Here is a 47,951-nt window from a genome sequence, read left to right on the forward strand (position 1 = left end):
GCGCAACTGGTTTGGGACCAGTGGGTCGGAGGTTCGAATCCTCTCTCGCCGACCAATTTTGAACCCCGCTTCGGCGGGGTTTTTTATTTTCTGCGCCTTTCCCCCTCTGTAGTGATTCCACGACAACAGCTGGCTTCCTTGTCGCGATTCAGCGACACATAACACACTGAAAGTAAAAGATATAATAATTTGGCGGCTTTCGTGTCTCCTCCAGACGACATTTCGTCGTGTTTATCAGTAGGTTGTAGGGTCTAAGATACCGCTCAACAACATAATTTCCTTTTATCTTAAAATGTTGCGCGATGTAAAAGTTCTGCGTGTCAAGTTGGCACGTTACGTGCAATAATATACGTGTAGATGCTCATTCCATCTCTTATGTTCGCCTTAGTGCCTCATAAACTCAGGAATGACGCAGAGCCATTTACGGTGCTTATCGTCCACTGACAGATGTCGCTTCGGCCTCATCAGACACCATGGGCATAACGTTGAGTGAAGCACCAAATATGTTGTCTTACAGACCTGTTTTAACGCCTGCTTTTATAGCAGGCGTTTTTTTATGCCTTATTCCCGGTAAACGTACATGATCAGGGCGACCAGTATCAGAGCGGCTGACGAAACGCTGTAAAGCGCCTGTACGGAGCCAAACCCTGCTGCCGCCATCGCGGCAATACCGGTGAAAAGCGAGGCACTGAGCGTTTGCCAGCGCCAGGCTTTACTGCTGGCCGAAGCCATGTGCGTGGTTTGAAAACTGCTGAGTACGGCAAACGTGCCAGCCGCAAAGAGAACATTTGAGGCCAGGTGTGCGACAAATATCATCCCCAGCGCGCATGCCATCCACCCGGACAACAGCGGGAGCATCCCATACGCAGTAAGGAAGATGCCGAGACACAGTAAAATCCGTGGCGTGCGTGCTGCAAAACGCGTCAGGCTGTCTCTTTTTAGCAGCAGGGGACCGCAAAGTTGTCCCATGCTTCTTGCAAAAAGCAGTGGCAAAGCAAGGCTGGCCGCATCCTGAGGATGGATCTGCTGTGCCATTGCCGGAAGAAGCGCCATGGCCGGTGAACCGACGGCGGCCAGCGCAGGCAAAATCAGCAAACTGCGTTTCTGCCGGATGGTCAACATCTGCCAGCGTAAAGCCGCAGGCGCTTTCTCTTCAGTGGGGACTGCCAGTGTGGGCGCTAAAAATACACGACCCGCCAGCCAGAGCATGAACAGCGATCCGAGAAAGCTGATGGCATCAATGGCCAGCAAGGCGAGGATGGCAATCTTCTGGAAAAGTACCATCCCCAGCCCGGTGCCTAACAAAACCTGAGCGGCAAAAATCACATTCTCGAGGCAGGTTGCGGCAGGCAGTTCTGCTTCTCTGAGTCCGCGTTTAAAGAGCAGCGTCAGGGCAGGCCAGCTCATTCCGCTAAGCAGTGCTTCGGTGGACTGCACGGCCAGTAACGCAGGGATACTGTGATAGTGCACGCCGAGCAGGGGAAAGAGCAGGGCCAGTAAGCCAAGCCCCTCGGTGAGTATCAACAGGGATATCGGAGAATAGCGCGCGCACAGCTTTTCACTGATGAGGCTGCCGATAAAGCCAGGTAGCGTGGCGAAAAGAAAGGCGAGGGTAAGCAGCGCGGGCGGGGCGGACCATGCTAACAGTAAGCCGAAGACCACCACCTGGGTTACGCCATTTCCCAGTGATGTAAAGATAAAGGCACAGGCCAGCAGGCGCAGCCAGCGGTGGCAGCGCAGCGCTTCAATAAGCGCGTACAAAAGGGTGTTCATGACGATTTCCTTTCAAAAACGATTCAGTCCACGCGGCACTCGTCGCGTGTATGGAAAAAAGTTAATGAAAAGACGTCGTTACATTGGCGGGTTCGTTTTAGATGATGTGGTAAAGAATGTAGCAGGCGAAGGGGAATAAAAAAAGGAGGCCGTCTGGCCTCCTTGTTATTTATTGCTGGCTGCCATTATTTTGCAGCGTTAATAACAGCCCATCGCGGCGCATGGCGGCAGCCTCTTCCGGCTTGTGCTGCTTATCCAGCGAATCGGCAAGCCACGCGTAGTCAAACGCGTCCGGACGCTGTTTCAGCGCTGCACGGAAGGCGAGACTCGCTTCCTGCCATTCACCGTGCTTCATCAGCGACTGGCCCAGCGTACTCCACAGCAGTGGACGGTCGCCGACGGCTTTAATCTGCTGACGCAGCATTTTTTCAATTTGCTCAGGGTTATTGGTTTTCAGACGCGGGATCACCATAACCAGGCGATCGTCATACTGTCGCTTCAGTCCGTCGAGGAGGATCTCCTGCGCCGTGTCATGATCGTCACATTCAATCAGATGTTCTGCCATCGCAACCTGCAACGGAACCTGCTGACGCGTTTTCCGGCTCTGATTCTTCCACCAGGTTTTCAGGCCATCGCTGCCGAGATCGGCACGCGCCTGATCCATCAGGCCAATCCATGCCAGACGCTGAAGTTCATCACGATGTTCATCATCACCGACGTCGGCTTTGGCCATCGACGGAATGATATCCAGCAGTGAACCCCAGGCACCGGTGCGAATATAGGCCTGCTCGGCAAGACGCAGCACTTCCGGGTGGCGTGGCGAGACTTCCAGCAGACGGTCGATACCGTGACGTGCGGCGTGGTTTTCGTTGCGGGCCAGCTGCAGTCGAACGCGGGTGATCTCAACGGGAATCGGGTCTTTCGGAGATAGTTCTGACGCGCGTTCCAGATGCTGGTTGGCGCGGGCTTCGTCACCCCGCTGTTGCGCTGCCTCGGCGGCCAGCAGATAGTTCACCACCGGCTGTTCGGCATGGTCAGCATTTTTCGACATCAGCTTTTCAACCTGCTGATAGTCACCCTCGGCCAGCTTAAGCAGTGCCTGCTCAGTCTGCTTACGGGCGCGGCGGCGTTTACGGCCAACGAACCAGCCACGCGTATGCGCACCGGTACGGAAAATTCGGCGCAGGATCCACTCAACCGCAAGGAGCGCCACCACCCCGAGGATCAGAATGATCACCAGACCCGTTACGCTGGTTTCGATGTTGTAGTTATCGGTCTGGATCAGGACGTAACCCTGATGACCGGCAAGCATCGGCCCCAGCACGATCCCGGCGATCAGCAGGATGAAGAGTAAGAGTACTTTAAGCATCATTACTCTCCTTGTGGCGCGCTTTCAGGCGCTGGCGCGGCGGCAGGGGCCTGGGCGTGAGGTTCTGCCGGAACGCCCGGCTGCGCCAGCAGGTTGCGCACGCGCGTCTGCATCAGTTTCTCCAGAATCGGCTGGCTTTCCAGCTTATCCGGCACGTTCATGGTGATGTTCTGCTGGCTCAGTTTATCAATGTCATCGAGGAAAGCCGTGGTCGTGGCATCATCGGTATTGTAGTAAGCACGTACCCATGTCGAGACGTTATCAAGCGCCTGTTTGTAGGTCTCTTCCTGATGACGCGGCACGGCCTGAGCCGCCACCAGCAGGCGGGAGCGAATGTTTTCGCGCAGATAAATGTCCTGATTCGGCGCTAACAGTGGAACGGCGGTTTCGTCGCGGCGGCGGATAGTAATGAAGCTATCCATAAAGTTCTGCCAGCTTTTTTGCAGGTTCACGCGCCATTCGCTCAGGGAGCTGGAAAGCTCGGTGCCGTCAGAATCCATCGGGGAGTCATCGTCGTTGTTATCCGCCAGCTGCAGGTTATCAATCTGGTTTGAAAGCTGATTGACCTTCAGGATGATGCCATCGTAGTCCACCTGCGAAACGGCAGAGAGGCTGGCGATATCTTCGGTAATGGCACGACGCGCGGTAATGAGGCTCGGATCGTTCATGTCTGCCAGGCTCGCATCAGCGCTTTTCAGCAGCGCGGCGGCGGTGGTGACGTCCTGATCGCTCCAGAGCTTACGTCCGGCCAGCTTCACCAGGAAATCGGCCTGCGAGAGCAGCCAGGTTTTGGCATCGGTACCGGAAATCGTGGCGACTTTCTGCTGCACGTCGTCCAGCTGTTTGGTCAGCTCTTCCTGTTTGCTGTTCGCCTCAGCGAGCGCCGCGGACTGCTGTTTAATCACCGTTTCCAGTTCAGTTTTCTGCGTCTCCTGCGCTTTTTGCAGGGCGGTAAGCTGATTGACCAGCGTGTCGTTGGTCGCTGTCTGGCTGGAACCTTGCTGTTTCACCAGGCCATAGAGACCAACGCCTGCGGCCAGCGCAATGGCGATGGCTATCGCGCTCAGCGCGAGGCTGGTTTTATTGCTGCCGTTCTTCTTCTCAACGGTTTTCTCAGTCGTTTCTGACTGCGGCGTGATGTCCACAGTCTCCCTGGTCTCTTCAACCACGGCGGAGGATTTATCGTGTTCCGTCATTATGGCTTCCCATTATGAGAGTTATTGTAATGCGCGCAGCAGCGCATCGTTGTCAGCGTTATCAGCGATCCGAATATCTTGCCAGCCCAGTTCCCGGGCCTGGTTCGCCAGACGCTCACTGACGACCAGAAGCCGGCAGTGGAGTAACCAGTTTTCACGATACCAAAGGGGCACCAGCGACCAGAGCTGCTGCAGCATTTCACCGCTGGTCACCACCAGGGTCGTAATGCCGCGCATATGCCAGCGCATCGCCTCTTCCGCACCATCGTAATGTTTTGCACAACGCTGATAGCATTCGCAGAACGTGACCTCAGCCCCGCGTTCCCGCAGCGTTTCACCCAACAGTTCGCGCCCGCCGTTACCGCGTAAAATGAGTGCACGCTTTCCGGCAATAGTTTGTAATTCAGGTAATTGTAGCAAGACTTCGCTGATTTCCCGATCTAACGGGTAACGAACGTCTGTTCCGCTTACGGTATGCAACGCCAGTGCCGTTGTACGACCAATCGCAAAATAGTGAGGGGCGGTTGGCCAGTTAAGCCCCTGCTGTTGTAGCTGCGCCTGGGCAAATTCCACCGCATGTTGCGACAGCGCAAACAGCAAGTCGCCCTGCTGGAGGGTATTCATATGGTCGGCAAGCGCGGACAGCTCCCGACCGGGGGAGAATTCAATGAGCGGAAAACTCCAGGCCACCTGCCCCAGTGCGCGCAGACGGCTCACTAATTGCTCTCCTGCGGGAGAAGGGCGGGTGACAAGAATACTCATGCAGGGGGTTCTCCATTATAAACTTCAGCCAGGATCTCACGGGCGCCGTTATCCAGCAGCTCTTCTGCCAGCGACACGCCAAGCTGTTCGGCATCTTGCGCTTTACCGCGACGTTCGCCGCGGACCATCTGTGAACCGTCCGGTGCGCCAACCAGCGCTCGCAGCCACAGTTCACCGTTAATTAATTCAGCATAGCTGCCAATCGGCACCTGACACCCTCCTTCGAGGCGGGTGTTCATGGCGCGCTCGGCGTTAACGCGGATAGCGGTCTCGTCATGGTTCAGCGGGGCAAGCAGCGCGCGGGTACGCACATCATCCAGACGGCATTCTATGCCGACGGCCCCCTGACCCACAGCCGGCAGCGACAGCTCAGGCGGCAACGCGACGCGAATGCGTGACGTCAGCCCCAGGCGCTTCAGACCCGCAACCGCGAGGATAATGGCATCGTAATCGCCGTTATCCAGCTTGCTCAGACGCGTACCAACGTTACCGCGCAGCGAACGAATGATCAGGTCCGGACGACGTTCTGCCAGCTGGCACTGACGACGTAAACTGGACGTGCCAACCACGCTGCCTTCTGGCAACGCATCGAGCGAATCATAGTGATTGGAGACAAACGCATCGCGCGGATCTTCACGCTCGCAAATGGTCACCAGCCCCAGCCCTTCCGGGAACTCGACGGGCACATCTTTCATCGAATGTACGGCGATATCGGCGCGGTTCTCAAGCAATGCCAGTTCCAGCTCTTTGACAAACAGGCCCTTGCCGCCCACTTTAGCCAGTGGCGTATCAAGGATCACGTCACCGCGCGTGACCATCGGCACCAGCTCGACGCACAACCCACTGTGGCAGGCTTCAAGGCGCTGCTTAACATAATGTGCCTGCCAGAGCGCAAGAGGGCTTTGGCGTGTGGCAATTCTCAAAACATTGTCTAACATGCTTGTTACCGTCATTATCAATCGCTAACCATCCTAACATTGTTGACTCTGGGATGGCAGTTTTACGGTGATGAAGAAGAGAGGGACAGGGCGGGGTTCTCGTCAGCCACAGCCGTATTAAGGAATTTACACGTACAGAACGGTGCTACACTGTATGTAGCGCATCTTTCTTTACGGTCAACCGGCAAGGTGTTAAATTGATCACGTTTTAGACCATTTTTTCGTCGGTACCACCATAATGATAAGGGCGAAAAAAGGTAACGGTTCTCTTTTTGTAATACTGCGGGTCCGCTGTTATTTCTGTTTTGAATAGCGTGCGACACCCGGAAACATCAGGCGATACGTCTTGTACCTCTATATTGAGACTCTGAAACAGAGACTGGATGCCATAAACCAACTGCGTGTCGATCGCGCGCTTGCTGCTATGGGCCCTGCTTTCCAGCAGGTATACAGTCTTCTGCCGACATTATTGCACTATCACCATCCGCTGATGCCTGGCTACCTTGACGGTAACGTTCCCAGAGGCATCTGTCTTTTCACGCCTGATGAAACCCAACAACACTACCTGACCGAACTTGAACTCTACCGTGGCATGCCGCCGCAGGAATCACCGAAAGGTGAACTGCCGATTACAGGCGTTTACACCATGGGCAGCACCTCCTCGGTTGGGCAAAGCTGTTCTTCGGACCTGGACATCTGGGTCTGTCATCAGTCCTGGCTCGATAACGACGAGCGTCAGCTGCTGCAACGAAAGTGCAGCCTGCTGGAAAGCTGGGCCGCGTCGCTTGGCGTAGAAGTCAGTTTCTTCCTGATTGATGAAAACCGTTTCCGTCATAACGAAAGTGGCAGTCTGGGTGGTGAAGACTGCGGCTCAACCCAGCACATCTTATTGCTGGACGAGTTTTATCGTACTGCCGTACGCCTGGCCGGTAAGCGTATTCTGTGGAATATGGTGCCGTGCGACGAAGAAGAGCATTACGACGATTACGTAATGTCGTTGTACTCCCAGGGTGTGCTGACACCAAATGAATGGCTGGATCTGGGTGGCCTCAGTTCGCTTTCCGCCGAAGAGTACTTTGGCGCGAGCCTCTGGCAGCTCTATAAAAGCATTGATTCGCCGTATAAGGCCGTGCTGAAAACCCTGCTGCTGGAAGCCTATTCCTGGGAATACCCCACGCCGCGTTTGCTGGCGAAAGATATCAAACAGCGTCTGCACGACGGAGAAATTGTCTCCTACGGGCTGGATGCTTACTGCATGATGCTTGAACGCGTCACCGAATACCTGAAAGCCATTGATGACACCACGCGTCTCGATCTGGTGCGTCGATGTTTCTATCTCAAAGTCTGTGAAAAACTCAGCCGCGAACGCGCATGCGTGGGCTGGCGTCGTGAAGTGGTCAGTCAGTTGGTGAAAGAGTGGGGATGGGACGAAGAACGTCTGTCGATGCTTGATAACCGCGCCAACTGGAAAATCGATCAGGTGCGTGAAGCGCACAACGAACTGCTCGATGCCATGATGCAAAGCTACCGCAACCTTATCCGCTTTGCGCGTCGTAACAATCTCAGCGTTTCCGCCAGCCCGCAGGACATCGGGGTGTTGACGCGTAAACTGTATGCGGCGTTTGAAGCATTGCCGGGTAAAGTCACGCTGGTTAACCCGCAGATTTCACCGGACCTGTCAGAACCGAACCTGACCTTTATCTATGTGCCGCCGGGCCGCGCAAACCGCACCGGGTGGTACCTGTACAACCGTGCGCCAAGCATGGACTCGATCATCAGCCATCAGCCGCTGGAATATAACCGCTACCTGAACAAGCTGGTGGCCTGGGCCTGGTTCAACGGCCTGCTGACCTCGCGTACCCGGCTGTTTATCAAAGGCAACGAGGTTGTCGATTTAGCCAAACTGCAGGAGATGGTGGCGGATGTCTCCCACCACTTCCCGCTGCGTCTGCCGGCACCGACGCCAAAAGCGCTCTACAGTCCGTGTGAAATTCGCCATCTGGCGATCATCGTCAACCTGGAATATGACCCGACGGCGGCCTTCCGCAATCAGGTGGTCCATTTTGATTTCCGCAAGCTGGATGTCTTTAGCTTTGGCGAGCAGCAAAACTGCCTGGTGGGCAGCGTAGACCTGCTGTACCGCAACTCGTGGAACGAAGTGCGTACTCTGCACTTCAACGGCGAGCAGGCGATGATCGAAGCGCTGAAAACGATTCTTGGCAAGATGCACCAGGACGCTGCGCCGCCGGACAGCGTTGAGGTGTTCTGCTATAGCCAGCATCTGCGCGGTCTGATCCGTACCCGTGTGCAGCAGCTGGTTTCAGAGTGCATCGAACTGCGCCTCTCCAGTACCCGTCAGGAAACCGGTCGCTTTAAAGCGCTGCGCGTCTCCGGACAGACCTGGGGCCTGTTCTTCGAGCGCCTGAATGTTTCAGTACAGAAGCTGGAAAACGCCATCGAGTTCTACGGCGCCATTTCGCACAACAAGCTGCATGGCCTGTCAGTGCAGGTGGAAACCAACCACGTGAAACTGCCACAGGTCGTGGATGGCTTTGCGAGCGAAGGGATTATTCAGTTCTTCTTTGAAGAGTCGGGTGACGACGCCGGTTTCAACATCTACATCCTGGATGAGACGAACCGCGCTGAGGTTTATCACCACTGTGAAGGCAGTAAAGAGGAGCTGGTGCGCGACGTCAGCCGCTTCTATTCGTCCTCACATGACCGCTTTACCTACGGCTCCAGCTTCATCAACTTTAACCTGCCGCAGTTCTACCAGATTGTGAATGTAGACGGACGTTCGCAGGTGATTCCGTTCCGTACGCAGGCCGTTACGCCAGCGGTTCCCGCCAGCCAGGACACTACCCCGCTGTTGCAGCAGTATTTCTCCTGACAGTTTTTGCCCGGTATGCAGCGCACCACCGGGCAAAACAGACTCAACGAAAACGCACGTCTTCACCTGCCTGCGCGGTCGCCGCCTGTTCCAGCAGGTCCCAGAACGTTTCGCCGCTACGGTCACACACCCATTCGCCCTCTTTCAGATCGAAATGGTAGCCACCCTGTTTGGCGGCCAGCCAGACCTGGTGAAGCGGCTCCTGGCGGTTAATAATAATTTTGCTGCCGTTTTCGAAGCTCAGGGTCAGAATGCCGCCGTTGATCTCACAATCGATATCGCTGTCGCCGTCCCAGTCGTCAAGCCGCTCTTCGATGGTCATCCATAAGGTGTCTGCAAGGCGATGGAATTCACTGTCGTTCATGGTTTTGTTCCTGTTTTTCGTGATGCCGGCAGTATAACGCTAAATAATTCCCGTTGCAGGAAAGCGGCAAACTCTTGCTTTTGTGTCTTCTCCTGCGATGATAGAAACAGATTTGAACTTACGGGCAACTTTATAATGAAAAACGTTTTCCGAACGCTTGCCGTTCTCATCACGCTGTTTAGTCTGACGGGCTGTGGACTGAAGGGACCGCTTTACTTCCCGCCAGCGGATAAAACGGCGCCGCCGCCGACGAAACCTGTGCAAAGCGGTATTGAGTCTTCCACGCCAGACACGAACGATCGTGGCAATAATGGTGGTCCGACTCAGGTTAATCTCTGACGATTACGTTCTGTACCCGCGCAATGGAGCGAATGATGCAGTTCTCTAAGATGCATGGCCTTGGCAACGATTTTATGGTCGTCGACGCGGTAACGCAGAATGTCTTTTTCTCCCCGGAACTGATCCGCCGCCTGGCGGATCGGCATCTGGGCGTGGGGTTCGATCAGCTGCTGGTGGTTGAGCCGCCATACGATCCTGACCTCGATTTCCACTACCGTATTTTTAACGCTGACGGCAGTGAAGTCTCCCAGTGCGGCAACGGTGCGCGCTGTTTTGCCCGCTTTGTCCGCCTGAAAGGGCTGACGAACAAGCGCGATATCCGCGTCAGTACCGCGAATGGTCGCATGGTGCTCAGCGTCACCGATGACGATCTGGTTCGCGTGAATATGGGCGAGCCGAACTTTGAACCTTCCGCCGTGCCGTTTCGCGCAAACAAAGCGGAAAAGACCTATATTATGCGTGCGGCCGAGCAGACAGTATTGTGTGGCGTCGTCTCGATGGGAAACCCACACTGCGTGATTCAGGTTGATGATGTGGAGACCGCCGCCGTTGAAACCCTCGGCCCGGTGCTGGAAAGCCATGAACGCTTCCCGGAACGCGCGAACATTGGTTTTATGCAGGTGGTGAAGCGTGAACACATCCGTCTGCGGGTGTATGAACGCGGCGCGGGCGAAACCCAGGCCTGCGGAAGCGGTGCCTGCGCGGCGGTGGCCGTCGGCATCGCTCAGGGGTTACTGGCAGAAGAGGTTCGCGTGGAGTTACCAGGCGGTCGTCTTGATATCGCCTGGAAAGGACCGGGTCATCCGCTGTTTATGACTGGCCCGGCGGTACATGTCTATGACGGGTTTATCCATCTATGAAGCAACCAGGGGAAGAACTGCAGGAAACGGTGACGGAACTGGACGACAGTGCTGTTGTTGATTATCTGCTGAACAATCCCGCGTTTTTTATTCGCAATGCACGTCTTGTCGAACAGATGCGCGTGCCGCATCCGGTGCGCGGGACCGTGTCGCTGGTCGAATGGCACATGGCTCGCGCGCGCAACCACATCAATCAGCTTGAAGAGAACATGACGCTGCTCATGGAACAGGCGAACAATAACGAAAGCCTGTTCTATCGACTGCTGCATCTGCAGGCGCGTCTGGCCTCGGCCCACAGCCTTGACGAGTTTCTCAGCCGTTTCCACCGCTGGGCGCGAGAACTGGGGCTTGCAGGCGCAACCCTTCGTCTCTTCCCCGACCGCTGGCGCATTGGTGCACCGTCTGGTTTCACCCATCTGGCGCTGAGCCGTCAGGCGTTTGAGCCGCTACGTATTCAGCGCCTGGGTCATCAACATCACTATCTGGGGCCGCTGAACGGACCAGAATTGCTGGTGGTATTGCCAGAAGCCAAAGCGATTGGCTCGGTGGCCATGTCATTGATGGGGCGCGATGGCGACTTAGGCGTGATGTTATTTACCAGTCGCGACGCGCATCACTATGAGCAGGGGCAAGGTACGCACCTGTTGCAGGAGATCGCCCTGATGCTGCCTGAGCTGCTGGAGCGCTGGATTGAGCGCGTATGACGGACGGACTTCTTGCCACTGACGTCGCGCGATTTCTGCGCTACCTGGGGGTTGAACGTCAGCTTAGCCCCATAACGCTGCTGAACTATCAGCGTCAGCTTGATGCCATCATGCAGATTGCCGATGAAATCGGCCTGAAAAGCTGGCAACAATGTGACGCTGCGACGGTTCGTGGCGTCGTCGTGCGTAGCCGCAGGAAAGGGTTAGGTCCGGCGAGTCTGGCGCTCAGGCTCTCTGCCCTGCGCAGTTTCTTCGACTGGCTGGTGAGCCAGGGCAGCCTTAAAGCCAACCCGGCGAAAGGCATTGCCACGCCAAAAGCACCGCGTCATCTGCCTAAAAATATCGACGTCGATGATGTCAATCGCCTGCTGGATATCGATCTTAACGATCCGCTGGCGGTGCGTGACCGCGCGATGCTGGAGGTGATGTACGGTGCCGGACTGCGTCTGTCTGAACTGGTCAATCTCGATATAAAACATCTCGATCTGGATACCGGCGAAGTGTGGGTGATGGGCAAGGGCAGCAAAGAGCGCCGCCTGCCGATTGGTCGCAACGCTGTCGCCTGGATTGAGCACTGGCTTGACCTGCGCGGGCTGTTTGGCGCGGAAGAAGATGCGCTGTTCCTGTCGAAACTCGGCAAGCGGATCTCGGCGCGTAACGTGCAGAAGCGTTTTGCGGAGTGGGGCATTAAGCAGGGGCTGAACAGCCATGTTCACCCGCACAAGCTGCGCCACTCTTTTGCGACCCACATGCTTGAATCAAGCGGCGATCTGCGCGGCGTGCAGGAACTGCTCGGCCACGCGAATTTGTCCACCACCCAGATTTATACCCACTTAGACTTCCAGCACCTTGCCTCGGTGTATGACGCGGCGCATCCACGCGCCAAACGGGGGAAATAATGCGTTTTTACCGCCCACTGGGTCAGATATCAGCCCTTACCTTTGACCTTGATGACACCCTTTATGATAACCGCCAGGTGATCCTGCGTACCGAGCAGGAGTCGCTGACGTTTGTGCAGAACTATCACCCGGCGCTGAAGACGATGCAGAACAAGGACTTCCAGCAGCTGCGTCAGACCCTGCGGGAGACCGAGCCGGACATTTACCATGACGTGACCGAATGGCGTCGACGTGCGGTTGAACAGGCGATGCTGAATGTTGGCATGAGCGCGCGTGATGCGGCGATAGGGGCTGAAGCGTCCATGGAAAACTTCGCCAAATGGCGCAGCCGTATTGATGTGCCACAGGAGACCCACGATACGCTGGCCGTGCTGGCAGAGAAGTGGCCGCTGGTGGCGATTACCAATGGCAATGCCCAGCCTGAGCTGTTTGGTCTTGGCGATTATTTTGAGTTTGTGCTGCGCGCGGGCCCGCACGGGCGCTCGAAACCGTTTAACGATATGTATCACCTGGCGGCGGAAAAACTGAACCTGCCGCTCGGCGAAATGTTGCATGTGGGTGATGACCTGACCACGGACGTGGCCGGGGCGATCCGCTGCGGCATGCAGGCCTGCTGGATCAAGCCGGAAAACGCTGACCTGATGACAACGCCGGACAGCCGTCTTCTGCCGCACGTGGAAATTTCACGGTTGGCATCCCTCACGACGCTGATATAATCATCAATTGTTCTGTATAAATTAACAGGGTTTTGGCGAAGGAATCACATTCGCCTGCCTGACATTACGTGACGGTGCCAATGGACGTTTCTTACCTGCTCGACAGCCTTAATGACAAACAGCGTGACGCGGTTGCCGCTTCGCGCACCAACATGCTGGTGCTGGCTGGGGCGGGCAGTGGTAAGACGCGCGTGCTGGTACACCGTATTGCGTGGCTGCAGAGCGTGGAAAACTGCTCGCCGTACTCCATTATGGCGGTGACGTTTACCAACAAGGCGGCGGCAGAGATGCGCCACCGAATCGCACAGCTGATGGGCACCAGCCAGGGCGGCATGTGGGTGGGTACTTTCCACGGTCTGGCGCATCGCCTGCTGCGGGCGCACCATATGGACGCTAACCTGCCGCAGGATTTCCAGATCCTCGACAGCGAAGATCAGCTGCGTCTGCTGAAGCGTCTTATCAAGGCGATGAATCTCGACGAGAAGCAGTGGCCGCCGCGTCAGGCAATGTGGTACATCAACGGCCAGAAAGACGAAGGGCTGCGTCCGCACCATATTCAGAGCTTCGGCAACCCGGTCGAGCAAACCTGGCAGAACGTTTATAAAGCCTACCAGGAGGCGTGCGATCGCGCAGGTCTGGTGGACTTTGCTGAGCTGCTGCTGCGTGCGCACGAGCTGTGGCTCAACAAACCGCATATCCTGCAGCACTATCGTGAACGCTTCACCAATATTCTGGTGGACGAATTCCAGGATACCAACAACATCCAGTATGCATGGATCCGCCTGCTGGCCGGTGATACCGGCAAGGTGATGATCGTTGGTGATGACGATCAGTCCATCTATGGCTGGCGTGGGGCGCAGGTGGAAAACATTCAGCGCTTCCTCAATGATTTCCCCGGTGCTCAGACCATCCGTCTGGAGCAGAACTACCGTTCGACCAGCAACATTCTGAGCGCCGCCAACGCCCTGATTGAGAACAACAACGGGCGTCTCGGTAAAAAGCTGTGGACCGATGGCGTTGACGGTGAACCGATCTCTATCTACTGCGCATTCAACGAACTTGATGAAGCGCGCTTTGTGGTGAACCGTATTAAAACCTGGCAGGACAACGGTGGCGCGCTGGAGCAGTGTGCCATTCTCTATCGCAGCAACGCCCAGTCGCGCGTGCTGGAAGAGGCGTTGCTGCAGGTGAGTATGCCGTACCGCATTTACGGTGGCATGCGCTTCTTTGAACGTCAGGAGATCAAAGACGCGCTCTCGTATCTGCGTCTGATCGCAAACCGTAATGACGATGCGGCGTTTGAGCGCGTGGTGAACACCCCAACTCGCGGCATCGGTGACCGTACCCTGGACGTGGTGCGTCAGGCCTCCCGCGATCGCCAACTGACACTCTGGCAGGCGTGCCGCGAGCTGTTGCAGGAGAAAGCGCTCGCCGGACGTGCAGCCAGCGCCTTACAGCGCTTCCTGGAGCTGATTGATGCCCTGGCACAGGAAACGGCCGATATGCCTCTGCACGTACAGACCGACCGGGTGATTAAAGACTCCGGCCTGCGCACCATGTATGAGCAGGAGAAAGGCGAAAAGGGCCAGACCCGTATTGAGAACTTAGAGGAACTGGTGACGGCAACGCGCCAGTTCAGCTACAACGAAGAAGACGAAGATTTGATGCCGCTGCAGGCGTTCCTCTCCCACGCGGCGCTGGAAGCGGGCGAAGGGCAGGCAGACACCTGGCAGGATGCGGTTCAACTTATGACCCTGCACTCCGCCAAAGGTCTGGAGTTCCCGCAGGTGTTTATCGTCGGGATGGAAGAGGGGATGTTCCCGAGCCAGATGTCGCTGGATGAAGGTGGGCGTCTGGAGGAGGAGCGTCGTCTGGCCTATGTTGGCGTGACGCGCGCGATGCAAAAGCTGACGCTGACCTATGCCGAAACCCGACGCCTGTACGGCAAAGAGGTGTATCACCGTCCGTCGCGCTTTATCGGCGAACTGCCGGAAGAGTGCGTGGAAGAGGTGCGCCTGCGCGCCAGTATCAGCCGCCCGGTCAGCCATCAGCGTATGGGCTCGCCGATTGCTGAAACGGACACCGGCTACAAGCTGGGTCAGCGCGTGCGTCATGCTAAGTTTGGTGAAGGCACCATCGTCAATCTGGAAGGTAGCGGCGAGCACAGCCGCCTGCAGGTGGCGTTCCAGGGGCAAGGTATCAAATGGCTGGTGGCAGCCTACGCCAGGCTGGAAACTGTGTAACTTTCAGAAAAATATCATTATTTTGTAATAATCTGCTAGCCTTATACGTTGAAGGTCAATTAATGCCCTTCAGCGTTCCGTTGCGTGTTGACGCCACTATTACTGCTGGCGTAACATGCGCGCACGATTACGCTAAGAGGACATTCGCCTTGGACACACCCAGTAGATACTGGCTCAATTCCCTGTCATCCAGGAACAACTCCTAAGGCTATCTCCTCTTGCTGATGGCCTTAGTGGTTGTCAGCGACCTGCATTATTCCCGTCGCGCTGAGTCAGGCTGTTTAATGGTCTGAAACCCAATTTGTTTCTGTGTGCCCACCGAACTGTCCGATATTTTTTGCATTGGGAGTCCCGGTCATGTTGAGCGCATTTCAACTCGAAAATAACCGACTGACTCGGCTTGAAGCCGAAGAGTCACAGCCCCTCATTGATGCCGTATGGGTGGATCTGGTCGAGCCGGACGACGATGAGCGCCTTCGCGTACAATCTGAGCTGGGGCAAAGCCTGGCAACCCGCCCGGAACTGGAAGACATCGAAGCATCTGCTCGTTTTTTTGAAGATGAAGACGGTCTGCATATTCACTCCTTCTTCTTCTTTGAAGACGCCGACGATCACGCAGGTAACTCCACCGTGGCGTTTACCATTCGTGACGGTCGCCTGTTTACCCTGCGCGAGCGTGAGCTGCCCGCGTTTCGTCTCTACCGCATGCGCGCCCGTAGCCAGGCGATGGTCGACGGCAATGCCTACGAACTGCTGCTGGACCTGTTTGAAACCAAAATCGAACAGCTGGCGGATGAAATTGAAAACATCTACAGCGACCTGGAAAAGCTGAGCCGCGTCATCATGGAAGGTCATCAGGGCGATGAATACGACGAAGCGCTCTCGACGCTGGCAGAGCTGGAAGATATCGGCTGGAAGGTGCGTTTGTGTCTGATGGATACCCAGCGCGCGCTGAACTTCCTGGTGCGTAAGGCGCGTCTGCCGGGCGGTCAGCTGGAGCAGGCGCGTGAGATCCTGCGCGATATCGAATCCCTGCTGCCGCACAATGAATCGTTGTTCCAGAAGGTCAACTTCCTGATGCAGGCAGCGATGGGCTTTATCAATATCGAGCAGAACCGCATCATCAAGATCTTCTCGGTGGTCTCGGTGGTCTTCCTGCCACCGACGCTGGTGGCCTCGAGCTACGGGATGAACTTTGAGTTTATGCCGGAGCTTAAGTGGAGCTTTGGCTACCCTGGCGCGATTATCTTTATGATCCTCGCCGGGCTGGCGCCGTACCTCTACTTCAAGCGCCGTAACTGGCTGTAAACATCGGGCGGGTGGCATTGTGCCTGCCCGCCTCATTACCGCTTACAATCCTTTGCGCGTTCTGCGCTGGGTATAAAGGGCGTCTGCAACAAAAATCGCCAGCGCCACCCAGATAAAGGCAAACGTCACCATCTTATCTGCGCCCGGTACTTCGCCGTAAAACACCACTGCCAGCAGGAACATCAGCGTCGGACCGATGTACTGAAAGAAGCCCAGCGTGGAGAGACGCAGGCGCGTTGCGGCACCGGTGAAGCACAGCAGAGGAATGGTGGTTACCACACCGGCCGCCATCAGCATCAAATTCAACGACAACGGGTTACTGCCCATATGGCTGGTTGCGCTGTCGGCAATACCAAACAGGTAAATCGCCGCGACCGGCAATAGCCACAGGGTTTCAAACAGCATCCCGGTCTGCGCTTCAACGGCTATTTTCTTCCGGACCAGCCCGTAAAACGCAAAGCTGAACGCCAGGCCCAGAGCGATCACGGGCAGCGAACCGAAGGTCCACAGTTGAACCAGCACGCCGCAAAAAGCGAGGATGACCGCCAGCCACTGCATGCGACGGAAACGCTCGCCCAGGAAAATCATGCCCAGAACAATGTTGACCAGGGGATTAATAAAATAGCCCAGGCTCGCTTCGAGCATGTGATGGTTATTGACTGCCCAGATAAAGAGCAGCCAGTTGCCGCCTATCAGCACGGCTGAGAGGGCCAGCAGAAACACCTTTTTCGGCGTTTTCAGCAGCGTTTTGACGCCAGACCACTGACGGCTAACGCTCATCAGCGCGATCATAAAGAAAAACGACCAAATCACACGGTGTGTGAGGATCTCGTCAGCGGGTACGTAAGCGATAAACTTGAAGTACGCCGGTGCGATACCCCAAATAAAATAAGCGGCAAGGGCGAGTAGTACGCCCTGCCGCGTTTGTTTAGCATCCATCGGGATAATCCGTTACAAAAAAGTGAATTAATTTTACCCGATTTTAGGGTTTCAACCCACCATATAAGTGGCAGTTGCGCTGGCGATATAGACCTGCTCTTCGTTATGCAATTCAACGCGGGCGACGGCAACCTTATTCCCGGCGCGCAGCAGGCTGCTGGTGGCGGTAAAACGGTTTCCGCGCCCGGGACGCAGGTAATCGACGCGTAAATCGATGGTGCCCATACGCGACAAACGCTGGCGCAACTCGTCTTCATTGATGGTGTCATGGCGTGTCAGCGTACTGCCCACACAAACCAGGCCCGCCGCCACATCCAGCGCTGAGGCAATCACCCCGCCGTGCAAAATACTCTGCGCCCAGTTGCCTACCATCATCGGCTGGTTGTTGAAGCTGAGCTGGGCAAACGCTTTTTCGTAGCGCTCGAGTTCCAGACCCAGTGCACGGTTAAACGGCATATGGTAAACAAAAATCTCGCCCACGAGTTTTAACGCTTCTTCGGCGGTAAGCATGGCTGACATGAGGCATCACATCCTTATTGTTAATAAAATGTTGATTTTATGCTTCAGCAATAAGGAATTCCACTTTCAGAAACGAGGATGCAGCAGTTGTCGCAGAAGTATGTAGAATATCCGCCACATAACAATTCAACTAATTAACTCTTTGCAGGAGAACACCACCGATGCGGACGTATCTGGCCTGGTTACTGGCGGCGGTTGCGCTGCCCCTCACAGCATATGCCCAGGAAGCGACGATTAAAGAAGTTCACGATCAACCTGCCGTGCAGGGCAGCATTATCGCGAACCTTCTTCAGGAACATGATAATCCGTTCACGCTGTATCCGTATGACACCAACTACGTGATATACACGCAGACCAGCGATCTCAACAAAGAGGCGATAAGCTCCTATAACTGGTCCGATAATGCGCGTAAAGACGAAGTGAAGTTCCAGTTAAGTCTCGCGTTCCCGTTCTGGCGCGGCATTCTGGGACCGAATTCGGTGCTCGGCGCCTCTTACACGCAGAAATCCTGGTGGCAGCTTTCCAACAGTGGCGAATCTTCACCGTTCCGTGAAACCAACTATGAGCCGCAGCTGTTCCTCGGTTTTGCGACCGATTATGAATTCGCGGGCTGGACGCTGCGTGACATCGAGGTGGGCTTTAACCACGATTCAAACGGACGCTCCGACCCTACCTCGCGCAGCTGGAACCGTGCCTATACGCGACTGATGGCGCAAAACGGCAACTGGATGGCGGAAGTGAAGCCGTGGTTTGTGGTGGGCGATACCGACGACAACCCGGATATCACCAAATATATGGGTTACTATCAGCTCAAAATCGGCTATCAGTTGGGTGACGCGGTGCTGAGCGCCAAAGGCCAGTACAACTGGAACACCGGTTACGGTGGCGCGGAACTGGGCCTCAGTTATCCGGTGAGCAAGCACGTTCGCCTCTATACTCAGGTTTACAGCGGTTACGGCGAGTCGCTTATCGATTACAACTTCAACCAGACCCGTGTAGGTGTGGGCGTGATGCTGAACGATATTTTCTAGGCAGCTCGAATGTTTTTTCGTTAAACGTTGAAGTTTCTCTCTCAGGCGCTGAAAATAGCGCCTGTTTTATTTCTGGCAAATGGGGTTAACGTGGCGCAGGCGGAAGTATTGAATCAGGAATCGCTGGCTAAACAGGTTTTGCATGAAACCTTTGGCTACCAGCAGTTCCGCCCTGGCCAGGAAACCATCATTGAAACCGTGCTGGAAGGCCGCGATTGTCTGGTGGTCATGCCTACCGGCGGCGGTAAATCCCTCTGCTATCAGGTGCCCGCGCTGGTGCTCAACGGCCTGACGGTCGTGGTATCGCCTCTTATTTCCCTGATGAAAGATCAGGTCGATCAGCTCCTTGCCAACGGCGTGGCAGCGGCCTGTCTTAACTCCAGCCAGACCCGCGAGCAGCAGCAAGAGGTCATGGCCGGTTGCCGTACCGGGCAGGTTCGCCTGCTGTATATCGCGCCGGAACGTCTGATGCTGGATAACTTCCTCGATCATCTGTCGCACTGGAATCCGGTCCTGCTGGCGGTGGATGAAGCCCACTGTATCTCCCAGTGGGGACATGATTTCCGCCCGGAATATGCGGCGCTCGGCCAGCTCCGTCAGCGTTTTCCCGAACTGCCGTTTATGGCGCTCACCGCGACGGCAGATGACACCACGCGTCAGGATATCGTCCGGCTGCTGGGGCTGAACGATCCGCTGATTCAGGTCAGCAGCTTCGACCGCCCGAACATCCGCTACATGCTGATGGAAAAATTCAAGCCGCTGGATCAGCTTCTGCGCTACGTGCAGGAGCAGCGCGGGAAGTCCGGCATCATCTACTGCAACAGCCGCGCGAAGGTGGAAGACACGGCCGCGCGCCTGCAGAACCGTGGTTTTAGCGCCGCCGCCTACCATGCCGGGCTGGAAAACGCGGTTCGCGCCGATGTGCAGGAGAAATTCCAGCGCGATGACCTGCAGATTGTGGTGGCGACGGTGGCGTTCGGAATGGGGATCAACAAGCCGAACGTGCGCTTCGTCGTACACTTCGACATTCCGCGCAATATCGAATCGTACTACCAGGAAACTGGCCGCGCCGGGCGTGATGGACTGCCTGCAGAAGCCATGCTGTTTTACGATCCGGCCGACATGGCGTGGCTGCGCCGTTGTCTGGAAGAGAAACCGCAGGGCCAACTGCAGGATATCGAACGCCACAAGCTCAACGCGATGGGCGCGTTTGCCGAAGCGCAAACCTGCCGCCGTCTGGTGCTGCTCAACTACTTTGGCGAGGGGCGTCAGGAGCCGTGCGGCAACTGCGATATCTGTCTTGACCCACCAAAGCAATACGATGGCCTGATGGATGCGCGCAAAGCGCTCTCGACCATCTATCGTGTGAACCAGCGCTTCGGCATGGGCTACGTGGTGGAAGTGTTGCGTGGGGCGAATAACCAGCGTATCCGCGACATGGGACACGATAAGCTGCCCGTCTACGGTATCGGCAAAGACCAGAGCCACGAGCACTGGGTGAGCATCATCCGTCAGCTGATTCACCTGGGCTTTGCCACGCAAAACATTGCCCAACACTCCGCGCTTCAGCTTACCGAAGCGGCACGTCCGGTGCTGCGCGGGGATATCGAACTGAAGCTCGCGGTTCCGCGCGTTGTCGCCCTGAAGCCGCGGGTGATGCAAAAATCGTACGGCGGCAATTACGACCGCAAGCTGTTTGCCAAACTGCGCAAGCTGCGTAAAGCCATTGCTGATGAAGAGAACATTCCGCCCTACGTGGTCTTCAACGATGCGACGCTTATCGAGATGGCAGAGCAGACGCCGCTCAGCGCCAGCGAAATGCTCAGCGTCAACGGTGTTGGTACGCGCAAGCTGGAGCGCTTTGGCAAAGAGTTTATGGCGCTTATCCGCGCTCATGTCGACGGTGACGATGAGGAGTAGTCAGCCAGCCTAAAAAATGTCAGGATGGTGACTCACTTAATTATTTCCCTGCGAGTTAATTATGTTAATGCTATTTCTTACCGTGGCGTTAGTGCACATCGTTGCGCTCATGAGCCCGGGTCCTGACTTTTTCTTCGTGTCCCAAACCGCCGTCAGCCGCTCCCGCAAAGAAGCGATGATGGGGGTACTGGGTATCACCATGGGCGTTATGGTCTGGGCGGCCGTGGCGCTGCTTGGTCTGAACCTGATTCTGGCGAAGATGGCCTGGTTGCACAACATCATCATGGTTGGCGGGGGGCTTTACCTTTGCTGGATGGGCTACCAGATGCTGCGCGGGGCGTTGAAGAAAGAAGAGAAAAAGCCGGAAGAGCCGAAAGTTGAGCTGGCAACGGGCGGCCGGAGTTTTATTAAAGGGCTGCTCACCAACCTGGCGAACCCAAAAGCGATTATCTATTTCGGCTCCGTGTTCTCCCTGTTTGTGGGTGACAACGTGGGTGCGGGTGCGCGTTGGGGCATCTTCCTGCTGATCGTGGTGGAAACTTTTGCGTGGTTTACCGTAGTTGCCAGCCTGTTTGCCTTACCGGCGATGCGCCGCGGTTACCAGCGTATTGCGAAGTGGATTGACGGCTTCGCCGGCGCGTTGTTCGCCGGCTTTGGCATTCATCTCATCATTTCTCGCTAAGCATGACGCGCTGACGCAAGCAGCGCGCCTACCAGCATAAACAGCGAACCAAAGACTTTGTTCAGGGCCTTCATCTGCTTAGGCCCTTTAATCCACACAGCAATCCGCTGCGCCAGCGTCGCGTAACCAATCATCACGATGATATCGACAACAATGGTGGTCGCACCCAGCACCACGTACTGCATGACCTGTGGCTGATGCGGGACGATAAACTGCGGGAACAGCGCGGCGAGGAAAACAATACTTTTCGGGTTGGTCAGGTTCACAAACACCGCGCGTTTAAACAGGCGTCCGCGTGTTTGCGTCTGGGCGAGCGTATTAAGATCAATTGAGCCTGCTGCACGCCACTGCTGAATACCAAGCCAAATCAGGTACGCGGCACCGGCCCATTTCAGCACGTCAAAGGCCAGTACCGAGCGGGAGAACAGCGTACCCAGACCAATGCCCACCAGCACGATATGAATGCCCAGACCGGTCTGCAAACCGGCAATGGACGCCGCGGCACCGCGATAGCCGTGGTTGATGGAGGTGGTCATGGTGTTAATGGCGCCTGAACCTGGGGAAAGGCTAAGGATGATGGATGTCAGCAGATAAGCGAACCACCACTCGAAGGTCATTTGAAACTCCCGAATTGTCTGTTTTTATGCCACAATACGCTATTGTTACGTCATTTTGTGACCGGTGACGAAAAAACGATATTCCTTGGCTTACGGGGGTGGAAACCCGATGTTTCAGCAGAAAAAGGACTGGGAAACACGAGAAAACGCATTTGCTGCTTTCTCTATGGGGCCGCTGACCGATTTCTGGCGTCAGCGTGAGGAAGATGAGTTTACGGGTGTTGGCGATGTTCCGGTACGCTTTGTGCGTTTCCATGATGAGAAAAACGATCGGGTGATCGTGGTCTGTCCGGGACGTATCGAGAGCTACATCAAATACGCTGAACTGGCCTATGACCTGTTCCATCTGGGCTTCGATGTGTTGATTATCGACCATCGCGGGCAGGGGCTTTCTGGCCGCTTATTGTCGGACACGCATCGCGGTCATGTGGATAACTTCAGCGATTACGTCGACGATCTTGCCGCCTTCTGGCAGCAGGAAGTTCAGCCGGGCCCGTGGCGTAAGCGCTATATTCTGGCGCACTCCATGGGTGGGGCGATTTCGACGCTGTTTTTACAGCGCTATGACCACCAGTGTGATGCCATTGCGCTCACCGCGCCGATGTATGGCATCGTCATGCGTTTTCCGGACTGGATGGTGCGCCATATTCTCGACTGGGCTGAGGGCCATCAGCGCATTCGTGAAGGGTATGCCATCGGGACAGGGCGCTGGCGCGCGCTGCCGTTTGCCCTCAACGTATTGACCCATAGCCGGCAGCGTTATCGCCGTAACCTGCGTTTTTATGCCGATGAACCGCGCCTGCGCGTCGGTGGCCCGACATATCACTGGGTGCGGGAAGGGATCCTTGCCGGTGAACAGGTGCTTGCTGGTGTTGGTAAAGATGATACGCCGACACTTCTGATTCAGGCTGAAGAAGAACGTGTGGTGGATAACCGCATGCATGACCGCTTTTGTGAACTCCGCGCTGCCGCCGGTCACCCTTGCGAAGGGGGTAAACCGCTGGTCATCAACGGCGCGTACCATGAGATCCTTTTTGAAAAGGACGCTATGCGCTCAGTCGCGCTAAACGCCATTGTTGAATTTTTCGACAGGCATAATTGATTGTTGTTTTACCACCAGAGGTTGAAATCCCTATGTACCAGGTTGTTGCATCTGATTTAGATGGCACGCTGCTTTCGCCCGACCATACCCTGTCGCCTTACGCGAAAGAGACCTTAAAGCTTCTGACCGCCCGCGGAGTGAACTTCGTGTTTGCCACCGGCCGCCACCACGTGGACGTGGGGCAGATCCGCGATAATCTTGAGATCAAATCGTACATGATCACCTCCAACGGTGCGCGCGTACACGATACCGATGGCAACCTGATCTTTACGCATAACCTGGATCGCGACATTGCCGCCGATCTGTTCGGCGTAGTGCATAACAACCCGGACATTATCACTAACGTTTATCGCGATGACGACTGGTTCATGAATCGCCATCGCCCGGATGAAATGCGTTTCTTCAAGGAAGCGGTATTTAACTATTCCCTGTACGAGCCAGGCCTGCTGGAGCCGGAAGGGATCAGCAAGGTGTTCTTTACCTGCGAAAGCCACGAAGCGTTGCTGCCGCTGGAACAGGCGATTAATGCGCGTTGGGGTGACCGCGTCAACGTGAGTTTCTCGACCCTGACCTGTCTGGAAGTTATGGCGGGGGGAGTTTCCAAAGGGCACGCGCTGGAAGCCGTGGCGAAACGTCTGGGCTTCGAACTGAAAGACTGTATCGCCTTCGGTGATGGTATGAACGACGCCGAAATGCTCTCTATGGCGGGCAAAGGCTGCATTATGCAGAATGCACACCAGCGTCTGAAAGACCTGCACCCGGAACTGGAAGTGATTGGGTCTAACGCTGACAACGCAGTACCAAAATACCTGCGTAAACTGTTCCTTGAATAATCTTCATTTGATTGTTTATCGCTCAGTTGTCAACTAAAGAGTTCGCTACAATGCCTGTCCTTCTTTCTGAGAGACAAGCATTGTGGCGCTACTCATTATTACCACTATCCTGTGGGCCTTCTCTTTTAGCCTGATTGGCGAATACCTCGCCGGGCACGTCGACAGCTACTTCTCGGTGCTGATGCGCGTGGGGCTGGCGGCGCTGGTATTCCTGCCCTTTCTGCGTACACGCGGGCAATCGCTGAAGACCATTTTGCTGTACATGCTGGTGGGGGCGATGCAGCTCGGCATCATGTACCTGTTCAGCTTCCGGGCTTACGTCTACCTGTCTGTCTCTGAATTTCTGCTTTTCACCGTGCTTACGCCGCTCTATATCACGCTGATTTACGATCTGCTCAGCAAACGTCGTTTGCGCTGGGGATATCTGTTGAGCGCGGCGCTGGCGGTGATCGGGGCGGCGATTATTCGCTACGACAAAGTGAGCGACCACTTCTGGACCGGGCTGATGTTCGTGCAGCTGGCGAACCTCAGCTTTGCCATCGGTATGGTCGGGTACAAGCGCCTGATGGAAACCCGTCCGATGCCACAGCATAACGCGTTCGCCTGGTTCTATATGGGGGCAGCTATCGTCGCGGTGGCGGCATGGTTTATGCTCGGCAACCCGCAAAAGCTCCCGACGACAACCCTGCAGTGGGGCGTTCTGGTCTGGCTGGGCGTGGTGGCATCGGGGCTGGGGTACTTCATGTGGAACTACGGCGCTACGCAGGTAGACGCCGGTACGCTGGGGATCATGAACAACGTGCATGTGCCTGCAGGGCTGCTGGTGAACCTTGCCATCTGGCAGCAGCAGCCTCACTGGCCGAGCTTCCTTATTGGGGGAGCAGTGATTCTGGCTTCGCTGTGGGTCCATCGCCGTTGGGTCGCTCCGCGCTCCGCACAAACGGAAGATGATCGCACGCGTGGTTCCGCGCAGAGCGAATAAACGCTTCCGTAATCGGCTGACGCTGCTCGCCATCGCGCACGGCGGCGTACAGCCGGCTCCATAGTCCCTCACCCAGGGTTTTAGTGACAACCAGACCCTGGCGTTCAAAACTCTCCACAACCCAGTGTGGCAGCGCAGCGATGCCCATTCTGGCGGCAACCATCTGAATTAACAGCAGGGTGTTATCCACGCTTTTGAGCTGCGGGCTAATGCCGGCCGGCTGCAGGAAGTGACGCCAGATATCCAGCCGACTGCGCTGTACCGGGTAAATCAGCAGCGTTTCACTGGCTAAATCTTCCGGGGTGATACGCGTTTTACTGGCCAGCGGATGATCCGGAGCCAGCACCAGACGTACCTCATAATCAAACATTGGCGAATAGTGCAGGCCGCTGCGGGGCAGAATGTCTGAGGTCATCACCAGATCCAGTTCGCCCTGCTGGAGCGACGGCTGCGGGTCGAACGTCACGCCGGATTTGAAATCCATCTCCACCTGCGGCCACCTCTGGCGGAAGTTCTCAAGCGCGGGTGTCAGCCATTGAATACAGCTGTGACACTCAATGGCGATACGCAGCCTGGTTTGCTGCGGCTCGTTACAGGACTGCAGCGCGCTGGCTATTTGCGGCAGCACCTGATTAGCCAGCTGCAGCAGGATCTCGCCCTGAGGCGTAAAGCGTAGCGGCTGGCTCTTACGCACAAAAAGACGAAAGCCGAGGCGTTGTTCCAGATCGCTGAACTGGTGAGAAAGGGCGGACTGGGTCTGGTGCAGCGTGGCTGCCGCCGCCGCGAGAGAACCGCAATTTCGCAACGCTTGTAGCGTTTTCAGGTGTTTAATCTCGATCATGAAAGTCCTTCACTTCGCCATGAACATTTTGCGCTTGAGGAATATACAGTAACTGCCAATTATGGATGTGTAAACATCTGGATGGCTAAATACGAAAAATTCACAGGGGACACACCATGACAATTCGCAATCACACTCTCGGTTTCCCTCGCGTTGGCCTTCGCCGCGAGCTGAAAAAAGCGCAGGAAAGTTACTGGGCAGGTACCTCTGGCCGTGAAGAATTGCTGGCAGTGGGCCGCGAACTGCGTGCGCGCCACTGGGAACAGCAAAAGCAGGCGGGCATTGACCTGCTGCCCGTGGGCGATTTCGCCTGGTACGACCATGTTCTGACCACCAGCCTGCTGCTTGGCAACGTGCCGGCTCGTCATCAGAACAAAGATGGATCGGTAGATATCGACACCCTGTTCCGCATTGGCCGTGGTCGTGCGCCAACGGGAGAGCCTGCGGCAGCGGCGGAAATGACCAAGTGGTTCAACACCAACTATCACTATATGGTGCCGGAATTTGTGAAAGGCCAGCAGTTCAAACTGAGCTGGACCCAGTTGCTCGACGAAGTCGATGAAGCGCTGGCGCTGGGCCACCAGGTGAAACCGGTACTGCTGGGGCCGGTAACGTATTTGTGGCTGGGTAAAGTGAAAGGCGAGCAGTTTGACCGTCTCAGCCTGCTGAACGATATTCTGCCGGTCTACAAACAGGTGCTGATTGAACTGGGTAAACGCGGAATTCAGTGGGTGCAAATCGATGAGCCTGCGCTGGTGCTGGAGCTGCCGCAGGCGTGGCTGAAAGCGTTTAAACCCGCTTACGATGCCCTTACTGGTCAGGTGAAGCTATTGCTGACCACCTATTTTGAAGGCGTGACGCCGAACCTGAGTACTATTACTGCGCTACCGGTTCAGGGTCTTCATGTTGACCTGGTCCACGGCAAAGATGACGTGGCCGAACTGCACAAACGTCTGCCTGAAGAGTGGTTGCTTTCGGCCGGACTGGTGAATGGCCGTAACGTCTGGCGCGCCGATCTGACCGAGAAATATGCACAGATTAAAGATATCGTCGGCAAACGTGAGCTGTGGGTGGCCTCCTCCTGCTCTCTGCTGCACAGCCCAATCGATCTGAGTGTGGAAACCCGCCTGGATCCCGAGGTGAAGAGCTGGTTTGCCTTTGCGCTGCAAAAATGTGAAGAGCTGGCGCTGCTGCGTGATGCGTTAAATAGCGGTGACACCACGGCCATTACCGACTGGAGCGCCCCCATTCAGGCGCGTCGTCATTCGGCACGCGTCCACAACCCGGCGGTCGAAAAACGTCTGGCGGCCATTACCGCGCAGGACAGCCAGCGTCAGAGCCCCTATGAGGTGCGTGCCGAAGCCCAGCGTGCCCGCTTCAACCTGCCAGCGTGGCCAACCACCACCATCGGCTCCTTCCCGCAGACGACGGAGATCCGCGGCCTGCGTCTGGATTTCAAAAAAGGCAACCTCGATGCGAATCACTACCGCACCGGCATCGCTGAGCACATCAGACAGGCGATTGTTGAGCAGGAACGTTTAGGTCTGGACGTGCTGGTACACGGTGAAGCCGAGCGTAACGACATGGTGGAATACTTCGGCGAACATCTGGACGGTTTCGTCTTTACGCAGAACGGTTGGGTGCAGAGTTATGGCTCCCGCTGTGTGAAGCCACCGGTGGTGATTGGTGACGTCAGCCGCCCGCAAGCGATCACCGTAGAGTGGGCAAAATTCGCCCAGTCCCTGACCGACAAACCGGTGAAAGGGATGCTGACCGGCCCGGTGACGATCCTCTGCTGGTCCTTCCCGCGTGAAGATGTGACCCGTGAAACCATCGCCAAACAGATTGCGCTGGCGCTGCGTGATGAAGTGGCCGATCTGGAAGCGGCGGGTATCGGCATCATCCAGATTGATGAACCGGCGCTACGCGAAGGTTTGCCGCTGCGTCGCAGTGACTGGGATGCTTATCTGAAGTGGGGTGTGGAGGCTTTCCGCCTCAACGCCGCGGTCGCGAAAGACGACACACAGATCCACACCCACATGTGTTACTGCGAATTTAACGACATTATGGATTCGATTGCCGCGCTGGATGCCGACGTGATCACCATCGAAACGTCGCGTTCAGACATGGAACTGCTGGAGTCCTTCGAAGCGTTCGAGTATCCAAACGAAATTGGGCCGGGTGTCTACGACATCCACTCCCCGAACGTACCGAGCGTGGAGTGGATTGAGAGCCTGCTGAAAAAAGCCGCCCAGCGGATCCCGGCTGAGCGCCTGTGGGTCAACCCGGACTGCGGACTGAAAACCCGCGGCTGGCCGGAGACCCGCGCGGCACTCGCGAACATGGTCAGGGCGGCGCAGAATTTGCGTCAGGCCTGATAAATCCGAAGCCCGGCAAGGCGTAGCCGCGACCGGGCTTTTGTTTTACGCTTTTTTCCCGCCGTACTGGCTGAACCATGCCAGCATCCGCTGCCAGCCATCTTTAGCCGATTCCGCGTGATAGCTCGGACGATAGTCGGCATTAAAGGCGTGGCCGGCATCCGGGTAAACGATGATTTCAGCTTTTGCATTGGCTGCGCGGAGCGCATGGCGCATGGTCTCTACCGTATCAAGCGGGATCCCTGTGTCCTGGCCGCCATAAAGCCCTAAGACTGGGGCATTTAACTCGGTGGCGATATCAACGGGATGCTTCGGCGAGTTCAGCGTTTTCTCCCCCACCAGTTTGCCGTACCAGGCAACGGCGGCTTTAAGCTGCGGATTATGTGCGGCATACAGCCAGCTGATACGTCCTCCCCAGCAGAAACCCGTCACCATCAGACGATGTGCGTCGCCGCCATTGCGCGCAGCCCAACTGGCCACGTGGTCCAGATCGGCCAGTACCTGTGCATCCGGCACTTTGCTGACCAGGTTGCTGAACAGCGTCGGTATATCGCTGTAGTCGTTCGGATCGCCCTGACGGAAATAGAGCTCTGGCGCAACGGCCAGATAACCTTCCAGCGCCAGACGGCGGCAAAGGTCGCGAATATGTTCGTGAACGCCGAAAATTTCCTGAACCACAATCACGATGGGCAGCGGGCCGTCGGCCGATTTTGGCCGCGCGTGGTAAGCAGGCATATTCTCCCCCTGCGAGGGGATGGAGGTCTCACCTGCCGTAATGGCCTCTTCAGGTGTTGAGACGATGGTTGATGCATGAGGGGCCGCTGCAGGTGCAAAACCGGTTTTTTCAGTCATGGCATTCTCCGTACCAATGAGTTAGCGCAAAGGTAAATATAGTCACCAGGTTAACAATTCACAGTGCCTGAAACGGTCTATCTTTTGTGCAGCACCTGACGATATAACTTGTTAATGTGATGTGAATCACTATTTCATGGAAATTTACTGCAATCATTTTCATTCATGGTGAGATGTGTCACGTAATTCTGCTTACTGCTTCTGTAAAGTACCTTTTTACTTCTTCTGACTAACCGACCCACAGAGGAGTCACCTATGTCTAAGTCTGATGTTTTTCATCTCGGCCTCACTAAAAACGATTTACAAGGGGCTACGCTGGCTATCGTCCCGGGCGATCCTGAGCGTGTGGAAAAGATCGCCGCGCTGATGGATAAGCCGGTTAAGCTTGCTGCCCATCGTGAATTCACCACCTGGCGCGCTGAGCTGGATGGCAAAGCGGTGATCGTCTGTTCTACCGGTATCGGTGGCCCGTCCACCTCAATTGCTGTTGAAGAGCTGGCGCAGCTGGGCATTCGTACTTTCCTGCGTATCGGGACTACCGGTGCCATTCAGCCGCATATCAACGTTGGCGACGTGCTGGTGACAACCGCTTCCGTGCGTCTGGACGGCGCGAGTCTGCACTTTGCCCCTATGGAATTCCCGGCGGTGGCGGATTTCGAATGCACCACCGCACTGGTTGAAGCCGCGAAATCCGTTGGCGCAACCACCCACGTAGGCGTGACCGCCTCTTCTGATACCTTCTACCCAGGCCAGGAGCGTTATGACACCTTCTCCGGCCGCGTGGTAAGCCGTTTCAAAGGTTCTATGGAAGAGTGGCAGTCTATGGGCGTAATGAACTACGAAATGGAATCTGCAACCTTGCTGACCATGTGTGCAAGCCAGGGTCTGCGTGCCGGTATGGTGGCGGGCGTTATCGTCAACCGTACCCAGCAGGAGATCCCGAACGCGGAAACCATGAAGCAGACCGAAAGTCATGCGGTGAAAATCGTGGTTGAAGCAGCGCGTCGCCTGATCTAATCCCTTCTTATACGAAAAAAGGCCGACCCGTTCGGCCTTTTTTTTTGCGTAGCGCCTCGCAGGAAAACCCTTTCAAACTGGACGTTTATACAGCACAATTCTATTTTGTGCAGGTAATACGTTGATGCAGGGGGCATTGTGGATATCTCAATCCTGATTTATGCAGTGATTGCGCTGGTGGGCGTGGGGGCAGGCTGGCTGATTTCCAGCTACCAGCACGCGCAACAAAAGGCCGATCAGCTGGCCGAGCGAGAAGAGATAGTCGCCGATTTAAGCGCGGCAAAACAGCAGGTTGCGCTGAGCGAACACTGGCGTGACGAATGCGAACTGCTCAACAACGAGCTGCGCAATCTTCGCGATATCAACACCTCGCTGGAGGCCGATCTCCGCGAAGTGACTACCCGCCTCGAATCCACCCAGCTGCATGCGGAAGATAAAATCCGCCAGATGATGAACAGCGAGCAACGCCTCAGCGAGCAGTTCGAGAACCTCGCGAACCGCATTTTTGAACACAGCAACCGCCGCGTAGACGAACAAAACCGCCAAAGCCTGAATAGCCTGCTAACGCCCCTGCGTGAACAGCTGGACGGCTTTCGTCGTCAGGTACAGGACAGCTTTGGGCAGGAGGCTCGCGAGCGGCACACGCTGGCGCATGAAATTCGTAATCTTCAGCAGCTGAATGCGCAAATGGCGCAGGAAGCGGTCAACCTGACCCGTGCGCTGAAGGGCGATAACAAAACCCAGGGCAACTGGGGGGAAGTGGTGCTGACCCGCGTGCTGGAGGCCTCTGGCCTGCGGGAAGGGTATGAATACGAAACGCAGGTGAGTATCGAGAACGATGCCCGCTCGCGTATGCAGCCTGATGTGATTGTGCGGCTCCCGCAGGGCAAAGATGTGGTGATAGACGCCAAAATGACGCTGGTGGCTTATGAGCGCTATTTCAATGCGGAAGATGACTACACCCGCGAGTCGGCGCTGCAGGAGCACATCGCCTCCGTGCGTAACCACATTCGTCTGCTGGGCAGAAAAGACTACCAGCAGTTACCCGGCCTGCGCTCGCTGGATTACGTCCTGATGTTTATTCCGGTTGAACCCGCGTTCTTGCTGGCGCTCGACAGACAGCCTGAACTGATTACCGAAGCCCTAAAAAATAACATTATGCTGGTGAGCCCCACCACGCTGCTGGTGGCATTGCGCACCATTGCCAACCTGTGGCGCTATGAACATCAGAGCCGTAATGCGCAGCAGATTGCCGATCGCGCCAGCAAGCTTTACGACAAAATGCGCCTTTTTGTGGATGATATGTCCTCGGTCGGGCAAAGCCTTGACCGCGCCCAGGATAACTATCGCCAGGCGATGAAAAAACTCTCTTCCGGGCGTGGCAACTTACTGGCGCAGGCCGAAGCGTTTCGTTCCCTGGGTGTGGAGGTGAAGCGCGAGATTAATCCGGAATTAGTTGAGCAGGCCACCGCCCAGGATGAAGAGTTTCGCATGCGCGAAGGCGCTGGCGAACAAAAGACAAACAGTGAAGACAATACGTTAGCGACAGATTTAACGTCAGACGAGCGTCCGGCACGTTTCTTTCGCGAAGGTTGAAACGTAGGGCAAACGCGCCCAATCTGTTACACTTCACGAACATTTTACTGATAAGCAGGCTCTGAGATGGTTGACGATTCACAAGACACGACGCACTTTGGCTTTCAGACTGTCGCCAAAGCGCAGAAAGCTGATATGGTGGCCCACGTATTTCATTCCGTGGCGGCGAAGTACGATGTGATGAATGACTTGATGTCGTTCGGCATTCATCGCTTGTGGAAGCGCTTCACCATCGACTGTAGCGGTGTGCGTCGTGGACAAACGGTACTGGATTTAGCCGGCGGTACAGGCGATTTGACAGCAAAATTCTCCCGTCTGGTGGGCGAAACCGGTCGCGTTGTTCTGGCAGATATTAACGACTCAATGCTCAAAATGGGACGTGAGAAGCTGCGTAACATCGGCGTGGTAGGTAATGTCGAGTATGTGCAGGCGAACGCCGAAGCGCTGCCTTTCCCGGATAATACCTTTGACTGCATCACTATCTCCTTCGGCCTGCGTAACGTCACCGATAAAGAAAAAGCGCTGCGCTCCATGTACCGCGTGTTAAAGCCGGGTGGACGCCTGCTGGTGCTCGAATTCTCCAAACCGATTCTTGAGCCGTTAAGCAAAGCTTACGACGCATACTCATTCCATGTACTGCCGCGCATTGGTGAGCTGGTGGCAAACGACGCGGAAAGCTATCGGTACCTGGCGGAATCTATCCGTATGCACCCGGATCAGGACACTTTAAAGGCCATGATGCAGGATGCGGAATTCGAGAACGTTGAGTATTTCAACATGACGGCAGGTGTCGTCGCGCTGCATCGCGGTTATAAGTTCTGAGTGGAGGTTTCCCGTGCCCTTTAAACCCTTAGTCACCGCAGGCATCGAGAATGTCCTGAATGCCTTTCTTTACCGCGCACCGGCGCTAAAAGCCGCACGTCAGCGGCTTAACGGCAAGGTGCTGCGTGTTGTTCTGAAAGAGTTCTCGACGCCGCTTGTGCTGGTTTTCAGTGAACGCCAGCTTGACGTTCTGGGTGAGTGGGAAGGTGAAGCCGACTGCTCCGTGATTACGCACATGAGCGTGCTGCCAAAATTACGTGACCGTCAGCAGCTTACGGCGCTTATCCGCAGCGGTGAGCTGGAAGTGGAAGGCGACATTCAGGTCGTACAGAATTTCGTTGCGCTCAGCGATCTGGCCGAGTTTGACCCGGCAGAGCTGCTTGCGCCTTTCATTGGCGACATTGCTGCCGAAGGGATCGGTAAAGCCATTCATGGCGGTACGGCTTTCCTTCGCAAGAGTCTGCAACGGCAGCAACGCTATGCGGCGGAAGTACTGACTGAAGAGTGGCGTATGGCCCCTGGCGCGCTTGAAGTTGCATGGTTTGCGGAAGAGACCGCGGCGGTTGAACGCGCGGTGGATGCCTTAACCAAACGGCTGGAAAAACTGGAGGGCAAATGACGCCTGGTGAAATTCGGCGCCTCTATTTTATCGTCCACACCTTTTTGAGTTACGGGCTCGACGAGCTTATCCCCAAAATGCGTATCACGCTGCTGCTTCGCATCTGGCGGCGGATGTTGTTCTGGATGCCTAATCGTCATAAAGATCAGCCGCTGGGTGAACGTCTTCGCCTGGCGCTCCAGGAGCTGGGCCCGGTATGGATTAAGTTCGGGCAAATGCTCTCGACTCGCCGCGATCTTTTCCCGCCGCAGATTGCCGATGAACTGGCACTGCTGCAGGACCGCGTTGCACCGTTTGACGGTGTGAGAGCGAAAAAACAGATCGAAGAGGCGATGGGCAATATTCCTGTCGAGACCTGGTTTGACGATTTCGAAATAGAACCTCTTGCTTCAGCCTCTATCGCCCAGGTGCATACAGCACGTCTGAAAGAGAACGGCAAAGAGGTGGTTATCAAAGTGATCCGCCCGGACATCCTGCCGGTAATCCGAGCGGACATGAAGCTTATCTATCGGCTTGCACGCTGGGTTCCGCGCCTGCTCCCCGACGGACGCCGTCTGCGCCCAATGGAAGTTGTGCGGGAGTATGAAAAAACGCTGATTGATGAATTAAACCTGCTGCGTGAATCGGCAAATGCCATCCAGCTGCGCCGGAACTTTGAAAACAGCCCGATGCTCTATGTGCCGGAAGTGTATTCGGACTACTGCAGCCAGAACATGATGGTAATGGAGCGGATTTACGGTATTCCGGTCTCGGATGTGGCAGCCCTTGAAAAGCAGGGAACCAACATGAAGCTGCTGGCCGAGCGTGGTGTACAGGTCTTCTTTACCCAGGTATTCCGCGACAGCTTTTTCCACGCGGACATGCACCCGGGGAATATCTTCGTCAGTTATGAGCACCCGGAAGACCCGAAATATATCGGTATTGACTGCGGTATTGTGGGCTCGCTGAACAAAGAAGATAAGCGCTATCTCGCTGAGAACTTTATTGCCTTCTTTAACCGTGATTACCGCAAGGTGGCCGAGCTGCACGTTGATTCTGGCTGGGTTCCGCCGGACACCAACGTCGAAGAGTTTGAGTTTGCTATCCGTACCGTCTGCGAGCCGATTTTTGAAAAGCCGCTGGCAGAAATTTCCTTCGGACACGTATTGCTGAACCTGTTTAACACGGCACGCCGCTTCAACATGGAAGTGCAGCCACAGTTAGTTTTACTTCAGAAAACATTACTTTACGTTGAAGGTGTAGGTCGACAGCTCTATCCTCAGTTAGACTTATGGAAGACTGCGAAACCTTTCCTTGAATCCTGGATTAAGGATCAGGTGGGCATTCCGGCGCTGGTGCGCTCTATTAAAGAGAAAGGCCCGTTCTGGATAGAAAAAATGCCTGATATTCCTGAACTGATTTACGACAGTTTGCGTCAGAGCAAGAACCTTCAGCACAGCATGGATAAAATCGCCCGCGAGCTTCAGTCCAGCCGTGTTCGACAGGGGCAGTCGCGCTATCTCTTTGGCATTGGAGCAACGCTGCTGCTGAGTGGTACGCTGTTGCTGATTACTCGCCCTGACTGGCAGATGATGCCCGCCTGGCTGATGGCTGGCGGTGTTGTGGTCTGGCTCGCCGGCTGGAGAAAAACGCGCTGATTTTGCGTCGCTATCGACGGGTCGCCTACGTATAATGCGACCTGACTCATTAATCATCTATCCCTGAGGTACATGTATGGGTGGTATCAGTATCTGGCAATTGTTGATCATTGCCGTCATCGTCGTGCTGCTGTTTGGCACGAAAAAGCTCGGTTCTATCGGCTCCGATCTGGGCGCGTCTATCAAAGGCTTCAAGAAAGCGATGAGCGATGATGAGAGCAAGCAGGATAAAACCAGCCAGGATGCTGACTTTACTGCTAAATCCATCTCCGACAAGCAGGAAGAGGCGAAAAAAGAAGACGCTAAACGCCACGATAAAGAGCAGGTGTAATTCGTGTTCGACATTGGTTTTAGTGAGCTGCTGCTGGTCTTTGTGATTGGCCTGATAGTGTTAGGACCCCAGCGTCTGCCGGTGGCGGTGAAAACCGTTGTGGGCTGGGTACGCGCGCTGAGATCGCTGGCTTCGACCGTACAAAATGAGCTGGCGCAGGAACTTAAGCTGCAGGAGTTTCAGGAAAGCCTGAAAAAGGTGGAAAAGGCGAGCATGGATAACCTGACGCCTGAACTGAAAGCCTCAATGGATGAACTGCGTGAAGCGGCAGAATCCATGAAGCGCTCCTACAGCGTCAACGATCCTGAAAAGGCGAGCGATGAAGCCAACACCATCCACAACCCGGTGGTGAAGGACAGCGAAGCGCAGCGCGAGGGCGTTACGCCTGCCAGCGCGGAGCATCAGGCTACCGCGCCTGAACAAACGCCGCAGGAATCTGAACCGAAAAAACAGGCGCAGCCGGAAGAACCGGTAGTAAAAGCGGCTGACGTTAAGCCTGCCGCGCCTGTTTCCGAATCATCCCCCTCGTCGAGTGATAAAGCGTAAACATGGCAGTAGATGATACCCAACCGCTGATTACGCACCTCATAGAGCTGCGTAAGCGCCTGTTAAACTGCATTATCGCGGTTTTCCTCATTTTCTTATGCCTGGTCTATTTCGCCAACGATATCTACCAGGTTGTCTCTGCGCCGCTGATCAAGCAGATGCCGCTGGGGGCAACGATGATCGCAACCGACGTTGCATCACCGTTCTTTACCCCTATTAAGCTCACCTTCTGGGTATCGTTGATTGCCTCTGCGCCGGTCATTCTTTATCAGGTGTGGGCGTTTGTGGCGCCAGCGCTGTACAAGCATGAACGCAAGCTGGTGATCCCGCTGCTGGTATCCAGCTCGCTGCTGTTCTATATCGGCATGGCGTTCGCCTACTTTGTTGTCTTCCCGCTGGCCTTTGGCTTCCTGACGCATACCGCGCCGGAAGGGGTTCAGGTGTCGACGGATATCGCCAGCTACCTCAGCTTTGTGATGGCGCTGTTTATGGCGTTCGGCGTGGCATTCGAAGTGCCGGTAGCCATTGTGCTGCTTTGCTGGGTAGGGGTGACTACCCCTGATGACCTGCGTAAGAAGCGCCCGTATATCCTGGTTGGCGCGTTTGTGGTTGGTATGCTGCTCACACCACCTGACGTCTTCTCACAAACACTGCTGGCAATACCGATGTATTGTCTGTTTGAAGTCGGCGTATTCTTCTCGCGTTTCTACGTGGGAAAAGGGCGTCGGTCGGATGACGAAGACGATACGTCGGAAAAGACCACTGAAGAGTAAAACCAGCCGCCCGTCAGGGCGGTTGTGCTATGGGGAATCGCATGTTTGATATCGGACTCAACCTGACCAGCTCGCAGTTTGCGAAAGACTGCGATGAGGTCGTCGCGCGTGCTTTTGCCGCCGGGGTGAAAGGACTGCTTCTGACGGGAACCAACCTGCATGAAAGCGAGCAGGCGCAACAGCTTGCTCAACGCTATGATCGCTGCTGGTCAACCGCTGGCGTGCATCCTCATGACAGCAGCCAGTGGACGCCGCAGAGCGCTGAAATCATACACAGGCTGGCGCAAACCCCTGAAGTCGTGGCCATTGGCGAATGCGGTCTCGATTTCAACCGTAACTTTTCCACACCAGCCGAACAGGAAAACGCCTTCACCGCCCAGCTCGCCCTGGCGGCGGAACTTGGAATGCCGGTGTTTATGCACTGCCGTGACGCGCATGAGCGCTTCCTCGCCTTACTGGAACCCTGGCTCGATAAACTGCCCGGTGCGGTACTGCACTGCTTTACCGGTTCACGGCAGGAAGCGCTGGATTGTCTGGAACGCGGGTTATATCTGGGCATTACCGGCTGGGTTTGCGATGAACGTCGCGGGCTTGAGCTTCGCGAGCTGTTGCCGGTGATCCCGGCGGACCGCTTGCTTGTTGAAACCGACGCACCTTATCTGCTGCCGCGAGATATGCAACCCAAACCGGCTTCTCGACGTAACGAACCGGCCTATCTGGGGCATATTCTTGAGAGCGTAGCGCGCTGGCGCGGAGAAGACCCGCACTGGCTGTGCGCACAGACGGATGACAACGTGCGTCGCCTGTTCGGGATAGACGTTTAAACTTTGCGGAAGTCGGTGTTTTTCACGCTCTGCAATACCTGCTTATTCAGCAGGTTGAGCAGCAGCATGGAGCGTGCTTCACCGTCAGGCTCGGCGAAAATCGCCTGTAAGCCCTCGAAAGCCCCTTCAGTGATGACGACGCTGTCGCCTGCGTAGGGGGTTTCCGGATCGGTGATGCCTTCAGGTTGCTGGTACACCGAAAGCTGATGAATCACCGTTGACGGAACCGTGGCCGGGTGAGCGCCAAAACGCACAAAGTGGCTGACACCGCGTGTGGCGCTGATGGTCGTGGTGTGAATCACTTCCGGGTCGAACTCAACGAACAGATAGTTCGGGAATAATGGCTCACTGACGGTCGTGCGCTTCCCGCGCTGCATTTTTTCAAGCGTGATCACGGGTGTCAGGCAATTTACAGACTGACGTTCAAGATGTTCCTGCGCGCGCTGAAGTTGCCCGCGTTTGCAATACAGTAAATACCAGGCCTGCATAATCACTCTTTCCCTTAGTTCGGGGCGCAAGCATATCAAAACCCTGGCGGGATCGCTAAGTTGATTATAATGGGGGAAAAGGGAACAGAATGCATAAGTTCACGCTAATTTAACAAAATTACAGCATCAAGCAGGCTTACGCCGTATAATGAAGCGCTTACAGAGAGGCCATGACTAACTGCATGAAATACCACGATCTCCGCGACTTCCTGACGCTGCTGGAAAAGCAGGGCGAACTCAAACGCATTACACTTCCTGTTGATCCTTATCTGGAAATGACAGAAATTGCTGACCGCACCCTGCGTGCCGGTGGCCCCGCTTTACTGTTTGAAAACCCAAAAGGGTATTCGATGCCGGTGCTGTGCAACCTGTTTGGTACACCGCGCCGTGTGGCGTTGGGGATGGGACAGGAGGACGTCACGGCGCTGCGCGAAGTGGGTAAACTGCTGGCGTTTCTGAAAGAGCCAGAGCCACCGAAAGGTTTCCGCGATCTGTTCGATAAACTGCCGCAGTTTAAGCAGGTGCTAAACATGCCAACCAAACGTCTGCGCGGCGCACCGTGTCAGCAGAAAGTGCTGGAAGGCGATGCGGTGGATCTGACAAAAATTCCTGTCATGCAATGCTGGCCTGAAGATGCTGCGCCGCTTATCACCTGGGGGCTCACTGTCACGCGTGGTCCGCACAAAGAGCGACAAAATCTGGGTATTTACCGCCAGCAGCTGATTGGCAAGAATAAGCTCATCATGCGCTGGTTGTCACATCGTGGCGGCGCCCTGGATTTCCAGGAGTGGTGTGCTGAACACCCGGGCGAGCGTTTCCCAGTTTCCGTTGCGTTAGGCGCCGATCCGGCCACGATTCTGGGGGCGGTAACGCCAGTGCCGGATACGCTGTCCGAATATGCCTTTGCAGGCCTGCTGCGCGGAACCAAAACCGAAGTCGTGAAGTGTATTTCTAATGACCTTGAAGTTCCTGCCAGCGCGGAGATCGTTCTGGAAGGTTACCTTGAGCAGGGCGAAATGGCACCGGAAGGGCCATACGGTGACCACACCGGCTATTACAACGAAGTTGATAACTTCCCGGTGTTTACCGTCACGCACATCACCCAGCGTGAAGATGCGATTTACCACTCCACCTATACCGGACGTCCACCGGATGAACCGGCGGTACTGGGAGTGGCGCTGAACGAAGTGTTTGTGCCGATCCTGCAAAAGCAGTTCCCGGAAATTGTTGATTTTTACCTGCCGCCAGAAGGGTGCTCGTATCGCCTGGCGGTGGTGACGATGAAGAAGCAATATCCTGGTCACGCTAAACGCGTGATGATGGGCGTATGGTCTTTCCTGCGCCAGTTTATGTATACCAAATTTGTTATTGTCTGCGATGATGATGTTAACGCCCGCGACTGGAATGACGTTATCTGGGCTATTACTACGCGAATGGATCCGGCGCGCGATACGGTGTTAGTCGAAAACACGCCGATAGATTATCTGGATTTTGCCTCGCCGGTCTCCGGCCTTGGCTCAAAAATGGGACTGGATGCCACAAACAAATGGCCCGGCGAAACCGAGCGTGAATGGGGTCGACCGATCAAAAAAGATCCTGCCGTGACCGCGCGCATTGACGCGATCTGGGATGAACTGGCCATAATGAATAACGGTAAACCTGAAACAGGCCGTTAAGCCCTATAGACTTCACGACAGAGAGAGCGAATGACAACCTTAAGCTGTAAAGTGACCTCGGTAGATGCTATCACCGACACCGTATATCGCGTCCGTTTAGTGCCTGAAGCGGCATTCTCTTTCCGCGCCGGTCAGTACTTGATGGTCGTGATGGATGAGCGTGATAAGCGTCCCTTCTCTATGGCTTCTACGCCAGCAGAGCAGGAATTTATTGAGCTTCATATTGGTGCGTCTGAGCTTAACCTGTATGCGATGGCCGTCATGGACCGCATTCTGAAAGAACGTGAAATCGTGGTGGATATTCCTCACGGTGATGCCTGGCTGCGTGAAGATGAAGACCGTCCGCTGATCCTGATTGCGGGGGGAACGGGTTTCTCTTATGTGCGCTCTATCCTGCTGACGGCCCTGGCGCGTAACCCGGATCGCGATATCACCATCTACTGGGGCGGCCGCGAAGAGAAACATCTCTACGACCTCTCTGAACTGGAAGCATTAAGCGTCAATCATCCACACCTGCGCATTGAGCCGGTGGTGGAGCAGCCTGAAGAGGGCTGGCGTGGGCGCAGCGGTACGGTACTGACGGCGGTGCTGCAGGATCACGGCACGCTGGCGGGACATGATATCTATATTGCTGGCCGTTTTGAGATGGCGAAAATTGCCCGTGACCTGTTCTGCAACGAACGTGACGCGCGTGAAGACCGTCTCTTCGGCGATGCGTTCGCGTTCATTTAAATAAAAAACCCGCCCCTGACAGGCGGGAAGAACGGCAACTAAACTTTATCTCTTCGCCACTGGCGCCATAACTGCGATGGCTGCGCGTGCTCACCCGAATCCCTTACTTCCGTAAGCGCATCGGGCGCCGCTCGCGTGCCGCCGTGTTCTGGCGACACTGGCTGTAAGAACCCCTCGAAGATTTACACTCGCTCAAATACCGTCGCGATACCCTGACCCAGCCCGATACACATCGTCGCCAGACCAAACTGAGCGTCTTTGCGTTCCATCAGGTTAATCAGCGTGGTGCTGATGCGTGCCCCGGAACAACCCAGCGGGTGACCGAGGGCGATCGCGCCGCCATTGAGGTTAATCTTGTCGTCTATCTGATCCATCAGGCCCAGATCTTTGATGCACGGCAGGATCTGCGCGGCAAAGGCTTCGTTCATCTCAAACAGATCGATATCACTGGTGGTTAAGCCTGCTTTTTTCAGCGCCAGCTTCGAGGCCGGCACCGGACCGTAACCCATAATGGACGGATCGCAACCCACCACCGCCATCGAACGCACCCGGGCACGAGGCGTCAGGCCTAACTCGCGGGCACGGCTTTCACTCATCACCAGCATCGCGGCGGCCCCGTCAGATAGGGCAGACGAGGTGCCTGCCGTTACCGTACCGGTGACCGGGTCAAACGCCGGGCGCAGCGTAGAAAGGGTTTCTACAGTGGTTTCCGGGCGAATCACTTCATCGTAGCTGAACTGCTTCAAAACGCCGTCAGCATCGTGACCACCGGTTGGGATGATCTCATGCTTAAATGCGCCGGACTGCGTTGCGGCCCAGGCGCGTGCGTGGGAGCGCGCGGCAAAGGTATCCTGCATTTCGCGGCTGATGCCGTGGAGGCGGGAAAGCATCTCAGCGGTCAGGCCCATCATTCCCGCCGCTTTCGCCACGTTACGGCTCATACCCGGGTGGAAATCAACCCCGTGGCTCATCGGCACGTGGCCCATGTGCTCCACGCCGCCGACCAGACAGGCCTGCGCATCACCGGTCATGATCATGCGTGCCGCGTCGTGCAGCGCCTGCATTGACGAACCACACAGACGGTTAACGGTCACCGCCGGAACTGAATGCGGGATCTCCGCCAGCAGCGAAGCGTTACGGGCGATGTTAAAGCCCTGTTCGAGGGTTTGCTGTACACAGCCCCAGTAAATATCGTCGAGCGCAGCGGGATCCAGTGCCGGGTTACGCGCCAGCAGGCTACGCATCAGGTGCGCGGAGAGGTCTTCCGCGCGCACATTACGGAATGCACCGCCTTTTGAACGGCCCATCGGGGTGCGAATCGCATCAACAATGACAACCTTTTCCATTGTGACTCCTTAAGCCGTTTTCAGCTCGCCAACCGGACGGGCTGGCTCAACTGCTGGGTAATAGGGTTCGTTATGGCGCGCTTTGTTACGCAGACCTTCCGGCACGTCATACAGCGGGCCGAGGTGCTGGTACTGCTGAGCCATATCGAGATAACGGGCGCTGCCGAGCGTATCCAGCCAGCGGAACGCGCCGCCGTGGAACGGAGGGAAGCCGAGGCCGTACACCAGCGCCATATCGGCTTCTGCCGGGCTGGCGATAATGCCTTCTTCCAGGCAACGCACCACTTCGTTGATCATTGGAATCATCATTCGGGCGATGATTTCATCGTCGGTGAAGTCACGTTTCGGCTGGCTGACGTCGGCCAGCAGGCCATCCACCGCCTCGTCTTCTTCTTTCTTCGGTTTACCTTTGCTGTCTTCTTTATAGCGCCAGAAGCCCAGGCCGTTTTTCTGACCAAAGCGGCTGGCGTCAAACAGGGCGTCAATGGCGTCGCGGTAATCTTTCTGCATGCGCTGCGGGAAGCCTGCCGCCATCACCGCCTGGGCGTGGTGTGCGGTGTCAATGCCGACCACATCTAGCAGATACGCCGGACCCATCGGCCAGCCGAACTGTTTTTCCATCACTTTGTCGACTTTGCGGAAATCCGCACCGTCGCGCAGGAGCTGGCTGAAACCGGCGAAGTACGGGAACAGCACGCGGTTGACGAAGAAGCCCGGACAGTCGTTGACCACGATTGGGGTTTTGCCCATTTTGCTGGCCCATGCCACGACTTTGGCGATCGTTTCGTCAGAGGTTTTTTCCCCACGGATCACTTCGACAAGCGGCATACGGTGCACCGGGTTAAAGAAGTGCATACCGCAGAACTTTTCCGGGCGCTTCAGAACGCCTGCCAGTTCGCTAATCGGGATGGTGGAGGTGTTTGAGGCCAGTACGGTATCAGGACGAACCTTCTCTTCGGTTTCCGCCAGCACCGCTTTTTTGACTTTCGGGTTCTCAACGACCGCTTCAACGACCACATCCACACGGTCGAAACCGCTATAGTCCAGGGTCGGGTGGATTGTCGAGATCACCCCTGAGAGTTTCAGACCGTCAATTTTGCCGCGTTCCAGCTGTTTATTCAGCAGCTTGGCCGCTTCGGTCATGCCCAGCGTCAGGGATTTCTCGTTGATGTCTTTCATCACCACAGGCACGCCTTTCCAGGCCGACTGATAAGCGATGCCGCCGCCCATAATGCCTGCACCGAGTACCGCCGCCTGTTTTGGCGTCTCAACATTTTTGGTCAGCTGTTTCGCCTTACCTTTCACGAATTGATCGTTCAGGAAGATGCCCACCAGTGCGCGAGCTTCATTAGTGTGCGCCAGCGGAACAAAGCTTTGGTTTTCCAGTTTCAGCGCTTCATCACGGCCAAAGCGGGCTGCGGCTTCAATCGTTTTAACGGCGGTAATGGGCGCGGGGTAGTGTTTGCCTGCCGTCTGCAACACCATCCCTTTGGCGATGGTGAAGCTCATGGCGGCTTCAATTTTGCTGAGTTTCAACGGTTCCAGCTTCGGCTGACGTTTGGCTTTCCAGTCGAGGTCGCCATTAATGGCCTGATGCAGAATGGCGAGGGAGCCTTCAATCAGTTTTTCTGGTTTAACCACACCGTCCACCAGGCCTATTTTCTGCGCCTGTTCCGCCCCGACATCTTTACCGGCGGCGATAATCTCCAGGGCGCTATCGGCACCCAGCATGCGTGGCATACGTACGGAACCGCCAAAGCCTGGCATGATGCCCAGCTTTGTTTCCGGCAGGCCGATGCGCAGGTCTGGCGTGGCCAGACGATAGTCGGTTGCCAGCACGCACTCGCAGCCGCCGCCCAGCGCGTAGCCGTTAACGGCGGAGACTGTCGGAACAGGCAAATCTTCCAGACGATTAAAGACGCTGTTGGCAAAGTGCAGCCACTGGCTCAGCTGTTCTTCCGGGACCTGGAACAGTGAAAGGAATTCGGTGATATCTGCACCGACAATAAAAGCCGCTTTGTTTGAGCGCAGCAGCAGTCCTTTTAATTCAGATTGTTTTTCAAGCACATCCAGCGCCTGGCCAAGACTGGCCACCGTCGCGGTATCAAGCTTGTTGACTGAGCCGGGGGCATCGAACACCAGTTCGGCAATGCCATCTTCCAGCCAGTTGAGGTACAGGGTGTCGCCTTTGTAGAGCATGTCAGTCTCCTGAATCCAGCAAGTGGATCTGGTCATACCAGATGAGACGGAGTGTGGAATTTATGTTAATAAAATGCAAATTTCTCATTAAGAAATTGCTGCATTGATCACGGTCGGTGGAAATCACGCAGTCGGAGTCAGGTGTGCTAAGATGCGATGACTTGAGCTCAGAAAAATGAAAGGAAGAAAGATGGACTCACTGGCTTCGCTTTATAAAAATCATATCGTTACCCTACAGGAACGTACCCGTGATGTACTGGCGCGCTTTAAGCTGGATGCGCTGTTAATCCACTCCGGAGAGCTGATTAACACCTTCCTGGATGACCATGCGTATCCGTTTAAGGTCAACCCGCAGTTCAAAGCCTGGGTGCCGGTCACGCAGGTCCCAAATTGCTGGTTGCTGGTGGACGGGGTGAACAAGCCGAAACTGTGGTTCTATCTGCCTGTCGATTACTGGCACAACGTTGAGCCGCTGCCGACCAGCTTCTGGACGGAAGAAGTGGACGTTATCGCTTTACCAAAAGCCGATGGCATTGGCAGCCTCCTGCCAGCCGGGCGCGGCAACATTGCTTATATTGGCCCGGTTCCCGAGCGTGCGCTCGGTCTGGATATTCCGGCGGATAAACTCAATCCGAAAGGGGTTCTGGATTATCTGCACTACTATCGCGCTTATAAGACCGACTACGAACTTTACTGCATGCGTGAAGCGCAAAAAACGGCGGTAAATGGTCACCGTGCTGCGCATGAAGCGTTCCAGTCTGGCATGAGCGAGTTCGATATTAACCAGGCGTATCTGACCGCCACCGGCCACCGTGACACTGATGTCCCTTACAGCAACATCGTCGCGCTGAATGAGCATGCGTCCGTTCTGCACTACACCAGGCTCGATCACCAGGTGCCATCCGAGATGCGCAGCTTCCTGTTGGACGCCGGGGCAGAGTACAACGGCTATGCGGCCGACCTGACCCGCACCTGGGCGGCAAATGCGGATACCGATTTTGCACAACTGATTAAAGACGTTAACGATGAGCAACTGGCGCTTATTGGCACCATGAAAGCGGGAACCAGCTATGTGGATTACCACATCCAGTTCCATCAGCGCATCGCTAAACTGCTGCGTAAGCACCAGATCGTGAAAGACATGAGCGAAGAGGCGATGGTGGAAAACGATCTGACCGGGCCGTTCATGCCGCACGGTATTGGTCACCCGCTGGGTCTGCAGGTTCATGATGTTGCCGGTTTTATGCAGGACGATACCGGTACGCACCTGGCCGCGCCGTCTAAATATCCTTACCTGCGCTGCACGCGTATTCTTGAGCCGCGTATGGTGCTGACCATCGAGCCGGGTATCTACTTTATCGAATCGCTGTTAGCGCCATGGCGTGAAGGCCCGTTCAGCAAGCACTTCAACTGGGACAAAATTGAAGCGCTGAAACCGTTTGGCGGTATTCGTATCGAAGACAACGTGGTGATCCACGAAAACGGTATTGAGAATATGACGCGAGACCTGAAGCTGGCCTGATGGATAGCTGGCTGATACCGGCTGAACCGGTCACCTTTGTTGAGGAAATTAAGAAGAGCCGATTCATTACGCTGCTGGCACATACCGACGGCGTTGAGGCGGCAAAAGCGTTTGTTGAGTCCGTTCGCGCGCAGCACCCTGACGCACGTCACCATTGCGTGGCATGGGTGGCAGGGCCGCCGAACGATTCACAACAGCTGGGGTTTTCCGATGACGGTGAACCGGCAGGCACAGCCGGTAAACCCATGCTCTCCCAGTTGATGGGCAGCGGCGTGGGTGAAATCACCGCCGTGGTCGTTCGCTACTACGGCGGTATTTTATTAGGCACGGGTGGACTGGTTAAAGCGTATGGCGGTGGGGTTCAGCAGGCACTGAATATGCTGATTACCACCCGCAAAACGCCGCTCACCGAATATACTTTACTGTGCGATTATGGCCAGTTATCCGGCATTGAGGCATTGCTAAAGCAGTTTAACGGCGTCATCGCGCACAGTGACTATCAGGCAATGGTGCAACTGCGTGTGGCGCTTCCGCAGGCGGAACTGGCTGCTTTTTCAGCAAAGCTGGCGGATTTTAGTCGCGGTTCGTTGCAATTGCTGCCGATTGAAGAATAATCCCCACCTCACTTTTTTGAATACCAAAGGAAGCGGCAGAGATGCATTTTCGTGCCATTACCCGAATCGTTGGACTGCTGGTCATACTTTTTTCCGGGACGATGATTCTCCCAGGACTGGTAGCGCTTATCTACCGGGACGGCGCGGGGCGGGCATTTACCCAGACCTTCTTTGTCGCGCTGGCGATTGGCTCTCTGCTGTGGTGGCCAAACCGTCGTCAAAAGGGTGAGCTGAAATCTCGCGAAGGGTTTCTGATTGTTGTTCTGTTCTGGACAGTGCTGGGAAGCGTGGGTGCGCTACCCTTTATCTTCTCTGAGCAGCCTAATCTGACCGTCACGGATGCGTTTTTTGAATCGTTCTCGGGTTTAACGACGACCGGGGCGACCACGCTAGTCGGGCTAGATTCCTTACCGCACGCCATTCTCTTTTATCGCCAGATGCTGCAATGGTTCGGGGGGATGGGGATCATCGTCCTGGCCGTGGCCATCCTGCCTATTCTCGGCGTCGGGGGGATGCAGCTCTACCGTGCGGAAATGCCGGGCCCACTGAAAGATAACAAGATGCGCCCGCGCATAGCCGAGACGGCGAAAACCCTGTGGCTTATCTATGTCTTACTGACGGTCGCCTGTGCGTTAGCGTTATGGTTTGCCGGGATGCCTGCATTCGACGCTATCGGGCACAGCTTTGCGACGATCGCCATCGGCGGGTTCTCGACCCACGATGCCAGCGTGGGTTACTTCGACAGCCCCACCATTAACACGATCATTGCCATCTTCCTGCTGATTTCCGGCTGTAACTACGGTCTGCACTTCTCCTTACTCAGCGGGCGTAGCCTGAAGGTGTACTGGCGTGACCCGGAGTTTCGCATGTTCATTGGTGTCCAGCTTACGCTGGTCATCATCTGTACCGTGGTGTTGTGGTTCCACGATGTCTATAACTCCGCGTTGACTACGTTAAATCAGGCATTCTTCCAGGTGGTGTCGATGGCAACCACCGCCGGTTTTACAACGGACAGTATTGCGCGCTGGCCGCTGTTCCTGCCGGTACTGCTGCTGTGTTCTGCGTTCATCGGGGGTTGTGCGGGGTCGACGGGCGGTGGCCTGAAGGTGATTCGTATTCTGCTGTTGTTTAAGCAGGGGAACCGTGAACTTAAACGTCTGGTCCACCCGAACGCGGTTTACAGCATCAAACTGGGTAACCGTGCCCTGCCGGAACGTATTCTTGAAGCGGTGTGGGGGTTCTTCTCGGCCTATGCGCTGGTCTTCATCGTCAGTATGCTGGCGATTATCGCGACGGGGGTGGATGATTTCTCTGCCTTTGCTTCCGTCGTTGCAACGTTGAATAACCTCGGGCCTGGCCTGGGGGTTGTGGCGGATAACTTTGCCAGTATGAACCCGGTCGCGAAATGGATCCTCATCGCCAACATGCTGTTTGGTCGTCTGGAGGTCTTTACGCTGCTGGTGCTGTTCACCCCAACATTCTGGCGCGAGTAAGGAGTCGTCGGTGAAAACACTTATTCTTTTCTCTACGCGGGATGGGCAAACGCGTGAGATTGCCTCATATCTGGCTTCAGAATTAAAAGAGCTGGGGATTTACTCTGATGTGGTGAACCTGAACCGCACGGAGCAGATAGCCTGGCAGGATTACGACCGTGTGGTTATTGGCGCGTCTATTCGTTACGGGCATTTCCATCCGGCGCTGGATCGTTTTGTGAAAAAGCATACGGCAGTGCTCAATAAACTGCCCGGGGCTTTTTACTCGGTCAATCTGGTGGCGCGTAAACCTGAGAAACGTACGCCGCAGACCAACAGCTATACGCGCAAGTTTCTGTTGAGCTCTCCGTGGCAGCCGGACATCAGCGCCGTCTTTGCCGGCGCGCTGCGTTATCCGCGCTATCGCTGGTATGACCGCTTTATGATTCGCCTCATTATGAAGATGACCGGTGGCGAAACCGATACGCGCAAAGAGGTGGTGTATACCGACTGGTCGCAGGTCGCCAGTTTTGCGCGGGAGATCGCACATTTATCAGGCGATTCGCGGCTTAAATAGGCGTGAAGTTTGAAAAGTGAGCGAACGAAAAGTTTTTTGTATTTTGTGCTTGTCACTTCAGAATAACTCCCTATAATGCGCCTCCACTGACACGGAACAACGG

Annotated in this window: 45 protein-coding genes; 31 read left to right on the forward strand and 14 right to left on the reverse strand. The window is 55.6% G+C overall.

Features of this window, described 5'->3' with window-relative positions; genetic code table 11:
* Window positions 1-561: 561 nt before the first annotated feature.
* From QLG09_RS15725 to hemC, 5 genes are all read right to left on the reverse strand, one after another.
* Window positions 562-1,773, reverse strand: a complete 1,212-nt coding sequence (locus tag QLG09_RS15725) for an MFS transporter (protein WP_049022001.1) — start codon at window positions 1,771-1,773, stop codon at window positions 562-564.
* A gap of 169 nt (window positions 1,774-1,942) precedes the next feature.
* On the reverse strand, window positions 1,943-3,142 hold the full coding sequence (gene hemY / locus QLG09_RS15730) for a protoheme IX biogenesis protein HemY (RefSeq protein ID WP_049022000.1): 1,200 nt from the start codon (window positions 3,140-3,142) through the stop codon (window positions 1,943-1,945).
* Window positions 3,143-3,144: 2 nt separating this feature from the next.
* Window positions 3,145-4,338, reverse strand: a complete 1,194-nt coding sequence (hemX, locus tag QLG09_RS15735; protein ID WP_014172141.1) for a uroporphyrinogen-III C-methyltransferase — start codon at window positions 4,336-4,338, stop codon at window positions 3,145-3,147.
* A gap of 21 nt (window positions 4,339-4,359) precedes the next feature.
* The gene (hemD, locus tag QLG09_RS15740) at window positions 4,360-5,100 is read right to left on the reverse strand and encodes a uroporphyrinogen-III synthase (protein ID WP_014172140.1); all 741 of its coding nucleotides are present in this window, start codon (window positions 5,098-5,100) and stop codon (window positions 4,360-4,362) included.
* A complete protein-coding gene (gene hemC, locus QLG09_RS15745) occupies window positions 5,097-6,038 on the reverse strand; it encodes a hydroxymethylbilane synthase (RefSeq protein WP_049021997.1) in 942 nt (313 codons plus the stop codon). Before hemC ends, hemD begins: the two co-directional genes overlap by 4 nt.
* A gap of 346 nt (window positions 6,039-6,384) precedes the next feature.
* Between hemC and cyaA the strand changes: the two genes are divergently transcribed.
* Window positions 6,385-8,928 carry a class I adenylate cyclase gene (cyaA, locus tag QLG09_RS15750; RefSeq protein ID WP_014172138.1) on the forward strand — a complete coding sequence of 848 codons (2,544 nt, stop codon included), beginning with the start codon at window positions 6,385-6,387 and terminating at the stop codon, window positions 8,926-8,928.
* Window positions 8,929-8,971: 43 nt separating this feature from the next.
* Here the strand turns inward: cyaA and cyaY are convergent, their stop codons facing one another.
* The gene (gene cyaY / locus QLG09_RS15755; protein ID WP_014172137.1) at window positions 8,972-9,292 is read right to left on the reverse strand and encodes an iron donor protein CyaY; all 321 of its coding nucleotides are present in this window, start codon (window positions 9,290-9,292) and stop codon (window positions 8,972-8,974) included.
* Window positions 9,293-9,427: 135 nt separating this feature from the next.
* Here cyaY and QLG09_RS15760 point away from each other — a divergent pair, with 135 nt between their 5' ends.
* The 8 genes from QLG09_RS15760 to corA all read left to right on the forward strand — a co-directional run bounded on the left by QLG09_RS15760 (window position 9,428) and on the right by corA (window position 16,361).
* Window positions 9,428-9,631, forward strand: coding sequence for a lipoprotein (locus QLG09_RS15760; protein ID WP_025202779.1), 204 nt, complete (start codon window positions 9,428-9,430; stop codon window positions 9,629-9,631).
* Between the two features lie 35 nt (window positions 9,632-9,666).
* Window positions 9,667-10,491 carry a diaminopimelate epimerase gene (gene dapF, locus QLG09_RS15765; protein WP_020882883.1) on the forward strand — a complete coding sequence of 275 codons (825 nt, stop codon included), beginning with the start codon at window positions 9,667-9,669 and terminating at the stop codon, window positions 10,489-10,491.
* Complete coding sequence (locus tag QLG09_RS15770) at window positions 10,488-11,195, forward strand: DUF484 domain-containing protein (protein WP_014172135.1); 708 nt, start codon at window positions 10,488-10,490, stop codon at window positions 11,193-11,195. Before dapF ends, QLG09_RS15770 begins: the two co-directional genes overlap by 4 nt.
* Entirely contained in the window at window positions 11,192-12,094 is a 903-nt protein-coding gene (xerC, locus tag QLG09_RS15775) for a tyrosine recombinase XerC (protein WP_014172134.1), read from the forward strand. The genes QLG09_RS15770 and xerC overlap by 4 nt, the downstream gene beginning before the upstream one ends.
* Window positions 12,094-12,810: a 5-amino-6-(5-phospho-D-ribitylamino)uracil phosphatase YigB gene (yigB, locus tag QLG09_RS15780; RefSeq protein WP_282489053.1), complete on the forward strand. Its 717-nt coding sequence runs from the start codon at window positions 12,094-12,096 to the stop codon at window positions 12,808-12,810. Before xerC ends, yigB begins: the two co-directional genes overlap by 1 nt.
* A gap of 80 nt (window positions 12,811-12,890) precedes the next feature.
* A complete protein-coding gene (gene uvrD / locus QLG09_RS15785) occupies window positions 12,891-15,053 on the forward strand; it encodes a DNA helicase II (protein ID WP_020882882.1) in 2,163 nt (720 codons plus the stop codon).
* Window positions 15,054-15,202: 149 nt separating this feature from the next.
* Window positions 15,203-15,259, forward strand: a complete 57-nt coding sequence (gene ysgD, locus QLG09_RS15790; RefSeq protein ID WP_212743980.1) for a YsgD/CorL family protein — start codon at window positions 15,203-15,205, stop codon at window positions 15,257-15,259.
* Between the two features lie 151 nt (window positions 15,260-15,410).
* The gene (gene corA, locus QLG09_RS15795; RefSeq protein WP_020882881.1) at window positions 15,411-16,361 is read left to right on the forward strand and encodes a magnesium/cobalt transporter CorA; all 951 of its coding nucleotides are present in this window, start codon (window positions 15,411-15,413) and stop codon (window positions 16,359-16,361) included.
* A gap of 42 nt (window positions 16,362-16,403) precedes the next feature.
* Here the strand turns inward: corA and rarD are convergent, their stop codons facing one another.
* Together rarD and yigI are read right to left on the reverse strand one after the other, a co-directional pair.
* Window positions 16,404-17,300 carry an EamA family transporter RarD gene (rarD, locus tag QLG09_RS15800; RefSeq protein WP_014172130.1) on the reverse strand — a complete coding sequence of 299 codons (897 nt, stop codon included), beginning with the start codon at window positions 17,298-17,300 and terminating at the stop codon, window positions 16,404-16,406.
* Between the two features lie 51 nt (window positions 17,301-17,351).
* Window positions 17,352-17,819: an acyl-CoA thioesterase YigI gene (gene yigI, locus QLG09_RS15805; RefSeq protein ID WP_014172129.1), complete on the reverse strand. Its 468-nt coding sequence runs from the start codon at window positions 17,817-17,819 to the stop codon at window positions 17,352-17,354.
* Window positions 17,820-17,980: 161 nt separating this feature from the next.
* On the opposite strand from yigI, the gene pldA reads away from it, so the two are divergent.
* The 3 genes from pldA (at window position 17,981) to rhtC (ending at window position 21,452) form a co-directional block, all read left to right on the forward strand.
* Window positions 17,981-18,850 carry a phospholipase A gene (pldA, locus tag QLG09_RS15810; protein WP_020882880.1) on the forward strand — a complete coding sequence of 290 codons (870 nt, stop codon included), beginning with the start codon at window positions 17,981-17,983 and terminating at the stop codon, window positions 18,848-18,850.
* 90 nt (window positions 18,851-18,940) lie between these two features.
* Window positions 18,941-20,770, forward strand: a complete 1,830-nt coding sequence (gene recQ, locus QLG09_RS15815) for an ATP-dependent DNA helicase RecQ (protein ID WP_025202782.1) — start codon at window positions 18,941-18,943, stop codon at window positions 20,768-20,770.
* A 61-nt stretch (window positions 20,771-20,831) separates the two neighbouring features.
* Entirely contained in the window at window positions 20,832-21,452 is a 621-nt protein-coding gene (gene rhtC / locus QLG09_RS15820; RefSeq protein WP_014172126.1) for a threonine export protein RhtC, read from the forward strand.
* Here rhtC and rhtB read toward each other — a convergent pair.
* The gene (rhtB, locus tag QLG09_RS15825; RefSeq protein ID WP_032679213.1) at window positions 21,449-22,069 is read right to left on the reverse strand and encodes a homoserine/homoserine lactone efflux protein; all 621 of its coding nucleotides are present in this window, start codon (window positions 22,067-22,069) and stop codon (window positions 21,449-21,451) included. The genes rhtC and rhtB overlap by 4 nt on opposite strands.
* A gap of 109 nt (window positions 22,070-22,178) precedes the next feature.
* Between rhtB and pldB the strand changes: the two genes are divergently transcribed.
* The 3 genes from pldB to QLG09_RS15840 all read left to right on the forward strand — a co-directional run bounded on the left by pldB (window position 22,179) and on the right by QLG09_RS15840 (window position 24,986).
* Window positions 22,179-23,171, forward strand: coding sequence for a lysophospholipase L2 (gene pldB, locus QLG09_RS15830; RefSeq protein ID WP_020882879.1), 993 nt, complete (start codon window positions 22,179-22,181; stop codon window positions 23,169-23,171).
* 32 nt (window positions 23,172-23,203) lie between these two features.
* Window positions 23,204-24,004: a sugar/pyridoxal phosphate phosphatase YigL gene (gene yigL / locus QLG09_RS15835; protein WP_020882878.1), complete on the forward strand. Its 801-nt coding sequence runs from the start codon at window positions 23,204-23,206 to the stop codon at window positions 24,002-24,004.
* Between the two features lie 82 nt (window positions 24,005-24,086).
* On the forward strand, window positions 24,087-24,986 hold the full coding sequence (locus tag QLG09_RS15840; protein WP_020882877.1) for a carboxylate/amino acid/amine transporter: 900 nt from the start codon (window positions 24,087-24,089) through the stop codon (window positions 24,984-24,986).
* On the opposite strand, the gene metR is transcribed toward QLG09_RS15840, so the two are convergent.
* Entirely contained in the window at window positions 24,874-25,827 is a 954-nt protein-coding gene (metR, locus tag QLG09_RS15845) for an HTH-type transcriptional regulator MetR (protein WP_014172120.1), read from the reverse strand. The two genes, QLG09_RS15840 and metR, sit on opposite strands and share 113 nt — an antisense overlap.
* 116 nt (window positions 25,828-25,943) lie before the next feature.
* Here metR and metE point away from each other — a divergent pair, with 116 nt between their 5' ends.
* A complete protein-coding gene (metE, locus tag QLG09_RS15850) occupies window positions 25,944-28,205 on the forward strand; it encodes a 5-methyltetrahydropteroyltriglutamate--homocysteine S-methyltransferase (RefSeq protein ID WP_014172119.1) in 2,262 nt (753 codons plus the stop codon).
* 45 nt (window positions 28,206-28,250) lie between these two features.
* Here the strand turns inward: metE and QLG09_RS15855 are convergent, their stop codons facing one another.
* Entirely contained in the window at window positions 28,251-29,057 is an 807-nt protein-coding gene (locus tag QLG09_RS15855) for a dienelactone hydrolase family protein (protein WP_014172118.1), read from the reverse strand.
* 255 nt (window positions 29,058-29,312) lie between these two features.
* Between QLG09_RS15855 and udp the strand changes: the two genes are divergently transcribed.
* The 9 genes from udp (at window position 29,313) to tatD (ending at window position 37,222) form a co-directional block, all read left to right on the forward strand.
* Window positions 29,313-30,074 carry a uridine phosphorylase gene (gene udp, locus QLG09_RS15860; protein ID WP_003860792.1) on the forward strand — a complete coding sequence of 254 codons (762 nt, stop codon included), beginning with the start codon at window positions 29,313-29,315 and terminating at the stop codon, window positions 30,072-30,074.
* A gap of 138 nt (window positions 30,075-30,212) precedes the next feature.
* Window positions 30,213-31,670, forward strand: coding sequence for a DNA recombination protein RmuC (gene rmuC, locus QLG09_RS15865; RefSeq protein ID WP_282489060.1), 1,458 nt, complete (start codon window positions 30,213-30,215; stop codon window positions 31,668-31,670).
* 66 nt (window positions 31,671-31,736) lie between these two features.
* Complete coding sequence (gene ubiE / locus QLG09_RS15870) at window positions 31,737-32,492, forward strand: bifunctional demethylmenaquinone methyltransferase/2-methoxy-6-polyprenyl-1,4-benzoquinol methylase UbiE (RefSeq protein ID WP_014172115.1); 756 nt, start codon at window positions 31,737-31,739, stop codon at window positions 32,490-32,492.
* A gap of 13 nt (window positions 32,493-32,505) precedes the next feature.
* Complete coding sequence (gene ubiJ / locus QLG09_RS15875) at window positions 32,506-33,111, forward strand: ubiquinone biosynthesis protein UbiJ (RefSeq protein WP_032680095.1); 606 nt, start codon at window positions 32,506-32,508, stop codon at window positions 33,109-33,111.
* Complete coding sequence (gene ubiB, locus QLG09_RS15880) at window positions 33,108-34,748, forward strand: ubiquinone biosynthesis regulatory protein kinase UbiB (RefSeq protein WP_014172113.1); 1,641 nt, start codon at window positions 33,108-33,110, stop codon at window positions 34,746-34,748. The genes ubiJ and ubiB overlap by 4 nt, the downstream gene beginning before the upstream one ends.
* Before the next feature lie 76 nt (window positions 34,749-34,824).
* Window positions 34,825-35,079: a Sec-independent protein translocase subunit TatA gene (tatA, locus tag QLG09_RS15885; protein ID WP_020882874.1), complete on the forward strand. Its 255-nt coding sequence runs from the start codon at window positions 34,825-34,827 to the stop codon at window positions 35,077-35,079.
* A gap of 3 nt (window positions 35,080-35,082) precedes the next feature.
* A complete protein-coding gene (tatB, locus tag QLG09_RS15890) occupies window positions 35,083-35,625 on the forward strand; it encodes a Sec-independent protein translocase protein TatB (RefSeq protein WP_047356059.1) in 543 nt (180 codons plus the stop codon).
* Between the two features lie 2 nt (window positions 35,626-35,627).
* Window positions 35,628-36,398 (forward strand): Sec-independent protein translocase subunit TatC, encoded by a 771-nt coding sequence (gene tatC / locus QLG09_RS15895; RefSeq protein ID WP_014172110.1) that lies wholly within the window; start codon window positions 35,628-35,630, stop codon window positions 36,396-36,398.
* Window positions 36,399-36,439: 41 nt separating this feature from the next.
* Window positions 36,440-37,222 (forward strand): 3'-5' ssDNA/RNA exonuclease TatD, encoded by a 783-nt coding sequence (gene tatD / locus QLG09_RS15900; protein ID WP_049021981.1) that lies wholly within the window; start codon window positions 36,440-36,442, stop codon window positions 37,220-37,222.
* Here tatD and rfaH read toward each other — a convergent pair.
* Window positions 37,219-37,710 (reverse strand): transcription/translation regulatory transformer protein RfaH, encoded by a 492-nt coding sequence (gene rfaH / locus QLG09_RS15905; RefSeq protein WP_020882871.1) that lies wholly within the window; start codon window positions 37,708-37,710, stop codon window positions 37,219-37,221. The two genes, tatD and rfaH, sit on opposite strands and share 4 nt — an antisense overlap.
* A gap of 170 nt (window positions 37,711-37,880) precedes the next feature.
* On the opposite strand from rfaH, the gene ubiD reads away from it, so the two are divergent.
* Together ubiD and fre are read left to right on the forward strand one after the other, a co-directional pair.
* Window positions 37,881-39,386 (forward strand): 4-hydroxy-3-polyprenylbenzoate decarboxylase, encoded by a 1,506-nt coding sequence (gene ubiD, locus QLG09_RS15910; protein ID WP_014172107.1) that lies wholly within the window; start codon window positions 37,881-37,883, stop codon window positions 39,384-39,386.
* 30 nt (window positions 39,387-39,416) lie between these two features.
* The gene (gene fre / locus QLG09_RS15915) at window positions 39,417-40,118 is read left to right on the forward strand and encodes an NAD(P)H-flavin reductase (RefSeq protein ID WP_014172106.1); all 702 of its coding nucleotides are present in this window, start codon (window positions 39,417-39,419) and stop codon (window positions 40,116-40,118) included.
* A gap of 182 nt (window positions 40,119-40,300) precedes the next feature.
* On the opposite strand, the gene fadA is transcribed toward fre, so the two are convergent.
* Together fadA and fadB are read right to left on the reverse strand one after the other, a co-directional pair.
* Complete coding sequence (fadA, locus tag QLG09_RS15920) at window positions 40,301-41,464, reverse strand: acetyl-CoA C-acyltransferase FadA (protein WP_014172105.1); 1,164 nt, start codon at window positions 41,462-41,464, stop codon at window positions 40,301-40,303.
* Between the two features lie 9 nt (window positions 41,465-41,473).
* A complete protein-coding gene (gene fadB / locus QLG09_RS15925) occupies window positions 41,474-43,663 on the reverse strand; it encodes a fatty acid oxidation complex subunit alpha FadB (protein WP_073397791.1) in 2,190 nt (729 codons plus the stop codon).
* A 190-nt stretch (window positions 43,664-43,853) separates the two neighbouring features.
* Here fadB and pepQ point away from each other — a divergent pair, with 190 nt between their 5' ends.
* From pepQ to hemG, 4 genes are read left to right on the forward strand one after another with little or no spacing between them, the layout of a single operon-like run.
* Entirely contained in the window at window positions 43,854-45,185 is a 1,332-nt protein-coding gene (gene pepQ / locus QLG09_RS15930; RefSeq protein WP_020882869.1) for a Xaa-Pro dipeptidase, read from the forward strand.
* Window positions 45,185-45,799, forward strand: a complete 615-nt coding sequence (locus QLG09_RS15935) for an IMPACT family protein (RefSeq protein WP_020882868.1) — start codon at window positions 45,185-45,187, stop codon at window positions 45,797-45,799. Before pepQ ends, QLG09_RS15935 begins: the two co-directional genes overlap by 1 nt.
* Window positions 45,800-45,840: 41 nt before the next feature.
* Window positions 45,841-47,292, forward strand: coding sequence for a Trk system potassium transporter TrkH (trkH, locus tag QLG09_RS15940; protein WP_025202793.1), 1,452 nt, complete (start codon window positions 45,841-45,843; stop codon window positions 47,290-47,292).
* A 10-nt stretch (window positions 47,293-47,302) separates the two neighbouring features.
* Entirely contained in the window at window positions 47,303-47,848 is a 546-nt protein-coding gene (hemG, locus tag QLG09_RS15945; RefSeq protein ID WP_020882866.1) for a menaquinone-dependent protoporphyrinogen IX dehydrogenase, read from the forward strand.
* The last annotated feature ends 103 nt before the right edge of the window (window positions 47,849-47,951 follow it).

It is taken from the genome of Enterobacter sp. V89_11 (assembly GCF_029967775.1).
Lineage (GTDB): Bacteria > Pseudomonadota > Gammaproteobacteria > Enterobacterales > Enterobacteriaceae > Enterobacter > Enterobacter ludwigii.

What these genes read in the sequence shown, in the direction of transcription:
- QLG09_RS15725 (WP_049022001.1), bottom strand. Translation starts at nt 1,773, where the DNA reads ATGAACACCCTTTTGTACGCGCTTATTGAAGCGCTGCGCTGCCACCGC.
- hemY (WP_049022000.1), bottom strand. Translation starts at nt 3,142, where the DNA reads ATGCTTAAAGTACTCTTACTCTTCATCCTGCTGATCGCCGGGATCGTG.
- hemX (WP_014172141.1), bottom strand. Translation starts at nt 4,338, where the DNA reads ATGACGGAACACGATAAATCCTCCGCCGTGGTTGAAGAGACCAGGGAG.
- hemD (WP_014172140.1), bottom strand. Translation starts at nt 5,100, where the DNA reads ATGAGTATTCTTGTCACCCGCCCTTCTCCCGCAGGAGAGCAATTAGTG.
- hemC (WP_049021997.1), bottom strand. Translation starts at nt 6,038, where the DNA reads ATGTTAGACAATGTTTTGAGAATTGCCACACGCCAAAGCCCTCTTGCG.
- cyaY (WP_014172137.1), bottom strand. Translation starts at nt 9,292, where the DNA reads ATGAACGACAGTGAATTCCATCGCCTTGCAGACACCTTATGGATGACC.
- QLG09_RS15760 (WP_025202779.1), top strand. Translation starts at nt 9,428, where the DNA reads ATGAAAAACGTTTTCCGAACGCTTGCCGTTCTCATCACGCTGTTTAGT.
- dapF (WP_020882883.1), top strand. Translation starts at nt 9,667, where the DNA reads ATGCAGTTCTCTAAGATGCATGGCCTTGGCAACGATTTTATGGTCGTC.
- QLG09_RS15770 (WP_014172135.1), top strand. Translation starts at nt 10,488, where the DNA reads ATGAAGCAACCAGGGGAAGAACTGCAGGAAACGGTGACGGAACTGGAC.
- xerC (WP_014172134.1), top strand. Translation starts at nt 11,192, where the DNA reads ATGACGGACGGACTTCTTGCCACTGACGTCGCGCGATTTCTGCGCTAC.
- yigB (WP_282489053.1), top strand. Translation starts at nt 12,094, where the DNA reads ATGCGTTTTTACCGCCCACTGGGTCAGATATCAGCCCTTACCTTTGAC.
- uvrD (WP_020882882.1), top strand. Translation starts at nt 12,891, where the DNA reads ATGGACGTTTCTTACCTGCTCGACAGCCTTAATGACAAACAGCGTGAC.
- corA (WP_020882881.1), top strand. Translation starts at nt 15,411, where the DNA reads ATGTTGAGCGCATTTCAACTCGAAAATAACCGACTGACTCGGCTTGAA.
- rarD (WP_014172130.1), bottom strand. Translation starts at nt 17,300, where the DNA reads ATGGATGCTAAACAAACGCGGCAGGGCGTACTACTCGCCCTTGCCGCT.
- yigI (WP_014172129.1), bottom strand. Translation starts at nt 17,819, where the DNA reads ATGTCAGCCATGCTTACCGCCGAAGAAGCGTTAAAACTCGTGGGCGAG.
- pldA (WP_020882880.1), top strand. Translation starts at nt 17,981, where the DNA reads ATGCGGACGTATCTGGCCTGGTTACTGGCGGCGGTTGCGCTGCCCCTC.
- rhtC (WP_014172126.1), top strand. Translation starts at nt 20,832, where the DNA reads ATGTTAATGCTATTTCTTACCGTGGCGTTAGTGCACATCGTTGCGCTC.
- rhtB (WP_032679213.1), bottom strand. Translation starts at nt 22,069, where the DNA reads ATGACCTTCGAGTGGTGGTTCGCTTATCTGCTGACATCCATCATCCTT.
- pldB (WP_020882879.1), top strand. Translation starts at nt 22,179, where the DNA reads ATGTTTCAGCAGAAAAAGGACTGGGAAACACGAGAAAACGCATTTGCT.
- yigL (WP_020882878.1), top strand. Translation starts at nt 23,204, where the DNA reads ATGTACCAGGTTGTTGCATCTGATTTAGATGGCACGCTGCTTTCGCCC.
- metR (WP_014172120.1), bottom strand. Translation starts at nt 25,827, where the DNA reads ATGATCGAGATTAAACACCTGAAAACGCTACAAGCGTTGCGAAATTGC.
- metE (WP_014172119.1), top strand. Translation starts at nt 25,944, where the DNA reads ATGACAATTCGCAATCACACTCTCGGTTTCCCTCGCGTTGGCCTTCGC.
- QLG09_RS15855 (WP_014172118.1), bottom strand. Translation starts at nt 29,057, where the DNA reads ATGACTGAAAAAACCGGTTTTGCACCTGCAGCGGCCCCTCATGCATCA.
- udp (WP_003860792.1), top strand. Translation starts at nt 29,313, where the DNA reads ATGTCTAAGTCTGATGTTTTTCATCTCGGCCTCACTAAAAACGATTTA.
- ubiE (WP_014172115.1), top strand. Translation starts at nt 31,737, where the DNA reads ATGGTTGACGATTCACAAGACACGACGCACTTTGGCTTTCAGACTGTC.
- ubiB (WP_014172113.1), top strand. Translation starts at nt 33,108, where the DNA reads ATGACGCCTGGTGAAATTCGGCGCCTCTATTTTATCGTCCACACCTTT.
- tatA (WP_020882874.1), top strand. Translation starts at nt 34,825, where the DNA reads ATGGGTGGTATCAGTATCTGGCAATTGTTGATCATTGCCGTCATCGTC.
- tatC (WP_014172110.1), top strand. Translation starts at nt 35,628, where the DNA reads ATGGCAGTAGATGATACCCAACCGCTGATTACGCACCTCATAGAGCTG.
- tatD (WP_049021981.1), top strand. Translation starts at nt 36,440, where the DNA reads ATGTTTGATATCGGACTCAACCTGACCAGCTCGCAGTTTGCGAAAGAC.
- rfaH (WP_020882871.1), bottom strand. Translation starts at nt 37,710, where the DNA reads ATGCAGGCCTGGTATTTACTGTATTGCAAACGCGGGCAACTTCAGCGC.
- ubiD (WP_014172107.1), top strand. Translation starts at nt 37,881, where the DNA reads ATGACTAACTGCATGAAATACCACGATCTCCGCGACTTCCTGACGCTG.
- fre (WP_014172106.1), top strand. Translation starts at nt 39,417, where the DNA reads ATGACAACCTTAAGCTGTAAAGTGACCTCGGTAGATGCTATCACCGAC.
- fadA (WP_014172105.1), bottom strand. Translation starts at nt 41,464, where the DNA reads ATGGAAAAGGTTGTCATTGTTGATGCGATTCGCACCCCGATGGGCCGT.
- fadB (WP_073397791.1), bottom strand. Translation starts at nt 43,663, where the DNA reads ATGCTCTACAAAGGCGACACCCTGTACCTCAACTGGCTGGAAGATGGC.
- pepQ (WP_020882869.1), top strand. Translation starts at nt 43,854, where the DNA reads ATGGACTCACTGGCTTCGCTTTATAAAAATCATATCGTTACCCTACAG.
- QLG09_RS15935 (WP_020882868.1), top strand. Translation starts at nt 45,185, where the DNA reads ATGGATAGCTGGCTGATACCGGCTGAACCGGTCACCTTTGTTGAGGAA.
- trkH (WP_025202793.1), top strand. Translation starts at nt 45,841, where the DNA reads ATGCATTTTCGTGCCATTACCCGAATCGTTGGACTGCTGGTCATACTT.